General features: G+C 71.0%; 49 protein-coding genes and 2 tRNA genes (1 of these 51 only partly in view). 12 read left to right on the forward strand and 39 right to left on the reverse strand.

Features of this window, described 5'->3' with window-relative positions; all coding sequences use genetic code 11:
• Positions 1-494, reverse strand: the 5' portion of a protein-coding gene (locus MOJ79_RS08470; protein WP_241923760.1) for a peroxidase-related enzyme. 115 nt of this gene lie to the left of the window's left edge; 494 of the gene's 609 nt are visible here — the first part of the coding sequence; the start codon lies at positions 492-494; its stop codon lies beyond the left edge, outside the window.
• 185 nt (positions 495-679) lie between these two features.
• Here MOJ79_RS08470 and tolB point away from each other — a divergent pair, with 185 nt between their 5' ends.
• From tolB to MOJ79_RS08505, 7 genes are all read left to right on the forward strand, one after another.
• The gene (tolB, locus tag MOJ79_RS08475; protein ID WP_241923761.1) at positions 680-1,954 is read left to right on the forward strand and encodes a Tol-Pal system beta propeller repeat protein TolB; all 1,275 of its coding nucleotides are present in this window, start codon (positions 680-682) and stop codon (positions 1,952-1,954) included.
• A 58-nt stretch (positions 1,955-2,012) separates the two neighbouring features.
• The gene (gene pal, locus MOJ79_RS08480; protein WP_241923762.1) at positions 2,013-2,573 is read left to right on the forward strand and encodes a peptidoglycan-associated lipoprotein Pal; all 561 of its coding nucleotides are present in this window, start codon (positions 2,013-2,015) and stop codon (positions 2,571-2,573) included.
• 1 nt (position 2,574) lies between these two features.
• The gene (gene ybgF / locus MOJ79_RS08485) at positions 2,575-3,372 is read left to right on the forward strand and encodes a tol-pal system protein YbgF (RefSeq protein WP_241923763.1); all 798 of its coding nucleotides are present in this window, start codon (positions 2,575-2,577) and stop codon (positions 3,370-3,372) included.
• Positions 3,373-3,492: 120 nt separating this feature from the next.
• On the forward strand, positions 3,493-4,608 hold the full coding sequence (locus MOJ79_RS08490; RefSeq protein ID WP_241923764.1) for a YeeE/YedE family protein: 1,116 nt from the start codon (positions 3,493-3,495) through the stop codon (positions 4,606-4,608).
• Positions 4,605-5,423, forward strand: a complete 819-nt coding sequence (locus tag MOJ79_RS08495) for a tRNA threonylcarbamoyladenosine dehydratase (protein WP_241923765.1) — start codon at positions 4,605-4,607, stop codon at positions 5,421-5,423. Before MOJ79_RS08490 ends, MOJ79_RS08495 begins: the two co-directional genes overlap by 4 nt.
• 19 nt (positions 5,424-5,442) lie before the next feature.
• Positions 5,443-5,518, forward strand: a tRNA-Lys gene (locus MOJ79_RS08500).
• 26 nt (positions 5,519-5,544) lie between these two features.
• A tRNA-Lys gene (locus MOJ79_RS08505) sits at positions 5,545-5,620 on the forward strand.
• A 140-nt stretch (positions 5,621-5,760) separates the two neighbouring features.
• Here the strand turns inward: MOJ79_RS08505 and MOJ79_RS19025 are convergent.
• From MOJ79_RS19025 to MOJ79_RS08620, 22 genes are all read right to left on the reverse strand, one after another.
• Positions 5,761-7,104, reverse strand: coding sequence for a sensor histidine kinase (locus MOJ79_RS19025; RefSeq protein WP_272885365.1), 1,344 nt, complete (start codon positions 7,102-7,104; stop codon positions 5,761-5,763).
• A 4-nt stretch (positions 7,105-7,108) separates the two neighbouring features.
• Positions 7,109-8,563 carry a nickel-dependent hydrogenase large subunit gene (locus tag MOJ79_RS08520; protein ID WP_241923766.1) on the reverse strand — a complete coding sequence of 485 codons (1,455 nt, stop codon included), beginning with the start codon at positions 8,561-8,563 and terminating at the stop codon, positions 7,109-7,111.
• Positions 8,560-9,555: a HupU protein gene (locus MOJ79_RS08525; protein WP_241923767.1), complete on the reverse strand. Its 996-nt coding sequence runs from the start codon at positions 9,553-9,555 to the stop codon at positions 8,560-8,562. The genes MOJ79_RS08520 and MOJ79_RS08525 overlap by 4 nt, the downstream gene beginning before the upstream one ends.
• Positions 9,555-10,994: a sigma-54-dependent transcriptional regulator gene (locus MOJ79_RS08530; protein WP_241923768.1), complete on the reverse strand. Its 1,440-nt coding sequence runs from the start codon at positions 10,992-10,994 to the stop codon at positions 9,555-9,557. The genes MOJ79_RS08525 and MOJ79_RS08530 overlap by 1 nt, the downstream gene beginning before the upstream one ends.
• A gap of 58 nt (positions 10,995-11,052) precedes the next feature.
• Positions 11,053-12,813, reverse strand: coding sequence for an enoyl-CoA hydratase-related protein (locus MOJ79_RS08535; RefSeq protein WP_241923769.1), 1,761 nt, complete (start codon positions 12,811-12,813; stop codon positions 11,053-11,055).
• 37 nt (positions 12,814-12,850) lie between these two features.
• Positions 12,851-13,903, reverse strand: a complete 1,053-nt coding sequence (gene hypE, locus MOJ79_RS08540) for a hydrogenase expression/formation protein HypE (RefSeq protein ID WP_241923770.1) — start codon at positions 13,901-13,903, stop codon at positions 12,851-12,853.
• Complete coding sequence (gene hypD / locus MOJ79_RS08545) at positions 13,900-15,039, reverse strand: hydrogenase formation protein HypD (RefSeq protein WP_241923771.1); 1,140 nt, start codon at positions 15,037-15,039, stop codon at positions 13,900-13,902. Before hypD ends, hypE begins: the two co-directional genes overlap by 4 nt.
• A complete protein-coding gene (locus MOJ79_RS08550) occupies positions 15,036-15,278 on the reverse strand; it encodes a HypC/HybG/HupF family hydrogenase formation chaperone (protein WP_241923772.1) in 243 nt (80 codons plus the stop codon). The genes hypD and MOJ79_RS08550 overlap by 4 nt, the downstream gene beginning before the upstream one ends.
• A 2-nt stretch (positions 15,279-15,280) precedes the next feature.
• Entirely contained in the window at positions 15,281-16,435 is a 1,155-nt protein-coding gene (locus MOJ79_RS08555) for a Kae1-like domain-containing protein (protein ID WP_241923773.1), read from the reverse strand.
• Positions 16,432-17,271, reverse strand: coding sequence for a hydrogenase nickel incorporation protein HypB (hypB, locus tag MOJ79_RS08560; RefSeq protein ID WP_241923774.1), 840 nt, complete (start codon positions 17,269-17,271; stop codon positions 16,432-16,434). The genes MOJ79_RS08555 and hypB overlap by 4 nt, the downstream gene beginning before the upstream one ends.
• 13 nt (positions 17,272-17,284) lie before the next feature.
• On the reverse strand, positions 17,285-17,632 hold the full coding sequence (gene hypA / locus MOJ79_RS08565) for a hydrogenase maturation nickel metallochaperone HypA (RefSeq protein WP_241923775.1): 348 nt from the start codon (positions 17,630-17,632) through the stop codon (positions 17,285-17,287).
• Positions 17,625-18,716, reverse strand: coding sequence for a hypothetical protein (locus MOJ79_RS08570; RefSeq protein WP_241923776.1), 1,092 nt, complete (start codon positions 18,714-18,716; stop codon positions 17,625-17,627). The genes hypA and MOJ79_RS08570 overlap by 8 nt, the downstream gene beginning before the upstream one ends.
• Positions 18,713-19,183, reverse strand: a complete 471-nt coding sequence (hybE, locus tag MOJ79_RS08575) for a [NiFe]-hydrogenase assembly chaperone HybE (protein WP_241923777.1) — start codon at positions 19,181-19,183, stop codon at positions 18,713-18,715. Before hybE ends, MOJ79_RS08570 begins: the two co-directional genes overlap by 4 nt.
• Positions 19,180-19,395: a rubredoxin gene (locus MOJ79_RS08580; RefSeq protein ID WP_241923778.1), complete on the reverse strand. Its 216-nt coding sequence runs from the start codon at positions 19,393-19,395 to the stop codon at positions 19,180-19,182. Before MOJ79_RS08580 ends, hybE begins: the two co-directional genes overlap by 4 nt.
• A gap of 82 nt (positions 19,396-19,477) precedes the next feature.
• On the reverse strand, positions 19,478-20,374 hold the full coding sequence (locus MOJ79_RS08585; RefSeq protein ID WP_241923779.1) for a hydrogenase expression/formation protein: 897 nt from the start codon (positions 20,372-20,374) through the stop codon (positions 19,478-19,480).
• A 14-nt stretch (positions 20,375-20,388) separates the two neighbouring features.
• Positions 20,389-20,832 carry a hydrogenase gene (locus MOJ79_RS08590; protein ID WP_241923780.1) on the reverse strand — a complete coding sequence of 148 codons (444 nt, stop codon included), beginning with the start codon at positions 20,830-20,832 and terminating at the stop codon, positions 20,389-20,391.
• 7 nt (positions 20,833-20,839) lie between these two features.
• Positions 20,840-21,151 carry a HypC/HybG/HupF family hydrogenase formation chaperone gene (locus MOJ79_RS08595; RefSeq protein ID WP_241923781.1) on the reverse strand — a complete coding sequence of 104 codons (312 nt, stop codon included), beginning with the start codon at positions 21,149-21,151 and terminating at the stop codon, positions 20,840-20,842.
• Positions 21,152-21,167: 16 nt separating this feature from the next.
• On the reverse strand, positions 21,168-21,782 hold the full coding sequence (locus tag MOJ79_RS08600) for a HyaD/HybD family hydrogenase maturation endopeptidase (protein ID WP_241923782.1): 615 nt from the start codon (positions 21,780-21,782) through the stop codon (positions 21,168-21,170).
• Between the two features lie 10 nt (positions 21,783-21,792).
• Complete coding sequence (cybH, locus tag MOJ79_RS08605) at positions 21,793-22,527, reverse strand: Ni/Fe-hydrogenase, b-type cytochrome subunit (protein ID WP_241923783.1); 735 nt, start codon at positions 22,525-22,527, stop codon at positions 21,793-21,795.
• A gap of 24 nt (positions 22,528-22,551) precedes the next feature.
• Positions 22,552-23,139 carry a HupE/UreJ family protein gene (locus MOJ79_RS08610; protein ID WP_241923784.1) on the reverse strand — a complete coding sequence of 196 codons (588 nt, stop codon included), beginning with the start codon at positions 23,137-23,139 and terminating at the stop codon, positions 22,552-22,554.
• Between the two features lie 20 nt (positions 23,140-23,159).
• Entirely contained in the window at positions 23,160-25,016 is a 1,857-nt protein-coding gene (locus MOJ79_RS08615; RefSeq protein WP_241923785.1) for a nickel-dependent hydrogenase large subunit, read from the reverse strand.
• Between the two features lie 20 nt (positions 25,017-25,036).
• Positions 25,037-26,107 carry a hydrogenase small subunit gene (locus tag MOJ79_RS08620; RefSeq protein ID WP_241923786.1) on the reverse strand — a complete coding sequence of 357 codons (1,071 nt, stop codon included), beginning with the start codon at positions 26,105-26,107 and terminating at the stop codon, positions 25,037-25,039.
• Positions 26,108-26,496: 389 nt separating this feature from the next.
• On the opposite strand from MOJ79_RS08620, the gene MOJ79_RS08625 reads away from it, so the two are divergent.
• Together MOJ79_RS08625 and MOJ79_RS08630 are read left to right on the forward strand one after the other, a co-directional pair.
• The gene (locus MOJ79_RS08625) at positions 26,497-27,000 is read left to right on the forward strand and encodes a hypothetical protein (RefSeq protein ID WP_241923787.1); all 504 of its coding nucleotides are present in this window, start codon (positions 26,497-26,499) and stop codon (positions 26,998-27,000) included.
• Between the two features lie 12 nt (positions 27,001-27,012).
• Positions 27,013-27,363, forward strand: a complete 351-nt coding sequence (locus tag MOJ79_RS08630) for an ArsC family reductase (protein ID WP_241923788.1) — start codon at positions 27,013-27,015, stop codon at positions 27,361-27,363.
• Positions 27,364-27,372: 9 nt separating this feature from the next.
• On the opposite strand, the gene MOJ79_RS08635 is transcribed toward MOJ79_RS08630, so the two are convergent.
• The 10 genes from MOJ79_RS08635 to MOJ79_RS08680 all read right to left on the reverse strand — a co-directional run bounded on the left by MOJ79_RS08635 (position 27,373) and on the right by MOJ79_RS08680 (position 38,921).
• Positions 27,373-28,590, reverse strand: a complete 1,218-nt coding sequence (locus tag MOJ79_RS08635) for a cytochrome P450 (RefSeq protein ID WP_241923789.1) — start codon at positions 28,588-28,590, stop codon at positions 27,373-27,375.
• Between the two features lie 120 nt (positions 28,591-28,710).
• A complete protein-coding gene (acnA, locus tag MOJ79_RS08640) occupies positions 28,711-31,425 on the reverse strand; it encodes an aconitate hydratase AcnA (RefSeq protein ID WP_241923790.1) in 2,715 nt (904 codons plus the stop codon).
• A 75-nt stretch (positions 31,426-31,500) separates the two neighbouring features.
• Complete coding sequence (locus MOJ79_RS08645) at positions 31,501-31,923, reverse strand: type II toxin-antitoxin system VapC family toxin (RefSeq protein WP_119286313.1); 423 nt, start codon at positions 31,921-31,923, stop codon at positions 31,501-31,503.
• Positions 31,923-32,168, reverse strand: a complete 246-nt coding sequence (locus tag MOJ79_RS08650) for an AbrB/MazE/SpoVT family DNA-binding domain-containing protein (protein ID WP_119286311.1) — start codon at positions 32,166-32,168, stop codon at positions 31,923-31,925. Before MOJ79_RS08650 ends, MOJ79_RS08645 begins: the two co-directional genes overlap by 1 nt.
• 160 nt (positions 32,169-32,328) lie before the next feature.
• The gene (locus MOJ79_RS08655; protein WP_241923791.1) at positions 32,329-33,495 is read right to left on the reverse strand and encodes an ABC transporter substrate-binding protein; all 1,167 of its coding nucleotides are present in this window, start codon (positions 33,493-33,495) and stop codon (positions 32,329-32,331) included.
• 21 nt (positions 33,496-33,516) lie between these two features.
• On the reverse strand, positions 33,517-35,385 hold the full coding sequence (locus MOJ79_RS08660) for an AMP-dependent synthetase/ligase (RefSeq protein ID WP_241923792.1): 1,869 nt from the start codon (positions 35,383-35,385) through the stop codon (positions 33,517-33,519).
• 4 nt (positions 35,386-35,389) lie between these two features.
• A complete protein-coding gene (locus MOJ79_RS08665) occupies positions 35,390-36,166 on the reverse strand; it encodes an ABC transporter ATP-binding protein (protein WP_241923793.1) in 777 nt (258 codons plus the stop codon).
• Positions 36,163-36,960 (reverse strand): ABC transporter ATP-binding protein, encoded by a 798-nt coding sequence (locus MOJ79_RS08670; protein WP_241923794.1) that lies wholly within the window; start codon positions 36,958-36,960, stop codon positions 36,163-36,165. The genes MOJ79_RS08665 and MOJ79_RS08670 overlap by 4 nt, the downstream gene beginning before the upstream one ends.
• 2 nt (positions 36,961-36,962) lie before the next feature.
• A complete protein-coding gene (locus tag MOJ79_RS08675; protein WP_241923795.1) occupies positions 36,963-38,039 on the reverse strand; it encodes a branched-chain amino acid ABC transporter permease in 1,077 nt (358 codons plus the stop codon).
• A gap of 6 nt (positions 38,040-38,045) precedes the next feature.
• A complete protein-coding gene (locus MOJ79_RS08680; protein WP_241923796.1) occupies positions 38,046-38,921 on the reverse strand; it encodes a branched-chain amino acid ABC transporter permease in 876 nt (291 codons plus the stop codon).
• Between the two features lie 116 nt (positions 38,922-39,037).
• Between MOJ79_RS08680 and MOJ79_RS08685 the strand changes: the two genes are divergently transcribed.
• Positions 39,038-39,820, forward strand: coding sequence for a crotonase/enoyl-CoA hydratase family protein (locus MOJ79_RS08685; protein WP_119286295.1), 783 nt, complete (start codon positions 39,038-39,040; stop codon positions 39,818-39,820).
• 9 nt (positions 39,821-39,829) lie between these two features.
• Here MOJ79_RS08685 and MOJ79_RS08690 read toward each other — a convergent pair whose 3' ends face one another.
• From MOJ79_RS08690 to serC, 5 genes are all read right to left on the reverse strand, one after another.
• Positions 39,830-40,996 carry an MBL fold metallo-hydrolase gene (locus MOJ79_RS08690; RefSeq protein ID WP_241923797.1) on the reverse strand — a complete coding sequence of 389 codons (1,167 nt, stop codon included), beginning with the start codon at positions 40,994-40,996 and terminating at the stop codon, positions 39,830-39,832.
• 82 nt (positions 40,997-41,078) lie between these two features.
• Entirely contained in the window at positions 41,079-42,050 is a 972-nt protein-coding gene (locus MOJ79_RS08695; protein WP_241923798.1) for a crotonase/enoyl-CoA hydratase family protein, read from the reverse strand.
• The gene (locus MOJ79_RS08700; RefSeq protein ID WP_241923799.1) at positions 42,051-43,190 is read right to left on the reverse strand and encodes an acyl-CoA dehydrogenase family protein; all 1,140 of its coding nucleotides are present in this window, start codon (positions 43,188-43,190) and stop codon (positions 42,051-42,053) included.
• A gap of 5 nt (positions 43,191-43,195) precedes the next feature.
• A complete protein-coding gene (locus tag MOJ79_RS08705) occupies positions 43,196-44,395 on the reverse strand; it encodes a phosphoglycerate dehydrogenase (protein WP_241923800.1) in 1,200 nt (399 codons plus the stop codon).
• Positions 44,388-45,470 carry a 3-phosphoserine/phosphohydroxythreonine transaminase gene (gene serC, locus MOJ79_RS08710; RefSeq protein ID WP_241923801.1) on the reverse strand — a complete coding sequence of 361 codons (1,083 nt, stop codon included), beginning with the start codon at positions 45,468-45,470 and terminating at the stop codon, positions 44,388-44,390. Before serC ends, MOJ79_RS08705 begins: the two co-directional genes overlap by 8 nt.
• A gap of 80 nt (positions 45,471-45,550) precedes the next feature.
• Here serC and sbcB point away from each other — a divergent pair, with 80 nt between their 5' ends.
• On the forward strand, positions 45,551-46,999 hold the full coding sequence (gene sbcB / locus MOJ79_RS08715; protein ID WP_241923802.1) for an exodeoxyribonuclease I: 1,449 nt from the start codon (positions 45,551-45,553) through the stop codon (positions 46,997-46,999).
• A gap of 72 nt (positions 47,000-47,071) precedes the next feature.
• Positions 47,072-47,776: a DUF6781 family protein gene (locus MOJ79_RS08720; protein WP_241923803.1), complete on the forward strand. Its 705-nt coding sequence runs from the start codon at positions 47,072-47,074 to the stop codon at positions 47,774-47,776.
• A gap of 160 nt (positions 47,777-47,936) precedes the next feature.
• Here MOJ79_RS08720 and MOJ79_RS08725 read toward each other — a convergent pair.
• The coding region (locus MOJ79_RS08725) for a hypothetical protein (RefSeq protein WP_241923804.1) at positions 47,937-48,245 on the reverse strand (309 nt) is incomplete at its 5' end.

Raw genomic sequence — 48,245 nt, forward strand, 5'->3', positions numbered from 1 at the left:
AAGGCCGTGATCGCCGCGATGTCCCAGATGTCCTCGTCGCTGAAGCCGTGCGCGTGCAGCGCGGCGAAGTCGGCGTCGTCGACCTCGTGCGAGCGCAGGCACACCTTCAGCGCGAAGTCGAGCATCGCGCGCTGGCGCGGCGTGATGTCGGCCTTGCGGTGGTTGACCGCGACCTGGTCGGCCACCAGCGGCTTCTTCTCGTAGATGCGCAGGATCGCGCCGTGCGCGACGACGCAGTACAGGCAGTGGTTGGCCGCGCTGGTGGCGGTGACGATCATCTCGCGGTCGCCCTTGGTCAGCGAGCCGCTGTCCTTGAGCATCAGCGCGTCGTGGTAGGCGAAGAACGCGCGCCATTCGGGCGGGCGGTGCGCGAGCGCGAGGAACACGTTGGGCACGAAGCCGGCCTTGTCCTGCACCTCGAGGATGCGCGCGCGGATGTCCTCGGGCAGGTCCTTGAGCTCGGGGACCGGGTAGCGGCTGATCGGTGGCGTCATGCGGGTCTCCTCGGGGCAGTGCCTGCGTGGGCCGAGATTATCGCGACGGCGCCTTCCTACAATGCGTTGCTTCGCGTGGGCCCGGCGACGGCACGCGATGCCGGGTGCGGCTTGCATTGCGTTTCGAATCCGGCAGCGCGGGCGATCGAATGAACCTATAACCTGCGGGCGGATCAGTGAACACCATGTGGCAGAGACGACGACTGCTGGGAGCCTTGGGAGCCGGTGCGGCGATGCCGGCGCTGGCGCAGTTCCGCGTCGAGATCAGTGGTGTCGGCGCGACGCAGATCCCGATCGCGGTTGCGCGCTTCCGCGACGAGGCCGCGGGTGGCCAGCCGATCGCCGCGATCGTGCGCGCGAACCTCGAGCGCAGCGGGCTGTTCCGCGGCGTCGACGCGCCGGGCGTGCTCGACGAGACCTCGCGCCCGGTGATGGCCGAATGGCGCGGCCGCGCCGTCGACGCGCTGGTGCTCGGTTCGGTGACGCGGCTGGCCGACGGGCGTTTCGACGTGCGCTACAAGCTGTGGGACGTCGTCAAGGGCGAGGATCTCGGCGGCCAGAGCCAGGCCGTCGTCGCTGGCGACTTGCGGCTGGCCGCGCACCGCATCTCCGATGCCGTGTACCGCCAGCTCACCGGCGAGCCCGGCGTGTTCGCCACGCGCATCGCCTACGTGACCAAAGGCAACGGGCGTTTCACGCTGAACGTCGCCGACGCCGACGGCGAGGCGGCGCAGACCGCGCTGGCCAGCCCCGAGCCGATCATCTCACCGGCGTGGTCGCCCGACGGCAAGCAGCTGGCCTACGTGTCGTTCGAGACGCAGAAGGCCGTCGTGTGGGTGCAGGAGGTGGCCAGCGGCCGCCGGCGCGTGCTCGCGAACTTCCGCGGCAGCAACAGCGCACCGGCGTGGTCGCCCGACGGCAGCCAGCTCGCGCTGACGCTGTCGCGCGACGGCGGCTCGCAGCTGTACCTGCAGCCGGTCGCAGGCGGTGAGCCGCGGCGGCTGGCCACCGGCGGCAGCGCCGGTGCGATCGACACCGAGCCGGCATTCACCGCCGACGGGCGCACGCTGTACTTCGTCAGCGACCGTGGCGGCGGCCCGCAGATCTACCGCATGCCGGTGGCCGGCGGCAGCGTCGAGCGCGTGACCTTCGACGGCAGCTACAACATCAGCCCGGCGGTCAGTCCCGACGGGCGCTCGCTGGCCTACATCGCGCGCAACGGCAACGCGTTCAAGCTGATGCTGATGGACCTGGCCAGCCGCCGCGTGCAGGCACTGACCGACACCAGCGACGACGAGAGCCCGAGCTTCGCGCCCAACAGCCGTCTCGTCATCTACGCCACGCGCGCCGGCGGGCGCGACGTGCTGATGACGACGACGCTCGACGGGCGCATCAAGACGCGGCTGCTGTCGTCGGGGCTCGACGTGCGCGAACCGGTGTGGGGCCCGTACGGGCGTTGAACCACCGGGCCGCATCAATGATCACTGCATGGTCTCAACTCGTTCGGGAGAACAATCGATGAAGCGTGTGCATGGTGTCCTGGCGTTGTCGCTCGCGGCGCTCGTGTTGGCGGGCTGCTCGTCGCCGGTCAAGCTCGACGACAGTGCGGGCGCGCCGGTCGAGTCGCGCACCCCGCAGCCGGTCGCTGCCGCCGGCGCGGGCGCGGGCGCGGGCGGTGCCGGTACCGGCGCCGCCGGCCAGTCGCAGGTGGCCAGCGTCGACCTCGGCAAGAACGACGCGGCGGCCACCGCGATCGACCGCATCGTCTACTTCGACTTCGACAGCTACATCGTCAAGCCCGAGTTCCGTCCGCTGATCGAGGCGCACGCGAAGCGCCTGGTGGCCAACCGCAACCTGCGCGTCGTCGTCGAGGGCCACACCGACGAGCGCGGTGGGCGCGAGTACAACCTCGCGCTCGGCCAGCGTCGTGCCGAGGCGGTGGTGCGCTCGCTGACGCTGCTCGGCGTCAACGAGGGCCAGCTCGAGGCCGTCAGCTTCGGCGAGGAACGCCCGGCGGTGATGGGCAGCAACGAAGAGGCCTGGGCCAAGAACCGGCGCGCCGAGCTGAAGGACCGCTGACGTGCGCACGACGCTGCGTCGCGTGGCGGGGGCGGCGGCCGCCCTCGTGGCGCTGGGCCTGGCGCTGCCCGCGCAGGCCCAGCTGTTTCCGGACAACGAGGCGCGCAAGGCCATCCTCGATCTGCGCGCCAAGGTCACCGAAGACCACGAGCGCCTGCAGGCGCAGGTGACGCAGCTGAGCAAGGCCAACGCCGAATTGCTCGAGCAGTTGCGGCAGCTGCGCCTGGGGCTCGTCGATCTGAACGCGCAGATCGAGCAGATGCGCAGCGAGACGGCGCGGCTGCGCGGCCAGGACGAGCAGCTGGCGCGGGAAGTGGCCGAGCTGCAGCGCCGCCAGCAGGATCTCGTGCAGGCCACCGACGAGCGGCTGCGCCGCTTCGAGCCGCAGAAGGTCTCGCTCGACGGCCGCGAGTTCCTCGCCGCGCCAGCCGAACAGCGCGAGTACGAGCAGGCGATGGCCACGCTGCGCGGCGGCGACTTCGCCGCCGCCGCGGCGGCGTTCGGCGGCTTCCTGCAGCGCCATCCGTCCAGCGGCTATGCCGACAGCGCGCGCTTCTGGCTCGGCAATGCGCTGTACGGCAAGCGCGACCACGCCGGCGCGATCGCCGTGCTGCGCGATTTCGTCACGAAGGCGCCCGACCACCCGCGCGCACCCGAGGCGATGCTCGCGATCGCCAATGCACAGATCGAGACCAAGGACACGCGCGCAGCACGCACGACGCTGACCGACCTGCAGAAGGCGTATCCGAAGTCGGAGGCGGCGGCTGCCGCGAAGGACCGCCTGGCCACGCTGCGCTGACGCCCGGCGGAGTGCGCGCCCGACACGGTCGACCGCGCGCCGCTCGGTGCGGCGCCGGCGGGCTTGACCGCCGGCCCCGAGGCCGGCTCGCGCGACGGTGCGAACCTAGAATCCGCCGCCATGGCAACCGCGGACATCGGCGCGCTGACGCAGTACGTGCTGTGGGCCACGTTCGCGCTGTCGGCGGCGTTCGGCGCCATCGCGCAGCGCACCCACTTCTGCACGATGGGTGCCGTGGCCGACATCGTCCACATGGGCGACTGGTCGCGCATGCGCATGTGGGCGCTGGCGATCGGCACGGCGATGATCGGCTTCAACGCGATGGTCGCGCTCGGCTGGGTCGAGGCGAGTCGCAGCGTGTACGCCAGCGAGCGGCTGATCTGGCTGTCGAACCTGGGCGGCGGCGTCGTGTTCGGCGTCGGGATGGTGCTGGCGTCGGGCTGCGGCAGCAAGACGCTGGTGCGCGTGGGCGGCGGCAACCTGAAGGCGCTCGTCGTGCTGCTCGTGCTCGCGGTGACGTCGTACATGACGCTGCGCGGCGTCACGGCGGTGTGGCGCGTCGAGACCGTCGACCGGGTCGCGGTGACGCTGCCGGTGGGGCAGGATCTGCCGTCGCTCGTCGCGTACGCGAGCGGCGCGCCGGTGCCGCTGCTGGCCGGCGTGCTGGGGCTGCTGATCGGCGGCGCGCTCGTCGCGTGGGCGCTGTCGCGCGTCGAGGGGCGCTCGGCCGAGACGCTGCTCGGCGGCGTGGGCATCGGCGCCGTGATCGTCGCGGTGTGGTGGGTGTCGGGGCGGCTGGGCTTCGTCCCCGAGCACCCCGACACGCTCGAGCCGACGTACCTGGCGACGAACACGCGCAGCATGGAGTCGCTGACCTTCGTCGCCCCGGTAGGCTACGCGCTCGACTGGCTGATCCTCTACAGCGACGCGAACAAGCGCCTGACGCTGGGCATCGTATCGGTGTTCGGTGTCATCGCAGGTTCGGCGGCGTGGGCGCTGGCCAGCGGCAACTTCCGCTGGGAGGGCTTCGGCGACGTCGAGGACCTCGCCAACCACCTCGTCGGTGCGGCGCTGATGGGGGTCGGCGGCGTGACGGCCTTCGGCTGCACCGTCGGGCAGGGCCTGGCCGGTGTGTCGACGCTGGCGGTGGGCAGCTTCCTCGCGCTGGGCGGCATCCTCGCCGGCGCCGTGCTGGGGCTGCGCTACCAGGCGTGGCGCCTCGAGCGGCGGGTGTGACGGCGCACCCGCTGACCACCACCGCCGTCGGCGATGCCGCTGCCGACGAGGCCGACCTGGAGCGCCGCTTCGGCGGACTGCGGCGCCTGTACGGCGACGAGGGTTACCGCGTGCTGCGTGCGGCGCGCGTGGCGGTGGTCGGTGTCGGCGGCGTCGGCTCGTGGGCCGCGGAGGCACTGGCGCGCAGCGGCGTCGCCGAGCTGACGCTGATCGACCTCGACCACGTCTCGGAGTCCAACATCCACCGCCAGGTGCAGGCCGTCGGTGCCACCGTCGGGCAGGCCAAGGTGCTCGCGTTGCAGGCCCGGCTGGCCGACATCCACCCCGGCTGCGCGGTGTACACCGTCGAGGAGTTCGTCGACGCGACGAACTGGCCGCAGCTGCTGCCGCGGCCGGTCGACGCCGTCGTCGATGCGTGCGATCAGATCGGGGCCAAGCTCGCGCTCGCGACGTGGGCGCGGCACAGCGGCGTGCCCTTCGTCACCGTCGGGGCGGCCGGCGGCAAGACGCTGGCGCAGGCCGTCGCGGTCGACGACCTCGCGCATGCGACACACGACCCGCTGCTCGCGTCGCTGCGCCAGAAGCTGCGGCGTGCCGGCGCGCCGCGCGGTGGCGTGCCGCTCGGCGTGCGCTGCGTGTATTCGAAGGAGACGGTGCACCGTCCCGAAGGCGCGTGCGACGTCGACGGCAGCCTCAACTGCGCCGGCTACGGCTCGACGGTGACGGTGACGGCGACGTTCGGGCTCGTCGCTGCCGGTGAGGCGATGCGCCAACTGCTCGCCGCAGTGCCGGCGCTGCGCCAAAGGTGGCTATAATGCGCGGCTCTGCCGTCGAGGGTCGTTAGCTCAGCCGGTAGAGCAGCGGACTTTTAATCCGTTGGTCGCAGGTTCGAATCCTGCACGACCCACCACCGGATCGAAGGTCCGGCAAGAACACGGGCTCTTAGCTCAGCTGGTAGAGCAGCGGACTCTTAATCCGTTGGTCGTAGGTTCGAATCCTACAGGGCCCACCACTTCGAAGTGCTTGTCACCGAAGCACCTTCTGGCGCGCGGCATGAAGCGCGCACGCCACGCAGCCGGGCTGCACTGTGCAATCCCGGTGCAGATCCAGGGCACCAGACCGCGCAGGCGCGCGCCAAGACCAACACCCAGTTTATGGTCGAGCGTTGAGCGGCAGCTCCAACACGAATTCCGCGCCACCAGCCGGGTGGTTGCGGGCGGTCAGTCGGCCGCCGTGCTGCTCGACGATGCCGTAGCTGATCGACAAGCCCAGCCCGGTGCCCTTGCCCACCGGCTTCGTGGTGAAGAAGGGGTCGAAGATGCGCGTCAGGTGCTCGGGTGCGATGCCCGGTCCGTTGTCGCGCAAGCTCAGCCGCGCCAGGTCGCCGTCGCGCTGCAGCGACACCCACAGCGCCGGCGCGGGGTTGTCGCGCGTGGCGGCGGCGTCGTAGGCGTTTTGCACCAGGTTCATCACCACCTGCAGCAGCTGACCGGCGTTGCCGTTGACCACGCAGGGCGCGCCGGGTGTCCAGTGCACCGTGAAGGCCGGCGCCGTGCCCTTGCGCACCCAGTGGATGGCACGCTCGATCACGCCGTTGAGGTCGACCTCGCTGCGCTCGCCGCGGTCCATCGCCGAGAAGCGCTTGAGGCCCTGCACGATGTCGGCGGTGCGCTGCGCGCCTTCGAGCGTGCCCTCCATCAGCGAGGGCAGGTCGGCCAGCAGGTGGTCGATGCGCAGCTTCGCGCGCAGCCTCGCCTGCTCGCCGGCATCGGCATGCGCGTGGATCGCGGCGAGGTATTCGCGCAGCCGCTCGGTGTAGCGCTGCAGCGCGTGCACGTTGCCGAGCACGAAGCTGATCGGGTTGTTCAGCTCGTGCGCCACACCGGCGACCAGCCGGCCGAGCGAGGCCATCTTCTCCGAGTGCAGCAGCTGCTGCTGGGTGCGCTTGAGCGCCTCGTGCGCCTCGCGCAGCTGGTGGTACGCACGCTTGAGTTCGCCCAGCGGCCGGCCGACGAACACGTGGCCGACCCGCTGGCCGGCGGCACTGAAGCGCGGCGTGATGTTGAAGTCCACCGGCACCGGCTGGCCCTGCGCGTCGAGCAGGTCGACCTCGATCGTGCTGCCGCGCCGCGGCGCGCTGGCGAGCGTGGCACGCAGTGCCTCGCGCGCCGCCTCGCCGGCCACCAGCTCGGCCAGCGGACGGCCGCGCAGCGCGTCCTCGCTGCGCCCGACCAGCTCGCGCAGCGCCGCGTTGGTCTCCTCGATGCAGCAGCGCTCGTCGCAGGCCACCAGCACGTCGCTCATCGCGGTGAGCAGGCTGAAGATGAACTGCTGCGACTGCTCGAGCTGGGCGTTCTTCTCCTCGAGAGCGATCTCGTCCTGAACCAGCTGCGAGTAGACCTCCTCCATCTTCTCGATCACGTCGAGCCAGGCGGACTCGTCCATGCCGTCGATCTGCGACAGGCCGTGCAGCGGCGGGCGGCGCACCGTGCTCATTGCGTCAGTGCACCGTGCAGACCATGCACGGGTCGAACGAGCGCACGATGTGCTGCACGGCCACCGGCGTGTCCTCGCCCTCGCGCACCGGCGCGCCTTCGAGCGCCGCTTCCAGCGCACCCGGCACACCCGCCGCATCGCGAGGCGAGAAGTTCCAGCTCGTCGGCGCCACGATCTGGTAGCGCTCGATGCGGCCGCCGCGCACGCTTAGCCAGTGGCCGAGCGCGCCACGTGCCGCTTCGGTGAGGCCGACGCCCAGGGCCTCGTCCGGCAGCCGGTCACCGTGGAAGAACGGCTCGCGCGGCGACAGCGCCGTGAGCCAGCGCTCCATCATCGGCAGCACGCGCGCGATCTCGACCAGCCTGGCCAGCACGCGGGTGCGTACGCTGGCGCCGGCACGCGCCACGGCATCGCGGAGCAGCGGCTGCGCGCTGGCCAGTTGCCGCGCGATCGCACCGGTCTCGACCACGCGCCCGCCCAGCCGAGGTGCCTTGTTCCAGGTGTAGGCGCCGGGCTTGTCCGCCCAAGGCTCGGTGAGGCCCTCGCGGGGGTGCAGCGGCGCGTTGCCGGCGAGCCAGGCGTGCGTGGCGTCTTCGCGGATCGACTCCGCGTCCACCGGCTGAAGTTCGTTCAGCGCAACGTCCCACACGCCGCCGGGCAGCTCGAAACCGCCATCCGGCCGGCGGTAGGCGCCATAGCTCAGCGTGAGGCCAGGGCCACGCCCGAGCGCGTCCAGCCGAAGATCGTCGGCCACGGCGAGGAAGAAGCGCAGGTCGCCGCGCAGCGGGTCGCGCGCCTGCCACCGCGCCAGCGCGGCCTCGCTGTCGAGCGCGGCCACCTCTTCGAGCGGCGCGGCGAACGTCGTGGCCTCGAGGAAGGCGCGGAACTCGCGCACCTTGGCCAGCAGCCGGATACGTTCGGCCGCCTCGACGGCGCGCGCGCTGCCGCCGGGCTGGATGCTCTGCGTGTGCGGCCACTTGCCGCCCAGCGTGCCCATGATCTCGAACCAGCGCTGGCGCGCGGATAGCGCGGCGCGGGCATGCGCCCCCGCCAGCGCGGCGAAGCGGCGCTGCGCCTCGGCGTGCCAGGGGCGGTCGGCGTAGACGGGCCGCGCGAAGTCGGGCATGAAGAACAGGTAGAAGTGCGAGAGGTGGTCGGCCAGGTTCTCGCAGGCGAGCATCAGGTTGGTGACGTGCACGCCGTTGGGCGGCACTTCGACGCCGGCTGCGTCGGCCAGCGCGCGCGCCGCCGCCACCGACTGCGACACCGAGCAGATGCCGCAGATGCGCGGCACGATCACCAGCGCGTCGTGCGGGTCGCGCCCCGCGAGCATGGACTCGAAGCCGCGGTACATCGGCGCGTTGACGCGCGCCGACACGACACGGCCGTCGGCGACGTCGAGCTGTACTTCGAGGTCGCCCTCGACGCGGTTGAAGGGGCCGACGACCAGGCGGGTCATTTCAGCCGCGTCTTCCTCACCGCGGGCGCCACCACCACGTGGTCGGCCGTGGCGTTGCTCTTCACGCGCTTGGGCGTCGCGCTCTTGGACAGCGACGCCAGCGCGACGAACCAGGCCTTGGGCATGTCGGTGGGCAGGCCGATCGGGATGCCGGCCAGCTTCGGCGTCTGGTGGTACGGATGGCCCGGGTCCTGGAAGCCCGGCTCGGTGCAGCTGATGCACGCATAGCCGCCGCGGGTGCACGAGCCTTCGCCGTTCCACAGCCGCGTGTTGCAGTCGCCGTGGGCCTGTGTGCCCTTGCAGCCCATGTTTTCCATCATGCAGCCGAGGTCGGACGGCTTTTCCGCGCTGGCCTTGAACTCGTAGTACTCGTTGCGCGTGCAGCCGTGGTGCACCAGCTGATCGGCGTAGAAGCGCGGGCGGTGCAGGGGGTCGAGGTCGTCGGCGCCGAACAGGTTCGCGGCCAGCGCCATCAGCGTGTCGACCACCCAGCCCGGGTGCGTGGGGCAGCCGGCCACGTTGATCACCGGCAGGCCGCCGCGGGCCGTGAAGTTCGCACCGAGCAGGCCGCCCGGGCGGTCGCCGTCGTACTGCAGGCCGCAGGCCTCGGTGACGTTGGGACCGGTCGCCGTGATGCCGCCCCAGGCTGCGCACGAGCCCACTGCCACCACGTGCGTCGCCACCGCCGCGAGATCGCGCACCCACTGGATCATCGGCACGCCGGTGCCGGCCAGCAGATGGAAGCGGCCCGTGCCGTGGGGGCCGCGCAGCAGCGAGCCCTCCACGCACAGCACGTCGAGCTGCTGCCGGCCGCCGCGGCAGTCTTCCAGCAGCGTGATCAGCTCGCGGCCACTGGCCAGCGACAGCGACGGGTGCCACAGCAGATCGATCCCGCCGGCCTTGAGCATGGCCGGAAAGTCGGCCGTGTCGGCGCACAGCAGCGACATGCTGCAGCCGCCGCAGCCGCCGCTCTGCAGCCACAGCACGTTCATCACTTGTCCTCCAGCCCGAAGCGCTGCAGCTTGGCGCGCAGGCCCACGCGCGACAGGCCCAGCTCCTTGGCCGCGTGCGTCTTGTTCCAGCGGTGGCGCAGCAGCGTCTCGCGCAGCACCATCGCCTCGATCGCGTCGAGCCGCTCGGCCAGAGTGCCGGTGGCGGGCAGGGCGTGGCCATTGAGCTTCCCGGCGTGCGCACCGGCCTGGCCTTGCAGCAGCTTGCGCGAGAAGGCGCCAGCCCGCACCGTCGAGCCCTCGCCCAGCGCCAGCGCGCGGGCGATCTCGTTGCGCAGCTCGCGGATGTTGCCGGGCCACGGGTAGCCCACCAGCACCGCGAGGGCGTCGTCGTCGAACTGCGCGGGCGGCAGGCCCAGCTCGGCCGCCACGTCGGCGAGCAGCCGCTGCGCGATCGGCACGATGTCGCCCGGCCGCTCGCGCAGCGGCGGCATCGCGAGCGTGACGCCGGCGATGCGGTAGTACAGATCCTCACGGAAACGACCCGAGCGGACGTCGGCCTCGAGGTCGCGGTGGGTGGCGGCGATCACGCGCACGTCGACGGGAATCGCCCGCGTCGAGCCCACCGGGCGCAGCTCGCCTTCCTGCAGCACGCGCAGCAGCTTGACCTGGAACGCCGCCGAGGTCTCGCCGATCTCGTCGAGGAAGACCGTGCCGCCGTGGGCGCGCTGGAACAGGCCGACGTGGTCGTCCACCGCGCCGGTGAAGGCACCCCGCTTGTGGCCGAAGAGCTCGCTTTCCAGCAGCGTGTCGGGGATGGCGGCGCAGTTCTCCACCACGAAGGGCCCGGCGCTGCGCGGGCTGGCGTAGTGGATCGCGCGCGCCATCAGCTCCTTGCCGGTGCCGGACTCGCCGAGCAGCAGCACCGACAGGTCGTGCCGCGCAATGCGTGCGGCCATCGCGCACAGTGCATCGAGCGGGCTGCCGTCGGCACGCACGATGCGATCGAAGCCGAAGGCGCTGCGCGCCTGTGCGAGCTTCGCCTGGCTTCTGGCGCGCAGCAGGCCGGGGCCGTTGCGCAGCTCGATGTCCAGCCGCGCCAGACCGTGCTGCAGCGTGCGCGCCTCGGCCGCGCTGCGCACCGTCTGCAGCAGGTGGTCGGGCATCCAGGGCTTGAGGATGTACTGCCAGATGCCGGCGTCGTTGATGCCGGCGATGATGTCCTCGCTGTCGGTGTAGCCCGAGATCACGATGCGCACGGCATCGGGCCAGCGTTCGCGCGCCTCGCGCAGGAACTCGACGCCGGTGGTGCCGGGCATGCGCTGGTCGCACAGGATCACGTGCACCTCGCGCCGCGCCATCAGATCGCGCGCCTCGTCGGCGCTGGCGGCGGTGAGCACGTCGAACTCTTCCTCCAGCGTGCGCCGCATCGCGTCGAGCGAGCGCACCTCGTCGTCGACGAGCAGCACGGTGGCCGTCATCGGGCGACCCCCCGCGCCGGGCGCCGCGGGACTCGCGCGTGGCAGCGGCCCGGCGCGATCATGGCCGGTGCACGGCCAGGTGCCGGGGCGTCCAGGCGTGCGGCTTGCGCGTCACGAAGTGGTGGCGCGCCACGTGGTAGCTCGGATCGAAGCCGTAGAAGTTGCGGTGCATCTGCTGCAGTTCCTGCTCGCGGTACGCCGCCAGTGGCCGGCGCGCCTCGTCGTCGGCGCGCTGGCGCTGCTTCGCCGCGATGCGCGCCTCATGATCGCATGCCGCGGCCAGTGCGGCGGCCTCGGCGCCCGCGCGCCGACGCAGCGCTTCACCGTGTTCGGCGAACACCGCGTCGACCAGGCCGAGGGCAGCGCATTCGGACGCCGACATCGGCAGCCGGCCCTGCATCACACGCTTGGCGATGTCTGCCGAGCGCGCCTCGCCCACACGCCGCGGCAGCGTGTAGGTCCAGTACTCCGAGCCGTAGAGGTTGCCCATGTTCTTGTAGTGCGGGTTGAGCACCACGCCGTCGTGCGCCCAGACGAGATCGGCGGCAAAGGCCAGCCAGCAGCCGCCGGCGCCGGCGTTGCCACGCAGCAGCGCGACCGTGAGCCGGTCGGTCATCGTCAGCAACTCCAGCACCACGTCGTCGATGGCGTGGATGTTGCGCCAGGAGGCGTCGGCGGCGCTGTCGCCCGGCGTCTGCGCGGCGGCCTCGATGTCGTGCAGGTGGATGCCGTTACTGAAGAAGTCGGCGCCGCCTTCGAGCACGAGGACGCGCGTGCGGCGCGTGCGGGCGAAGCGCAGCGCGTCGCGAAGCCGCTCGCACTGGCGGGTGGACATCGCACCGTTGTGGAAGTCGAAGGCGAGCCAGCCGATGCGCGCGTCGGGCGCACCGGTCTCCTCGTAGCGCAGCTCGTCCCACTCGTCGGCGTCGCGCATCAGCGGCACGCCGAGCTCGGGCAGGCCGGCGCACTCGGCGGCAAAGACGCGCGTGGCGGCGAGCTTGAGCGCCGGCGCGCCCGGCGACGGCTCGGTGCGTACGTGACCGATCCACACACCGCCGTCCGCCGTGCGGCGCAGCAGCGCCGGACCGCGGCGGGCGAGCACGTCGCCAGGCGCGCCGCGCCCGGCCGCAGCGAGCGCCACGTCCGTGGCCGCGTGCGCGTCGTGCAGCCGGCAGGACCGGCCGAAGATCACGTCGGCCACGCCCGGGTGGCCCTCGGCGCTGCGGATCTTGCGCAGCACGGTGGCGGTGTCGTCGCGCGTCCAGTCGATCGACCGCTGCTCGTTCGGCACCGGCCCCTGCCAGCCACGGCCGCGCAGCGGCGGTGGCGGCAGCGTCGGCGCAGCCGTCGGGCCCGGCGCGCCAGGCTGCCAGCGCGACAGCGCCTCCAGCACCGCCTCGACCGCGGCTTGCGTCACCTCGTGGCGGTACAGGCTGGCCTTGCTGGCGCCGGCGCGTATCGTAAAGCTGCGGAAGGCCCACACCGGCCCGGCGTCGAACTCGCCATTGGCCTGCAGCACGGTGACACCGCCTTGCGTGTCGCCGCGCAGCACCGCCCAGTCCAGTGCCGCCGGTCCGCGGTCGCCCGGCGGCCCCGGGTGCACGACGAGGCAGGGGCGCACCGACCACACCGATTCGGGAATGCGCCGCTTCAGGAAAGGTGCGATCACGAGGTCGGGGGCGGCCAGCGCGACGGCTTCCTCGGTGACCGCGGCGGCAATGTCGAGCTCCACCGTCACCGCGTGCCCGGCCTCGCGCAGCGCGCAGTGCAGGCGCTGCGTCAGGCCATTGAACGCATGGCACAGCAGCAGCAGCTTCACGCGTTCATCCCCGCGCGGCGTGCACCGGGCGCCCCGCTCAGCAGATGCGCGGCAGCGGCTCGCCGCTGAGCCAGTCGACCACGCGCCGGCCGCCGAAAGCCGTGGCCATCTGCACGAAGCGCTGCGGGTCGTCGGTGACGGTGCCGATGCGCGCCGCCTCGCGACCCAGCGGATGCGAGCGCAGCGCCTCCAGCGCACCCTCGGCCACCGCCGCATCGCAGACCACGATGCACTTGCCCTCGTTGGCGACGTACAGCGGATCCAGCCCGAGCAGCTCGCAGGCCGCCTGGACCTGCGGCTTGACCGGAATCGCCGCTTCGTCGAGCAGCATGCCCACGCCCGACTGCTTCGCGATCTCGTTGAGCGTGGTGGCCAGGCCGCCGCGGGTGGGGTCGCGCAGCGTGCGCACGCTGCCTTCGGGCACCGCGGCGAGCAGCCGTGCCACCAGCGTGTGCAGCGCCGCGGTGTCGGACTCGATCGTGGTCTCGAACTCCAGTGAATCGCGCTGCGACAGCACCGCCACGCCGTGGTCGCCGATCGTGCCGCTGACCAGCACCGCATCGCCCGGGCGGGCGTGGCGCCCGCTGATGCTGCGGCCCGCGGGCACCACGCCGACGCCGGTGGTGGCGATGAACACGCCGTCGCCCTTGCCCTGCTCGACCACCTTGGTGTCGCCGGTGACGACGGGCACGCCGGCCTCGCGGGCGGCTGCGGCCATCGACTCGACGATGCGCTTCAGGTCGGCCAGCGGGAAGCCCTCTTCGAGGATGAAGCTCGCGCTCAGGTACAGCGGCGTGGCGCCGAGCATGGCTACGTCGTTGACCGTGCCGTGCACCGCCAGGCAGCCGATGTCGCCGCCGGGGAAGAACAGCGGCGAGATCACGTGGCCGTCGGTGGCCATCACCAGGCGGTGGCCGGCCGGCACCGGCAGCAGCGCGGCATCGTCGCCTTGGCGTAGGTATTCGTTGTCGAAGGCTAGGGCGAACAGCTCCTCGATCAGCTGCGCCGAGGCGCGGCCGCCGGCGCCGTGGTTCATGTCGACGCGGCCGTGCCTGAAGTCGATCGGGCGGACGTAGCCGGGCTTGCTCATGCCGCCACCACCGGAATGTCGCGGAAGCGCCCGTAGGTGTAGTGCGCCGCGCAGGCCCCTTCGGACGAGACCATGCACGAGCCCATCGGTGTCTCGGGCGTGCACACGGTACCGAACAGCTTGCAGTCGGTCGGCCGCTTCACACCGCGCAGGATGGCGCCGCATTCGCACTGCTTGTGGTCGGGCACGCTCTTGTAGACGAGGCCGAATCGCTTCTCGGCGTCGAAGCGCTCGAAGGCCGGGCGGATCTTCAGCGCTGAGTAGGGCACCTCGCCGAGGCCGCGCCACTCGAAGCTGGAACGCAGCTCGAAGACCTGCTGCACGATGGCCTGCGCGGCAAGGTTGCCCTCGCGCGTGACGGCGCGGCTGAATTCGTTCTCGACTTCGGCGCGGCCCTGGTTGACCTGGCGCACCAGCATCCAGATGGCCTGCATCACGTCCAGCGGCTCGAAGCCGGCGATCACCACCGGCTTGCGATACTCCTGCGCGAAGTGCTCGTAGGGCATCGCGCCGATCACGATGCTGACGTGTGCCGGACCGACGAAGCCGTCGATCGGCACCGTGCCGTACTGGCGCACCTCGGGCGATTCGAGGATGTGCGTGATCGCACTGGGCGTCAGCACGTGGTTGCACAGCACGCTGAAGTTCGCGATGCCTTCTGCCTGAGCCTGGCGGATCACCAGCGCGGTGGGCGGCGTGGTGGTCTCGAAGCCGATGGCGAGGAAGACGACCTCACGGTCCGCGTTCTCGCGGGCGAGCTTCAGCGCATCGGCCGCCGAATACACCATGCGGATGTCGGCGCCGCGGGCCTTGGTGCGCATCAGCGAAAGCGACTCGGAGGCGGGGACCCGCATCACGTCGCCGTAGGTGCACAGGATCACGCCGCGCTCGAGCGCCAGCGCGATCGCCTGGTCGATGCGGCCGATCGGCAGCACGCACACCGGGCAGCCGGGGCCATGGATCATGCGCAGGTTGGCCGGCAGCAGCTCGGTGATGCCGTAGCGCGAGATCGCGTGCGTGTGGCCGCCGCAGAACTCCATGAAGTGGTAGCGGCGCTGCGGGTCGACCTCGGCGGCGATGCGGCGCGCCAGCGCCTGCGCCACCTCGCCGCGGCGGAACTCGTCGATGTACCTCATGCGGTGCGCTCCGACGCGGACATTTCTGCGGCCATCTCGGCGAAGAGGGCCAGCGTCTTCTCGGCCTCCTCGGCGTCGAGAAGGCCGATGGCGTGGCCGACGTGCACGATGACGTAGTCGCCGACGCGCGCCTGCGGCGTCAGCGCGACCGAGATGGACTTGCGCACGCCGCCGAGTTCGACCACGGCCTGGTCGGCGGTCTGGAGCTCGACGATGCGGGCGGGGAGGGCGAGGCACATGGTCAGCTTTCCAGCGCGAGCGCGTTCGAAGAAAGGGTGGCGCGCGCGACGCGGCACGCCGCCACCCAGGCCTGGCCGAGCGCAAGGCCGGCGTCGCCGCAGGGGGTCTGGCGCGGGGCGTGCACCGCGAGGCCGGCGGCCTGCAGTTGCCTAGCGAGGCGTTCGCTCAGCACACGGTTCAGGAAGCAGCCGCCGCCGAACACCACCGTGTCGCAGCCGCGCTCGTGCGAGGCACGTACCGCCGCATCGGCGAGACCGTCGGCCAGCGCGTGGTGGAAGCGCAGCGCGGCCCGGGCTCGTGCGGGCTCGGCGTCGCGCGGCACGTCAAACAGCCCGGCGACCACGCCACGCAGGTCCAGCGTCGGCGCGAAGGTCGCGGCCTGCGTGTCGTCGGGCAGGGCCTGCGTGGCCAGCCGCTCCAGCGCGATCGCGGCCTCGGCCTCGAAGGCCTGGCGAATCGACAGGCCCAGCGCACCGGCAGCCGCATCGAACCAGCGGCCGGCGCCGGTGCTGGCCGGACAGTTCAGGCCGCGGTCGAGCATGGTCTTGAGGCCCCGGGCGGTGAGCGCGGGCACCGCGCCGGCGAAGCGCGCCTCGATCTCGTCGCCGCGGCCGAGCGCATGCAGCACCGCGGCGGCCAGCCGCCACGGCTCGCGCGCGGCGACGTCGCCGCCGGGCAGGGCGATGGGGTGCAGATGCCCGATGCGCTCCCAGCGGTGCGCGTGATCGCCGCCATCGACCCACAGCAGCTCGCCGCCCCACGCCGTGCCGTCGGTGCCCAGGCCGACGCCGTCGAGCGCGATGCCGATCACCGGCCGCGCGAGGCCGGCCTCGGCGATCACCGCGGCGATGTGCGCATGGTGGTGCTGCACGCCGATCGCCGGCACGCCGAGGCGCTCCGAGAGTGACTGCGCCAGCCGCGTGCTGTGGAAGTCGGGGTGCAGGTCGTGCGCGATCGCATCGACGCCGCCTTGCGCGAGCAGCGCCTCGGCGGCGTCGTCGAGCGCCCGGCAGGCCTCGGCCGTGCCCAGGTCGCCGTGCAGCGCCGACCAGGCGAGCCGGTCACCCTCCAGCCGCGCGGCGCGGTTCTTCAGGAAGGCGCCGCAGGCCAGCACCCGCGCAGGGGCGGAGCTCGGCAGCGTCGCGGTCTCGTTCATGCCGCCTCGGGATGCAGCAGCCACTCGACCCAGGCATCCAGCCCGGCGCCGGTCTTCGCCGACACCAGCAGCACCTCGATGCCCGGGTTGACGCGCCGCGCGTACTCGATGCACTTCGGCATGTCGAAGTCCAGGTGCGGCAGCAGGTCGGTCTTGTTCAGCACCATCAGCCGCGCCGCGGCGAACATGTCGGGGTACTTCAGCGGCTTGTCCTCGCCCTCGGTCACCGACAGGATCGCGATCTTCGCGGCCTCGCCCAGGTCCCACATCGCCGGACAGACGAGATTGCCGACGTTCTCGATAAAGAGCAGCGACTTCGCGTGGTGATGGTCGTGCGCATGGCCGTCGTGCGCATGATGATGCGCATGCAGATGCAGCCTTGAGAACGCGTCCGCCACCATCGCCGCGTCGAGGTGGCAGCCCTTGCCGGTGTTGACCTGGATCGCCGCAGCGCCGGTGGCGCGGATGCGGTCGGCGTCGTGGCTGGTCTGCTGGTCGCCCTCGATCACCGCCAGCGGCAGCGCGGGCGCATGGCGCTTGAGGTACTCGATCGTCGCGCACAGCAGCGTGGTCTTGCCCGAGCCGGGGCTGGAGACCAGGTTGTAAGCCGTCACGCCATGCGCCGCGAAGTGCGCCCGGTTGGCCGCGGCGATGCGGTTGTTCTCGCCGAGCACGTCGGCCTCGAGCCTGATCGCGCGGGCCTGGCTCATGCCGGGTACCGACACGCGCGCGGCGCCGGCGCCGTAGTGCAGGTCGCCGGTGCGTGCATCCACGGCCACGTGGGCATGCTCGGGATGCGTGGCGGTCGGGTGGGCGCAGCCGCAGACGACGCACATGGCTCGTTCTCCTTCAGTCGTCGTGGACCAGCAGCTCGAGCACGCGCAACTCGGTGCCGCCGGTGGGTTGGATCTGGTGGCCGCCGCAGACCGGGCAGGGGTCGGTGCGCGAGGCGATCTCGACGGTGGCGGCGCAGCGCAGGCACCAGGCCTGGCCCGGCGGCTCCTCGATCTCGATCACGGCGCCCTCGAGGCAGGTGCCGGGCGCAACGGCATCGAGCGCGAAGCGCAGCGCGCGCACCTCCACGCCCGACAGCGCGCCCGCCTCCAGGCGCAGCTGCGAGACACGCTTGAAGTGCTCGCGCACGGCGGCGTCCTCGACGAGCTTGACGATGCCGCCGGCCAGACTCAGCTCATGCATGGGCGGGCTCCGGCATCACCGCCACGTCGAACTCGACGCAGGGGTCGAAGGCCACCGCGGCGCGTGTGGCCTGATCGACGCGCGCATCGCCGTGCAGGCCCGCCAGCGTCTGCGCCAGCACGCCGTGCGGATGGAAGTTCCACTCGGTCGGCGCGAGCACGCGGCAGTCGGCCACGCGCGGGCCCTGCGGGCCATTTTCCAATTGCACCCAGTGCACCAGCAGCCCGCGGGCCATCTCGGTCCAGGCGACCGCCTCGCCCGGCCCGAGCGGCAGCGCGCCTTCGGCCAGCCGGTCGCGCCCGCCCGGTAGCGCGAGCTGCATCAGGTCGACGAGGCGGGCGACGAGGCGCATCCACGCATTGTGAAGCGGTGCGCAGGCCGTGTCGGCGACGCGGGTCCAGGGGCCGGTCTCGGCGGGGGCGCCCTGCCAGTCGGGGCGGGCGCAGAAGTCGGCCTCGTCGGCCATGCGCCGGGCCAGGCGAGGCATCGAGGCGCGCGGGGTGTCGAGCAGGCGCAGCGGCCGCTGCGGTGTCGCGATCGCCTGCATCGCCTCCCGCTGGCTGTGCAGCAGTCGTGCCAGCGGCGTGTCGGCCGCTTTGCACCAGTGCGCGGCCCAGGCCAGCGGATCGACGCGCTGTCCGGCCAGCCACGAGCTCACCGGTTCGGCCAGCCAGTGATGCGCCAGCCACAGGGGCAGGTCGGCCAGCTGGTCGTGCGCGTCGAGGTCGTCGCGCCACAGCGGGCAGCTGCGCAGGCGCAGCGCGGGTTCGGCCGCCGGCGCATCGGGCAGCAGGCGGTGCCAGTCGTGCGCGATGCGCAGCACGTGTTCGCGGGCGGTGCCGGCCTGCAGCGCGAGCCGCTCGGAGGGGGTGGACACCGCCACCTCGCCCCGCGCCGCCGCGACGGCGCGGCGTGCCGTCAGGCGGTGGGCATGCGCGCAGAGAGTGAACAGGGCGCCCAGCGTGCCGGGCAGGTCGTCGGCGCGGCGGCCGCGGGCCACGCGGGCAGCCAGCATCGGCCGGCTGCTGTGGATCGTGGGCAGCGCGGCGCCGGGGCGCAGGCTCATGCGGCCGGCGAGGTTCACGCCGACGCTCCCTCGCGCCGACCGAACAGGAAGCCGCGCCGTGCCGGCTGCGCCACGCGCGGTGGCAGCGGGCCGCGCAGTTGCTTCAGCACTTCCTCGGCCGTGGCCAGCGCGGCTGGCTGGTCGGCAAACTCGGCCATCGGCGAGAACAGCGAAGCCGCCTCGAAGGCGCCGACGCCGCTCTCGCGGGCGCCGATGAAGTCGAAGCGGCGCGCGCCGATGTCGCGGGCGCCGGCCTGCCCGACGGCGAGCGTGGCCACGCCGTCCTGCAGCGGCAGCCGCACCAGGTTCATGCACCAGGGCGTGACCAGCACGCCGAGGGCGACGTCGTCGTCGAGGGGCTGGAAGCCGACCGTCGCGACGGCGAGCCGCGGGTGCACCATCGGCAGGCCGGCCATGCGCGCGGCGGCGATGTGGGCATAGGCTCGTGCCAGTGCCTCGACACGGTCGGCGAGCGACAGGATCATGAGGCGTCCTGCAGCACCATGAACTGGTCGGCCGCGCCGTCGCACTGCGGGCAGCGCCAGTGCGCCGGCAGTTCGGCGAAGGGCGTGCCCGGCGCGATCTGCCAGACCGGGTCGCCCTCGGCGGGGTCGTAGACCCACCAGCAGATCTTGCATTCCAGCCGCGTGTGGGCGGCCAGCTTGGAGGCGTCGCCGAGATAGCTGCCTTCGAACATGTCAGTGGCGCCCGGCCGTTCCGAAGCCACGGACAGCCCCCTTGGGGGGCAGCGAACGGAGTGAGCTGGGGGGCTTCATCTCTCAGGCCCCATGTGTGACCCAGCTCAGCACTTCGGCCAGGCGCTCGGCCGTGTCGGCGAGATCCTCCGGCGCGGCGCAGGCCACCTCGGGGATCGCGCTGACCTCGACGGTGTTGAGGATCACCGCGTCCTGCGAGTTGTAGTACACGACGCGCCAGGTGTTGGGCACGCGCGTGTCGGTGATGCGGCAGTTGCCGTAGCCGCGCGAGAGGACCACCACGCGGCCGGTGCCGAGCTGGTGGTCCAGGTGGGCGATGTCCGCTGGCGAGAGCGGCAGCAGCGTCAGGTTGACCACGTGCGCGGCGTCGCCGGGCTGCCAGCGCGCGCGCCGGTCGGCGAGCTCGGTGAGGATGGGCGGCAGGTTCGGCAGCTCGGCGGGCACCGGCGGCAGCGGCTCGCGCGGGCCATGGCCGTCCTCATGCGCGGCGCGCAGCAGCGCGGCCGGGATCGCGCCGACCTCGACGTGGTCGTGCACCGCACCGTCGTCGCCGAGGGTGATCACCCGCCAGACGCCGGCGAATACCGACTCCTGGATGCGCACGCGCACCGCTTCGTCGCCGACCAGCCGGGTCTCCGGCTGCGCGAGCACCTGCGCGCTGACCTCGCCTTCGCCGAGCACCTGGTTGACCAGCGCCAGCTCGCCGGCCGGCAGACCGTCCAGGCGCACCGGCGACGGCACGCGGCCTTCGCAGGCGGCGGTGACGGCGTCCCGCACCGCGGCCAGCACCTCGCGGGCGAGTTCGTGGGCGGCAAGCTCTTCCGGGTCGGGCAGCACCGGCGGCCGGTAGGTGTCCATGCCCTTGGGCATGCTCATGCAGTCGAGCGCCTCGTCGTCGTGGCGGTCCGGCCCGAGATCGGCGACCACGGGAATCGGGAAGGGGCGGGAAGAGGCGGTCATGGCGGTCATCCGGTTCAGTGGCAGCCGGGTGTCGCGTGGGCGCTGACCACCGGGATGCCGATGGTTGGCGCGCGCGACACCGGCATGGCCAGCGCGGCCTCGACGAGCTTCAGGTACTCGGTCCAGTCGTGCATACCCGAGACCGTGGTGACGTACTGGCCGTCGCGCAGGAACACCAGCGAGGGCCAGCGCTGCACGCCGTAGCGGCGCGCCACCGCGTCCTGGCTGCCGGGCGCGACAACGCCGATCGCGAAGTCGGCGGCCAGCGCGCTGCGCAGCTCGGGCAGCACGACGGCCACGTCCAGGCCCTCGGGAAACTGCACCGGGTCGCCGGCCAGCAGAAGCACGCTCGTGCCCGGGCGCTCGAGGAAGGCGGCCAGCGTGTCGGCCTCGATGCGGGTGGCATCGAAGCGGTCGAGCAGGCGCTGCATCACGGCGGGCAGGGTGGTGGCGGTCATGGCGATCTCAGTCGGTGCGGCCGGTGAGGGCGGCCAGCGTGGCGGGGTCCGTGCGCGAGGGCAGCGCGAAGCCGGCCTCGGCGGTGGTGTCGGGCGCGCCGGTCAGCGCGTCTTGCAACAGGTCGAGCACGGCGTTGACTTCCGCGGCGCGCTGCGCATCGATGCGCTCGCGCGCCGTGTCGAGGAAGACGAGCAGCCAGTCGCGTTCGGCGCACTCGCCGACCAGCGCGGTGCCGATTCGCTTGACCTCGCCGCGGCCGGCGACCCAGGCGTGGCCGGGCTCGACGCTGATGACCTGCATGGGGATGCCGATGCACATGGCGTGCGTCCCGTCGTCAGCGCGGCAGGAAACGGTCGTCGCCGACACGGCAGGCCTGCTCGGGCGTTGGCCGGCCCGCCTCGTAAGCGCCGAGCGCCAGCGTGGGCACGGTCACCGCTTCGTCATGGGCAAGGGCGGCATCGCGCGGCACCGGCCTCGCGCCCCAGGCACGCAGGCGGTCGAGGCCGAGCGCGAGGGCGTCTTCCAGCGCCGTCTTCACGACGGGGCGCAGGCTGCCGCCGTAGTCTTCCAGTTCCTGCGGCTGGCAGCCGATCAGCAGCACCTGCTCGGGGTACTGCCCGGTCAGCTGCGCCAGCATCAGCACCTCCTGGAAGCCGGTCTGGTGCAGGCTCATCTTCTTGGCGCCCATGAAGCGCGGCACCTCGTCGTTCTCGATCAGCTTGAGCGTGCCGGGTTCGAGACCGTAGTCGATGGCGTCGAAGATCAGCAGCTTGCCCGCCGCCTGCACGTGCTGGATCAGGTACAGGCCCTGCGTGCCGCCGTCGACCAGGCTCACCGCCTCGCCGCCATCGTCGAAGGCCCAGCGCTGCTGCAGCGCCTCGACGCAGCGCACGCCGAAACCCTCGTCGGCCCACAGCACGTTGCCGATGCCCAGAACGGTGATGCCCACGGCGCCGGCCTCAGTCCTTGAACGTGCGGTAGCCCGAGATCATCGTGCTGACGATGCTCTGCCGGCCCATGATGTCCTCGCGGATCGCGGCGTACACGTGCAACGTCACGAAGATGACCATCGCCCACAGGCCCAGGTGGTGCCAGGTGTGCACGTCCTGCGAGTTCCCGAACAGCGGGATCACCCAGCTGCTGAACGCCGTGTGCGCCCACGAGCCGGGCTGCGTGCCTTCGCCGTACAGTGCGAAGCCGGTGACGAGCATGAACAGCGAGATGAACAGGAAGCCGAAGAACATCGCCGCGCGCGCCAGCGGGTTATGGCCCACGTAGCGGTTCGGCCGTCGGAGCAGGAAGGCGTACCACTTCAGCATCGTGGCCACCTCGCGCCAGTACAGGCGGCTGAACACCGGCAGCGTGAACAGCTCGCGCGCGTGGTGGTTGCCGACGAAGGCCCAGTACAGCCGTCCGATCAGACCGACCGCGAAGACGTAGCCCGCAGCGAAGTGCGCGAAGCGGATGTAGCCCATCAGGTAATTCGCGCTGGCCTCGCCGGGCAGGGTGGGCAGCGGCGAGCCGATGAAGTAGCCGGTGATCGCCAGCACGATCAGCGCCAGCGCGTTGACCCAGTGCCACAGGCGCACCGGTGCTTCGTAGACATAGACCGCCTTGATCGCCGCCGCGCGGGCGACGGCGGTCTCGTCGGTGCCGGTGACGCCGTTGAACGAAGGCGACGGTGTGAGCGACATGCTGACCTCCCCTGTGCTGCGGTGTCAGGCTTGCGCCAGCAGAACGACGCCGGCCAGGCCCAGCAGCGCGCCGGCGCTGCGCCAGATCCACGCGCCGCGATCGCGCAGCATCGCGCCCAGGCCGACGCCGCCGGCGTGCAGCGCGGCGGTGGTGGCGAGGAACCCGAGCGCGTAGCCGGCCACGCTGGCGCCAGCCGGCAACTCGGCCCCGTGCGCCACGCCGTGCAGCGCGGCCGCGGACGCGACCAGGGCGAGGCCGGGAGCAGCCGGCACGCGCTTCGCAAAGGCGAGCATCGCGCCGAACATCGCCACCGACAGCGCGATGCCGTACTCGACGAAGGGCAGTGCGAGGCCAGCCATTGCCAGCAGCGCCGCGGCCGTCATCGCCGCGAGGAAGGTCAGCGGCGCGATCCAGCGGCGTGCGCCGTCGAAGGCGGCAGCCGACCACACGCCCACCGCCACCATCGCCAGCAGGTGGTCCAAGCCCAGCGGATGGGCCAGGCCCTGGAACAGCGACTCGGTGCCGTGGCCGGTGTGGGCCGAGGTGGTGCCGGCCGCCAGCGCGAGGCCGACGGCGGCCGCGCCGCGCAGGAGGTTTGATGCGTGGTTCATGGTGTCTCCGTCGTTCGTCTTCAGCGCACCTTGACGCGGGTGAGCTCGGCGCCGTCCTCGCTCATCACGTGGGTGGAGCAGGCCAGGCAGGGGTCGAAGGAGTGCAGCGTGCGCAGGATCTCGACAGGCTGCTGCGGGTCGACCATCGGCGTGTTCATCAGGCTGGCCTCGAAGGCGCCGATCTGGCCCTTGGCGTCGCGCGGGCTGCCGTTCCAAGTGGTGGGCACCACGCACTGGTAGTTCTCGATGCGGCCGTCCTTGATCTTCACCCAGTGGCCCAGCATGCCGCGCGGCGCGGCCACCGTGCCGACGCCCTTGGCCTCCTTCGGCCAGGTGGCCGGGTCCCACTTGTCGACGTTGGCGGTGGCGGTGTCGCCGGCCTTGACGTTGGCGATCAGCTCGTTCCAGTCGTCGACCATCATCTCGCCGCAGTACTGCCCCTCCAGGCAGCGCGCCAGCGTGCGGCCGATGGTGGTGGGCAGCAGCTGCTTGGGCGTGTACTGCGTCTCCGGCAGGCCCAGCGCCTTGGGGATGGCGCTGTTGATCATCATCGCGGCGTACTCGATCTGCTCCTTCGGCCGCTGGGCGAACCTGTTGCCCTTTCTCGCGTGGGCGTAGGCGAGGATGTAGCGCGACAGCGGCCCGACCTCCATCGCGTGGCCGCGCCAGCGCGGCGCCTTGATCCACGAGTACTTGGCTGCCTCGTCGATCTGCTCGATGGCCGTCTTCGTGCCCTTGGTGTTGGCGCCCAGCGCGTAGTTCGGCTCGGTCACGCCGTCCCAGGGATGCAGGCCCTTGGTCTCGTCGGCGTACTTGTACCAGCTGTGCGTGACGAACTCCTGCACCTGCTCGGGGTCGCGCGGGTCGATCGGCAGGATCTCGTCCCAGTTCCCGTTCAGGATCACGCCGCCGGGCAGCTGGTCGGTGCTCTTGTCGTAGTTGACCTTCGGGTACTCGCCGTAGTCGGCCACGTTGGTGGCCGCGAGGCCGCCGCCGTGCAGCCAGCCGGCGTGCTTGTAGATCGTGCCGATCGCCAGCACGTCGGGCAGGTAGACGTTCTTGTTGAACTCCACCATCTCGTCGATGCGCGCCTTGACGAAGTTCAGCCGCTCCATGTTGATCGGCGCACCGGCCGCGCCGTCGCGGTCGAGGTTGATCGCGCAGGGCACGCCGCCGACCAGGTAGTTCGGGTGCGGGTTCTTGCCGCCGAAGATGGTGTGCACCTTGACCCATTCCTTCTGCAGGTCGAGCGCCTCGAGGTAGTGCGTCACGGCCATCAGGTTGGCCTCGGGCGGCAGCACGTAGGCCTTGTGGCCCCAGTAGCCGTTCATGAAGGGGCCGAGCTGGCCGCTGTCGACGAACTTCTTCAGACGGTTCTGGATGTCGCGGAAGTAGCCGGGCGACGAGAGCGGGTGCGACGGCGAGACGAGCTGCTGCAGCTCGCTGGTCTTTTTCGGGTCGGCCTTCAGCGCCGACACCACGTCGACCCAGTCCAGCGCATGCAGGTGGTAGAAGTGCACCGCGTGGTCGTGCACCTGCAGCGTCTTGGCCATCATCTCGCGGATCAGGTGCGCGTTCTTCGGGATGCGGATCCCGAGCGCATCCTCCACCGCGCGCACCGAGGTCAACGCGTGGCAGCCGGTGCACACGCCGCAGATGCGCTCGACGAAAGCCCAGGCGTCGCGCGGGTCGCGGCCCTTGAGGATCACCTCCAGTCCGCGCCACATCGTGCCGGTGGAGACGGCGTTGCGGATGACGTTGTCCTTGTCGACGTTGACCTCGCAGCGCATGTGGCCCTCGATGCGGGTCACCGGATCGACGACCACGCGCCTGCCGCTGTCGTCGAGCTTGAAGCCTTGCGTTTCGTACGCGCCCATGGGGTTGTGCTCCTCGTTGCTTACGGGTTGCTGCCCGCCGGGGTGCTGACGCGCTTGATCGCGGAGACCGCCGCATGCGCCGCCACCGCCGCGCCGACCACGCCGGCCGCCGTGCCGCCGACCTTGTCGGCGTTGGCCTCGATGCCGAACTGGTGGATGTCGGTCAGGCGGCTGTAGAACGAACCCTTGTCCCAGAAGCCGTCTTCCGAGCAGCCGATGCAGCCGTGGCCGGCCTTGATCGGGAAGCTGGTGCCCTCGTTCCACTGAACAGTGGAGCAGGCGTTGTAAGTCGTCGGGCCCTTGCAGCCGACCTTGTAGAGGCAGTAGCCGCGGCGCGCGCTCTCGTCGTCGAAGGCCTCGACGAACTGGCCGGCGTCGAAGTGCGGTCGGCGGTAGCACTTGTCGTGGATGCGCTGGCTGTAGAACATCTTCGGCCGGCCCTGGCGGTCGAGCTCGGGAATGCGGTCGAAGGTCAGCATGTAGGTGATCACGCCGGTCATCACCTCGGCGATCGGCGGGCAGCCGGGCACCTTGATGATCGGCTTGTCGGTGATCACCTTGTGGATCGGCGTGGCCTGCGTCGGATTCGGCCTGGCGGCCTGCACGCAGCCCCAGCTGGCGCAGGAGCCCCAGGCGATCACCGCCTTGCTGTCCTTGGCCACGCGCTTGAGCTTGTCGACGAAGGGCTTGCCCGATTGGATGCAGAACATGCCGCCTTCGTGCAGCGGCGGGTTGCCCTCCACGGCCAGTATGTAGTTGCCCTTGTATTTGGCCATGATCTCCTCGAGGATGGCCTCGGCCTGGTGGCCGGCGGCGGCCATCAGCGTGTCGTCGTAGTCCAGGCTGATCATCGACAGCACCACGTCCTTGGCCAGCGGGTGCGCCGAGCGGATGAAGCTCTCCGAGCAGCAGGTGCACTCCAGCCCGTGCAGCCACAGCACCGGCGTGCGCGGCTTGGTCTCCATCGCATGGGCGATCTGCGGCACGAACGAGGGTGCAAGGCCGAGCGAGGTGGCCGTGAGCGAGCAGTACTTGAGGAAGCTGCGCCGCGAGATGCCCTGGCGCCGCATCACCTCGTAGAAGGTCTCCATCGTCCCCGTCTCCTGTGTGGATCTGGCCGACACCGTCACAAGAGGCGTGCCGTGTTCCCGTCGACCTCGGGAAAGTCCGGGAGGGGGCTCGTAAGTCCTTGATGTCAGGAGAATTTTCGTCGCCGTCGGGTCGAGCCGGCGGGCGCCACTGCACGACACTGGTAACCGGCTTGTCGGTGGCGCTGGCGAAGTGGAAGCCGCACGTGCAGCGCGCCGCGTCGCCCGCGTCAGGGACTTCATCGGGGCTTGGCGGCGGGTTTGGAGATGGGCCTCGGTGTCCAGGCCTGTCCCGAACCGCCGTGAAGCCCGATCGGGGCCGATGCTTGCCCGAACGCCCGGGTCACGTCATTCTTCGTGGTGTGAGGGCGTCGCCGGCTTCGCCGCAGATCGTGAGTCACCGGCCGGGGCGCTGCGTCGTCGCCGGCGCCTTGGCGACGCTGTGCCTGGCGGCCTGTGCGGCCCTCGCGCCGGTGACGATCACGCCGGGCCAGACCGAGGCCGACGTCGTGCGCGCGCTGGGTCCGGTGACGGCCCGCTATGCGATGCCCGACGGCACGACGCGCGTCGAGATCGCGCGCGGCCCTCTCGGGCGCCAGACCTACATGATCGACGTCGATGCCGCCGGGCGCGTGGTGCGCGGCGAGCAGGTGCTCGACGAGCGGCACTTCGCCGAGATCGTCGACGGCATGGCCGAGGCGCAGGTGCTGCGCCGCATCGGCCGCCCGGCCGAGCGTCAGCCGGTGGGCTTCGTCGGGCGGGTTGTCTGGTCGTGGCGCTACGAAAACAATCTGTGTCTGTGGTTTCGCGTCACGTTCGGCCCCGACGGCCGCACGATCGGCGGTGGAGGCTACCTGCCCGACCCGCTGTGCGAGCCACCGTTCGAACTGTTCTGACCGATCTTCACGATGACCCTGACCGTCTACGGCATTGCCCACTGCGACACCGTCAAGCGCGCGCGCGCGTGGCTCGCCGAGCGCGGCGTCGAGGTGACGTTCCACGACTTCAAGAAGTCCGGTGTGCCCGCCGAGGCCTTGGACGCCTGGATCGCGACGCTCGGCTGGGAGCGGCTGCTCAATCGCCAGGGCACGACGTGGCGCAAGCTCGACGACGCGGCGAAGGCCGCGGTGACCGATGCCGCGTCGGCCCGCGCGCTGATGCTCGCGCAGCCGAGCGTGATCCGCCGGCCCGTGGTGCGCTGGCGCGATGGGTCGCTGACGGTCGGCTTCGACGCCGACGACTGGTTGCGCCGCCTGTAGCGGCGAGGCTCAGCGCACCGTCACCGGCAGCCGCCTGAAACCGCGGAAGCGCACGCGCGCGTCGCGCTCGGGGGCGGCCGCCAGATCGAGGCGCGGGAAGCGCGCCGCCAGGCGCCCGATCGCGATGCGCGCCTCGAGCCGCGCGACGTTCATCCCGGCGCAGGCGTGCGCGCCGTGGCCGAACGCGAGGTGCGGGTTCGGCTTGCGCGCGACGTCGAGCCGCTCGGGCTCGGCGAAGACGGCCGGGTCGCGGTTGGCCGCGCCGATCGCCAGCGTCAGGAACGCGCCCGCGGGCACGGTGCCGCCGGCGAGTTCGATCGGCGCGGTCGCCAGCCGGTTGTTGAGCTGCAGCGGACTCTCGTAGCGCAGCAGCTCCTCGACCGCGCTGCCGATCAGCGCGGGGTCGTCCACGAGCCGCTGCCACTGGTCGCGCCGGGTCAGCAGCGCGTGCACGCCGTTGCCGATCAGGTTCGTCGTCGTCTCGTGTCCGGCGTTGAGCAGGAAGATGCACTGGTGCAGCAGCTCGGTGTCCGACAGCGGCTCGCCGTCGCCGACGATCAGCCGCGTCAGCACGTCGACGTCGGGGTCGCCGGGGTGGCGGCGGCGCTCGGCCACCAGCGTGCGCAGGTAGTCCTTGAACGCCTCGACCGCGGCGTTCCCGCGCGCGAGCACCTCGGCCGACGGCGCCGGCTCGAGCGCCGAGAGGATCGCGAGCGACCAGTCGCGCAGCGGGCCGCGCTCGTCGGCGGGCACGTCGAGCAGGTTGCCGATCACGTCGATGGGGATGCGCGCGGCGAAGTCGTCGATCAGGTCGGGCGCCGGCGCGTCGGCCAGGCGGTCGAGGAGGGCGTCGACGAGCGCGACGAGACCGGGCTCCATGCGCGCGAGCGCGCGCGGGTTCAGCGCAGTAACGATGGGGCGCCGCACGCGGGTGTGCAGCGGCGGGTCGTTGAAGACGAGGCTCGTCGTGTGGTGCTCGAACAGCGGCGTGCCCGCGCCGAACTTCGGCGCGAACTCGCGCCGCTTGTCGGAGCTCGCCGCCGGATGGCGGTAGACGGCGGCGACGTCGTCGTAGCGCGTCAGCAGGAACGAGCCCGGCGCCAGCTCGTGCACCGGGTCGTGCGCGCGCAGCGCGGCGTAGACCGGGTAGGGGTCGTCGACGAAGCCGGGTGGCGGGTCCGTCAGCGTGAAGCGCGTGGCCAGCGTGCGGGCGGTGTCGGGGTCCATCGGCGACAGTGTCCGCTTCCAGCCACGCCGGCGCCAGCGGGCTTGCCCGGGCCGCATGGCTCGAACGCAAAGGGGCGCGGCGCTCGCGCGCCGCGCCCCCTGGCTGAACGGTGCGCCCGGTCAGGCCGCGAGGAGTTGCCGCAGCACGAACGGCAGGATGCCGCCGTGCTTGTAGTAGTCGACCTCGATCGCCGTGTCGATGCGCAGCGTCACCGTCACTTCGCGCTGCGAGCCGTCGGGCTTCGTGATCACGAGCTTGGCGTCGCTCTGCGGCTTGATCTCGTCGCCGAGCACGACATCGACGACTTCGTCGCCGCGGATACCCAGACTCTCCCACGAGTCGCCGGCCTTGAACTGCAGCGGCAGCACGCCCATGCCGATCAGGTTGCTGCGGTGGATGCGCTCGAAGCTCTTCGCGACGACCGCCTTGATCCCCAGCAGCTGCGTGCCCTTGGCGGCCCAGTCGCGGCTCGAGCCGGTGCCGTATTCCTCGCCGGCGAAGATCACGGTGGGCACGCCCGCGGCCATGTACTTCATCGCGGCGTCGTAGATGAACATCTTCTCGCCGCCGGGCTGATAGAGCGTGACGCCGCCTTCCTCGCGCGAGCCGTCCTCGCGCGGCGGGATCATCAGGTTCTTGATGCGCACGTTGGCGAAGGTGCCGCGCATCATCACCTCGTGGTTGCCGCGGCGCGAGCCGTAGCTGTTGAAGTCGGCCTTGGCGACGCCGTTGGCGATCAGGTACTGGCCGGCCGGCGAGTTCTCCTTGATCGAGCCCGCGGGCGAGATGTGGTCGGTCGTGATCGAGTCGCCGAACAGGGCCATGATGCGCGCGCCCTTGACGCCCGACTCGAGCGCCTTCGGCGTCATCTCGAAGCCCTCGAAGAACGGCGGCTGCGCGATGTAGGTGCTCTTCGGCCACGTGTAGACCTGGCCCTTGACGCCCTTGATCTGCTCCCACAGCTTGCCGGGCTTGGCGTGCACCTTGCCGTAGTTCTCCTTGAACGCCTTCGCGTCCATCGCGTACTTCATCAGCTTGTAGACCTCGTCGCTGCTGGGCCAGATGTCGCCGAGGTACACCGGCTTGCCCTTCTTGCCGAAGCCCACCGGCTCGGTCATCAGGTCCTTCGTGACGTTGCCGGCGATCGCGTACGCCACCACGAGCGGCGGGCTGGCGAGGAAGTTGGCCTTGAGGTTCGGGTGGATGCGCGCCTCGAAGTTGCGGTTGCCCGACAGCACCGCGGCGCAGACGAGGTCGTTCTTCGTGATGACGTCGTTGATCTCGGGCGTCAGGTCGCCGGCGTTGCCGATGCAGGTCGTGCAGCCGTAGGCCGCCACCGCGAAGCCGAGCTTCTCGAGGTAGGGCAGCAGGCCCGCCTTGGTCAGGTACTCGGTGACGATGCGCGAGCCCGGCGCGAGCGAGGTCTTGACGTGCGGCTTGACCTTCAGCCCCGCCTCGACGGCCTTCTTCGCGAGCAGGCCGGCGGCGAGCAGCACGCCCGGGTTGCTCGTGTTGGTGCAGCTCGTGATCGCGGCGATCAGCACGTCGCCGTTGCGGATGTCGATGCCGTCGGCGGTCTTGAACACCTGGCCGAGCTTGTCGGCCGGCTGGTTGAAGCCGTTGTCGGCCACCGGCTTGCTGAACAGCTCGGTGAACTTCGATGCGAGGTGCGTGATCTCGATGCGGTCCTGCGGGCGCTTCGGGCCCGCAAGGCTCGGCGCCACCGTCGACAGGTCGAGCGTGACGACGCTCGTGTAGTCGATCTCGCCGGCCTTCGGAATGCCGAACAGCTTCTGCGCCTTGAAGTAGGCCTCGAAGGCTTCGATCTCGGCCTTCGTGCGGCCGGTGCCCCTGAAGTACTCGATCGTCTTGCCGTCGACCGGGAAGAAGCCCATCGTCGCCCCGTACTCGGGCGCCATGTTGGCGATCGTCGCGCGGTCGGGCACCGACAGGCTCTCGGTGCCGGGGCCGAAGAACTCGACGAACTTGCCGACCACCTTGTGCTTGCGCAGGATCTCGGTGACGGTGAGCACGAGGTCGGTGGCGGTGACGCCCTCGCGCAGCTGGCCGGTGAGCTCGAAGCCGACGACGTCAGGCGTCAGGAAGTACACCGGCTGGCCGAGCATGCCGGCCTCGGCCTCGATGCCGCCGACACCCCAGCCGACGACACCGATGCCGTTGATCATCGTCGTGTGGCTGTCGGTACCGACCAGCGTGTCGGGGTAGTGCACCTTGTCCTTGCGCTTGTGCACGCCGCGCGCGAGGTACTCGAGGTTGACCTGGTGCACGATGCCGAAGCCCGGCGGCACGACGCCGAAGGTGTCGAACGCCTGCATGCCCCACTTCATGAACTCGTAGCGCTCGCGGTTGCGCTCGAACTCGAGCTTCATGTTGAGGTCCAGCGCCTTCTTCGTGCCGTAGTGGTCGATCATCACCGAGTGGTCGACAACGAGGTCGACCGGCACCAGCGGCTCGATCGTCTTCGGGTTCTTGCCCATGCGGTCGGCGACGTTGCGCATCGCGGCCAGGTCGGCCAGCAGCGGCACGCCGGTGAAGTCCTGCAGCACGACGCGCGAGACGACGAACGGGATCTCGTCGGTGCGCGGCGCGTTGGGCTGCCAGTTGGCGAGCTGCTCGACGTGCTCCTTCGTGACCTTCTTGCCGTCGCAGTTGCGCAGCACGCTCTCGAGCACGATGCGGATCGACACCGGCAGCCGGTTGACGTTCGGGTAGATCTTCGCGAGCGCGGGCAGCGAGTACAGCAGGCCTTCCTTGCCGGAGGCGGTCTTGAACGACTTCAGGGTCTTGGAGAAGGCGTGGGCGGGGGCGAGCATGGTGCGGTCCTCTTGGCTTCGGAGGGGGTTGCGGTGCGGAATGGGGGCGTTGGGCCGGCGCGTGGCGATCGTCGGTCACGCACCTTGCGGCACGATGACTTTGAGGCCCTTGAAGTAGTCGCGGAAGAAACTGGCGTCGCGCGTGATCAGGCCATTGCACTGCAGCAGCGCGTGCGCGCCGATCAGGAAATCGGGCACGGTGCGCGGGCCGGCGGCGGGCAGTCCGGCGGCCTTGCGGCGCTCCTTGTAGCGGCGCTGCATCTCGCCGGCGCGCACGGCCGCGCGCGCCTCGATCGGCGAGAACGTGATGCCGGCCTGCTCGAGCGTGTCGAGCAGTTCGGCGCCGTAACCGAGGCCGCTGACGACTTCGCTGACGACGACGTCGCACACGACGACGGGGCCGCGCGCGAGCGCGTCGCGCAGGCTCTCCTCGGCCGCCTCGGCGCGGGCGTCGCCGCCGAGCAGGTCGATCAGCACCGGGGAGTCGACGGCGATCATCAGGTGTCGGCCGGGTCGCCGGGGGCGCGGCCGCGCAGCTCGCGCATCACGTCGTCGGTGGTCACGCCCGGCGGCAGCCGGAAGCGACCGCGCAGGCGCGACAGCGCATCGTCGACCTCCTTGCGCAGGATGATGCGGCTGCCGTCGAGCTCGACCTTGAGCTTGGTGCCCTTGGTCAGGCCGAGCGCGTCGCGCACGGCCTTGGGCAGCGTGATCTGGCCGCGTTCGGCGACGGTGGCTTCCATGACGGCATGTGCGGTGAAGTATGTATCCAGTATACATACCCGATCCTGCGGATGCGGATCCACCGTCGAGCCACCGCGGCGGGGCGCGGGCACGAAAAAGCCGCCCGCAGGCGGCTTGCGAACGTCGACGCAGCGCGGCACCCGCGCGCGTCACGGCATCTCACTTCTTCGGCGTCATGTAGTCGCTGACGACCTTCCAGCGCGCGTCCTGCAGCTGCGACAGCCGCGTCGCGTTGCTGCCCAGGCGCTTCGTCGGGCTGAACGTCATCTCGGCACTGCCGAAGATGTCGGGCGGGATCGTCATCGAGTCCATCGCCTTGATGAAGCTGTCGGTCGTCAGGTTCGGGCCGGCCTTGGTCGCGGCGCGGATGAAGGCGTCGACCGCGTTGTAGCCGTAGACCGAGAACACCGTCGGGTCCTCGTTGAACTTGGTCTTGTACTTGTTGGCCCAGAAGCTGATCTCGCGCGACGTGTCGTCGAGGTACGGGTGCTGCACCGTCATCGTCGCGTACAGCCCGTCCATCGCCTTGCCGCCGAGCTTGTGGATCAGGTCGGTGTAGGCGGCGCTCGAGCCGAGGAAGGTCGGGTTGAAGCCGGTCTTGCGCGCCTCGGCGATCGCACCGATCGTCTCGCGGATGATGGTGCCGAGCACGACGAAGTCGCAGCCGGCGGCCTTCATGCGCGCGACCTGGCTCGAGAAGTCGGTCGCGCCGCGCTTGTAGGTCGTCTTCTCGGCGAGCGTGACGCCGATCGTCTTCAGGCCGTCCTCGGCACCGCGCATGACTTCCAGGCCGAACTCGTCGTCCTGGTACATCGTGCAGGCCTTGGTCGCGTTCTTCTGCTTGTACAGCATCGGCGCGGCGATCAGCATCTGGTCGTAGTACGGCGCCGCGAACGAATACTTCAGCCGGTGGAACGGCTCGTACATCTGCCGCGCCGCGGTCACGGGGAAGAAGTTGAGGACGTTCTTCTCGAACTGCACCGGCATCGCCGCCATGTTCTGCGCCGTGCCGATGTGGCCGACGACGGCGAACACCTTGTCCTGGTTGACGAGCTTCTGCGCCGCGAGCACGGCCTTGCGCGGGTCGTAGGCCGAGTCCTCGACGATCAGGCGCAGCTTGCGGCCGTTGACGCCGCCCTGCTCGTTGGCCTCGTCGACGCGCAGCATCATGCCCAGGCGCACCTGCTTGCCGAATCCGGCGATCGGCCCCGACAGGTCCTGGATCGAGCCGATCACGATCTCGTTCTTGCTGACGCCCTGCGTCGCCTGCGCCAGGGCCAGCGGCGCCGCGACGACCAGCGCCAGGGCGGTGAGGGTGTGTTTCATGCGTCGTCTCCTTGAGTGCCGCTAGCTGCGGCCGTTGCCGTACATCGACTCGATCAGCGGGGCGTACTTCTGCTGCACGAACCGCCGTTTGAGCTTCATCGTCGGGGTCAGTTCCTCGTCCTCGGCGGTGAGCTGCGTCTCGATCAGGCGGAACGCCTTGATCTGCTCGACGCGCGCGAACTTGGCGTTGACCTTGTCGATCTCGCGCTGGATCAGCTCCTGCACCTCGCGCGCGCGCGTCAGGCTCGCATAGTTCGAGAACGGCACGTCGTGGTCCTGCGCGTACTTCTCGACGTTCTCCTGGTCGATCATGATCAGTACCGTCAGGTACGGGCGCCGGTCGCCGATCACCACCGCGTCGGTGATGTACGGCGAGAATTTCAGCTCGTTTTCGATCTCGCTGGGCGTGATGTTCTTGCCCCCGGCCGTGATGATGATGTCCTTCATCCGGTCCGTGATGCGGAAGAACCCTTCGTCGTCGACGGTGCCGACGTCACCGGTGTGCAGCCAGCCGTCGGCGTCGATCGTCTCGGCCGTCTTCTCGGGCTGGTTCAGGTAGCCCATGAAGACGTTGGGGCCGCGGATCAGCAGCTCGCCGGTGGCCGGGTCGACCCGCACCTCGTTGTAGCTGCACGCCGGCCCGATCGAGCCGGGCTTGATCTTCCACGCGGGCATCCCGGTCGACGCGCCGCCCGACTCGGTCTGTCCCCACACTTCGAGCATCGGCACGCCGAGCGAGAGGTACCAGCGCACCAGCTCGGGCGAGATCGGCGCCGCGCCGGTGACGAGAAAGCGCGAGCGGTGGATGCCGATCAGCTTGCGCACGTTGTCGAGCACGAGCAGTCGCGCGAGCCGGAACTGCAGCTTCAGCGTCGCCGGCACCGGCCGGCCGGCGAGCACCAGGTCGGCGATGCGCCGCCCGACGCCGATGGCCCAGGCGTAGGCGGCCTGCTGCAGCTTCGTCGACTCCGACAGCGCGATCGTCACCGCCGAGTAGAACTTCTCCCACACGCGCGGCACGGCGACGAACACGGTGGGCGCGATCTCGCGCACGTTCTCGGGCACCGTGTCGGGGTTTTCGACGAAGTTCAGCTTCGAGCCGGTGTACATCGAAAAGTACTCGCCGCCCAGCCGCTCGGCGACGTGGCACAGCGGCAGGAAGCACATGCGCTCGTCGCGCTCGTCCTGCGCGATCAGCGTGTTGTAGCCGCGCATCGTGTAGACCAGGCTCTTGTGCGCATGCATCGCGCCCTTGGGCTTGCCGGTGGTGCCCGAGGTGTAGATCAGGATCGCGAGGTCCTCGGGACGGCGGCTCCTGAGGTGCGCGTCGAACAGCCCCGGGTGCGCGCGGTCGTGCTCGCGGCCCATGCTGCGCAGCACGTCGAAGCTGACGACCATCGGGTCCTCGAAGCGGTGCAGCCCCTCCATGTCGAAGACGACGATCTTCTTCAGCCGCGGCAGCCGCTCGCGCACCTCGAGTGCCTTGTCGAGCTGCTCCTCGTCTTCGACGAAGAGGATCGACGTCGCCGAGTCCTCGCACAGGTACTGCACCTGGCTCGGCGAGTCGGTCGGGTAGATGCCGTTCGAGACGCCGCCGGCGCTGAGGATGCCGAGGTCCGCCAGCACCCACTCGACGACGGTGTTCGACAGGATCGACGCCGTGTCGCCGGGCTCGAAGCCGAGCGCGGCCAGGCCCATCGCGACCTCGCGCACCGCGCGGCCGGTGTCGTTCCACGTCCACGCGCGCCACAGCCCGAGGTGCTTCTCGCGCAGCCACACCGCGTCGCCGCGCTGCCGCACGGCGTTCCAGAACACCTCGGGGATCGTCTCGCCGGGCACGACGATGTCGGTGCGCGGCTGGATGTGGCTCAGGTCCCACAGGTTGCTCATGCGCTCACCGCCACGTCTTCTTCTTCTTCCAGCGCCGCTCGCCGCGCGCGCCGGCCTCCTTCATGCCCAGGTAGAACTCCTTGATGTCCTCCTTCTCGCGCAGGCGCTCGCAGGTGTCTTCCATCACGATGCGGCCGTTCTCGAGCACGTAGCCGTAGTCGGCGGCGTTGAGCGCCATGTTGGCGTTCTGCTCGACGAGCAGCATCGTCGTGCCGCGCTCGCGGTTGATGCGCACGATGATCTCGAAAATCTCCTTCGTCAGCTTCGGACTCAGGCCCAGGCTCGGCTCGTCGAGCAGCATCAGCTCGGGCGCGGCCATCAGCGCGCGGCTGATCGCCAGCATCTGCTGCTGCCCGCCCGACAGCAGCCCGGCGTCCTGCTTCTCGCGCTCCTTGAGGATCGGGAAGTAGCGGTACACCGCCTCCATGTCGCGCGCGACCGCGTCGCGGTCGGTGCGCGTGTAGGCGCCCATCAGCAGGTTGTCGTGTACCGACAGCAGCGGGAACACCTCGCGCCCCTCGGGCACGTGCACGAGGCCCTGCTGCACGATGAACGCCGGGTCCTGCGCGGTGATGTTCATGCCCTTGAACTCGACCGTGCCCTTGCGCGGGTCGATGATGCCGCTGATCGTCTTCAGGATCGTCGTCTTGCCCGCGCCGTTGCTGCCGAGCACGGTCGCGATCTGGCCGCGCTCGACCTGCAGGCTCACGCCGCGGATCGCCTTGATCGGGCCGTAGGCGCTCTCGACGTTGCTGAGCTTGAGGATGACCTCGGCCGTCATCTGACTCTCCGCAGCGACGACGCGTCGTCGGCGGTGCCGAGGTAGGCCTCGACGACGCCCGGGTGCGACTGCACCTCGGCCGGCGTGCCGAGCGCGAGCACCTCGCCCTGGTTCATCGCGAGCACGCGGTCCGACACGCGCGAGACCAGCCCCATGTCGTGCTCGACCATCAGCACCGTGATGCCGAGGTCGTCGACGATGTCCTGGATCCAGAACGCCATGTCGCCGGTCTCCTCGACGTTCAGCCCCGACGACGGCTCGTCGAGCAGCAGCAGCTTCGGCCCAGTGGCCAGTGCGCGCGCGAGCTCGACGACCTTGCGCACGCCGTACGGCAGCCCGGCGACCATCGTGTCGCGGTAGTGCTGCAGGTCGAGGAAGTCGATCACCTCCTCGACCTTCTCGCGCGTCGCGCGCTCGGCGGCGCGCACCTTCGGCAGGAACAGCATCTCGCTCCACAGACCGCTCGTGCGGTGCACGTGGCGCCCGATCAGCAGGTTCTGCAGCACCGTCGCGTGCTCGAACAGCTCGATGTTCTGGAACGTGCGCGCGATGCCCAGCGGCGCGATCTTGTGCGGCGGCACCGCGAGCAGGTCCTGCCCCTCGAACGCGATCGCGCCGGCGGTGGGCGTGTAGATGCGGCTGATCAGGTTGAACACCGTCGTCTTGCCGGCGCCGTTGGGGCCGATCAGCGTGAACACCTCGCCGCGGCGCACGTCGAAGCTGACGTCGTTGACCGCCAGCACGCCGCCGAAGCGCACTTGCAGGTTCTTCGCCGAGAGCAGCACGTCCTGCATCGCTAGCGCAGCCGGTCGGACTTCTGGAACGCCTTCTGCCGCTTGAACAGGCCCTTGCGGTAGAAGGGGAAGAGCTGGAACCACGTGCGGATCTTCAGCCAGCGGCCGTACAGGCCCATCGGCTCGAACAGCACGAACGCGATCAGCACCGCGCCGTAGATCACCGCCTTCAGCCCCGGCGCTTGTGCGATCGTGGCGGGCAGCACGTCCTTGAAGGCGCTGATCGCCTGCGGCATGCCGATCAGGAAGATCGCGCCGAGGAAGGCGCCGTGCACGCTGCCGAGCCCGCCGATGACGACCATCAGCAGCAGGTCGATCGACGCGATGATGTTGAACTGGTCCGGGCTCAGGAAGCGGATCGCGTGCGCGTACAGCGCCCCGCCGATGCCGGCCAGCGCGGCGCTGATCGCGAAGCTCAGCGTCTTGTAGTACGCGAGGTGGATGCCCATGCTTTGCGCCGAGATCTCGCTGTCGCGGATCGCGACGAACGCGCGGCCGGTGGGGCTGCGCAGCAGGTTGAGCACCGCCAGCGTACAGGCCACCGTGATCACGAGGCAGAGGAAATAGAACGTCTCGCCGCTGTCGGCCACCCAGCCGAACATCTGCGGCTGGCCGACCATCAGCCCGGCGTTGCCGCCGGTGACGCTCTCCCAGCGCGCGAGCACCTCCTCGACGATGAAACCGAAGGCCAGCGTCGCGATGCCGAGGTAGATCCCTTTGACGCGCAGCGCCGGCAGCCCGACGACGGCACCGACCGCGGCCGACAGGCCGGCGGCAGCCGCCAGCGACAGCGGGAACGGCCAGCCCTGCGCGGCGAGCACCGCCTGCGTGTACGCGCCGACGCCGAGGAACGCCGCGTGCCCGATCGAGAACAGCCCGGTGAAGCCGGCGAGCAGCATCAGCCCGAGGCCGACGATGCCGTAGATCAGGATGAAGGTCAGCTGCGCGAGGCCGTACGACTCGAGCCACCACGGCGCCGTCACCAGCGCGGCGAGCAGCAGGCCGTACCAGAATCGGTGCCCGCCGTGCTTGGCCAGGCGGATGTCCTGGTCGTAGCTGGTCTTGAAGATGAAGCGCATCGCCCGCTACACCTTCTTTCTGAGGTTCTCGCCGAACAGGCCGTTGGGCTTGATCATCAGCATCAAGAGTACGACGACGTAGGCCGCGACGTCCTTGAAGCCCTCGGGCAGGTAGAAGCCGGCCAGCGACTCGACGACGCCGATGATCAGCCCGCCGACGATTGCACCGGGCAGGCTGCCGAAGCCGCCGACGACTGCCGCCGGGAACGCCTTCAGGCCGATGAAGCCCATGTTGGCGTGCACGAACGTGATCGGCGCCAGCAGCAGCCCGGCCACCGCCGCGACCATCGCCGCGAGCGCCCAGACGACGCCGTTGAGCTTCTTGACCGGGATGCCCATGTAGTACGCGGCGAGCTGGTTCTGCGACGCCGCCTGCATCGCGATGCCGACCTTGCTGCGGCTGAACATCAGGTACAGCACGAGGCACAGCAGCCCGGTGACGGCGATCACGACGAGCTGCTCGACCGCCAGCACGACGCCGCCGACCGGCACGACGGCGTCCTTGTACGGCACCGGCAGCGTGTGCGTGTCGGTGCCGATGCCCGGGATCATCGTGATCGCGCCGCGCGCGACGTAGCCGACGCCGATCGTCAGCATCACGATCGAGAACGTGGGCTGGCCGAGGATGGGCCGGATCACGACGCGCTCGATCGCGAGGCCGAACAGCCCCATCGCAGCGATCACGGCCGGCACCGTGATCCAGAACGGGAAGCCCAGCACCGTCAGCGCCGCCAGGCCGAGGAAGGCACCGAGCATCATCAGGTCGCCCTGCGCGAAGCTCACCGCTTCGGTGGCCTTGTAGATGAGCACGAAGCCCAGCGCGATCAGACCGTAGATGCAGCCTTGCGCGATGCCGCTGACCAGAACCTGCAGGACCTGCAAGACGAACCCCGGGAGACCGATCGACAATGACCTGAACGAAACCGCGCATTTGTAGCGAAAGGCTTGCGCTTGTCGTGCGCGAGGAAACCCGCAAGAACGCCCGAGGAGGTGTCACGATGGAGACAGTGGGCATCACCCGCGACGGCCCCGTGTGGACCGTCACGCTGCAGCGGCCCGCGGCGCGCAATGCCGTCGATGGCCCGACGGCGCGCGCGCTCGCGGCGGCGTTGCGCGCGTTCGACGCCGACGCCGACGCGCGTGTCGCGGTGCTCGCCGGTGCCGGAGGCCACTTCTGTGCCGGGGCCGACCTGAAGGCGGTCGCCGAAGGCGGCGAGCGGATGAACCCGCTCGAGGACGACCTCGACGCCGACGGCCCGATGGGGCCGACGCGGCTCGTGCTGACCAAACCCGTGATCGCCGCCGTCAGCGGCCACGCGGTGGCCGGGGGCTTCGAGCTCGCGCTGTGGTGCGACCTGCGCGTCGTCGACGACAGCGCCGTCTTCGGTGTGTTCTGCCGCCGCTGGGGCGTGCCGCTGATCGACGGCGGCACGGTGCGCCTGCCGCGGCTGATCGGCGAGAGCCGGGCGCTCGACCTGATCCTCACCGGCCGCGCCGTCGACGCCGACGAGGCGATGGCGATCGGGCTGGCCACGCGCCGCGCCGCGCCGGGCCAGACGGCGCTCGACGCCGCGCTCGCGCTCGCGCGCGAACTCGCCGCCCTGCCGCAGACCTGCCTGCGCTCGGATCTGGCGAGCGTCAAGGCGCAGGCCGGCCTGCCGCTGCGCGACGCGCTCGCGCACGAGTTCGCGCTCGGGATGGCGACGCTCGCGTCGGGCGAGAGCCGCGAGGGGGCAGCGCGCTTCGCCGGCGGGGCCGGGCGCCACGGGCGGCCGGCCTGAGTGCGGCGGCTACGCGCTGAAGATGAAGCGCGTGCCGGTCGACGAGCGCACGAAGCGCTCGGGCATCTCGGCCTGCACCATCGCGATGAAGGCTTCGCCCGAGCAGTGCATCGGGATCAGGAAGTCGGGGTTGATCGCCTTGAGCTCGGCCAGCGTCTGGCGCTGGTACTCGGGCGCGTGCGGCGCGAGGTGGAAGCCGCCGAGGATCGCGTGCACCTTGTCGGTGCCCGCGACCTGCATCGCCTTGCGCACCGAGTTGACGATGCCGCGGTGGCCGCACGACGTCATCACGACGAGGCCGCGGCCGCGCAGGTGGTACGCGATCGCCTGCTCGTGCTCGAAGTCGTCGGGCACGGCCGTGGTCAGCGCGCGCTTGGCCTCGGGCAGGCGCTCCGGCGCGCAGCCGAGCGCGCCTTGCATGCCCACCGTCATGCGCGTCGGCGCGAGCACGCGCTCGAACGACGCGCGCGGGATCGTGCCCGTCGTGAAGCCGTGCGAGGCCAGCACCGACGGACGCTCGGCGAAGGTCACCGTCAGCCCGGCGTGGCGGATTGCGTCGCGGTCGAGGGCGCCGAAGCTGCCGGCCTCCCCGGGCACGTTGAGCTCGCGCGTGCAGAAGCACTCCTCGCTGCCGAGATAGAACGGCAGCCCCGCCTTCAGCTTGCCGCGGTTTGCTTCCAAGAAGCCGACCATGCCCCCGAAGTGGTCGAAGTGGCCGTGGCTGAGCGCGATCGCATCGAGCTTCGACGCATCGATGCCGCACAGCAGCAGGTTGTTCAGCAGCGCCTCGGGGGTGTAGCCGAAGTCGAGCAGCACCTGCCGCGTCTCGTCGCCGCGCGCCGACTCGACGTGCAGCGACAGTCCCCACTCGTTTTGCAGCGTGCGCCGCGGCGGCGTGCGCGGCGCGACGGCGAAGCCCAGGCGCTGCACCTGCAGCGAGCCGAGGGTGCGCGGCGGCTCGAACGCGTGGTGGTACGAGTCGGTGACGACGCGGATCGCGACGCGGTCGACGACCGGGATGTCGGCGGGCTTGTCGACCGCCTGCGCGACCGCGACGCGGCCGCCGAACAGGCCGCCGGCGGCCAGCGCCGTCAGCGAGCCGGCGCCGGCGCGCAGCAGTCGCCGCCGACCGGCGCTGGCGAGGTAGTCGTCGTGAGGCAGGGCACGGTCGGTCATCGCAGTCTCCTCGTCTCGTTGGGGTGTGCGACGGATGCTACGGGACACCGGCGCCGGATGTCACGCGCGCCTCGCGCAGGCCTCAGCGGCGCGGTCGCTTCGGTCCCTGCGCCGGTGCCGGTGCCGCGCGACGCTTGCCGGTGACGTCGCGCGACCACGCCGAGCGCGCATTGCGCGCTGCCGGCGGCGCCATGTGCGCGTCGCCGACGTCGCCCGGGGGCAGTTCGGGCAGCGGCCGTCCCGAGTCGCGCCACTCGACCGCGGCCGGGAAGCCGTGGGCCTCGGCATAGCGGCGAAACCACACGCCCTCGGGCGAGTGGCGCGTGATGCCGTCGAACAGCGTCGCCAACACCTGCGTCTGCTCGAGCCCCATCGCCTCGACGGCCTGGTTGATCACGAGTTTCTGCATCATCAGCTGCGCGGTGGGCACACCGGCGATGCGTTCGGCGAGCTGCGTCGTCGCCGCGTCGAGTTCGGCCGCCGGCACCGCGAGCGTTGCCAGCCCCCACTCGGCGGCAGTGCGCCCGTCGATCAGGTCGCCGGTGAACAGCAGCCGCTTGGCGCGCATCGCGCCAAGGCGGTAGACCCACATCGCCGTCGTCGGGCAGCCCCACACGCGCGCCGGCATGTAGCCGATCTTCGCGTCGTCGGCCATCACGAGCAGGTCGCAGGCGAGCGCGATGTCGCTGCCGCCGGCCACCGCGTAGCCGTGCACCTTGCAGATCGTCGGCTTGTGGCTCTTCCACAGGCTCATGAACTGCTCGGTGTTCTTCTTCATCAGCTTGTAGTCGTGCATCGGCTGCCACGGCATCGGCTGGTTCGCCGCGTGCGCGTGCTCGGCGTAGAACTTCAGGTCGTAGCCGGCGCAGAACGCGCTGCCCGCGCCTTGCAGCACGATGGCGTGCACGCGCGCGTCGTCGTTGGCGGCGGCCACGGCCGCCTCGATCTCGCCGGGCATGCGGTCGTCGATTGCGTTGAGCCGCTCGGGGCGGTTCAGCGTGATCGTCGCGATGCGCCCGCGCACCGCGAGCTTCAGCGTCGAGAAGCGTGGCATTCAGACCCCCAGCTGGCGCGCCGCCAGCTCCTTCATGATCTCGTCGGTGCCGCCGCCGATCGTCATCACCTTGACTTCGCGGTAGATGCGCTCGCTCTTCGTGCCGCGCATGTAGCCCATGCCGCCGAGGATCTGCACCGCGGCATCGGCGCAGTGCTGCATCGTGCGCGTGGCGTCGTTCTTCAGCAGGCACAGGTCGGCGACCGTCTCGGCGTCGGGGCGGCTGCCGGCGGCATCGAGCCGGCGCGTGACGTCGGCGAGCAGCGCGCGGCTGGCGACGATGCGCGTGCGCATGTCCATCAGCTTGTGGCGCACCGCCTGGTGCTCGACGAGCGTGCGGCCGAAGGTGCGGCGCTGGCGCGCCCAGTCGAGCGCCTCGTCGTACGCGACCTGCGCGAACGCGACGGCACCGGCGGCGAGCACGAGGCGCTCGCCGTTGAAGTTCTCCATGATCAGGCGAAAGCCGCCGTGCTCGGCGCCGATCAGGTGGTCGGCAGGCACGCGCACGCCGTCGAAGCGCAGGTGCGCCGTGTCGCTGCACCACCAGCCCATCTTCTTCAGCGGCGTGCGGGTCAGTCCCGGCGCGTCGCCCGGCACCGCGAGCAGCGAGATGCCGCCGGCGCCCGGCCCACCGGTGCGCACCGCCACCGTCAGCCAGTCGGCGCGCATCCCCGACGTGATGAACACCTTCTCGCCGTCGATCACGTACGCGTCGCCGTCGCGCCGCGCGGTGGTGCGCAGCTGCGCGACGTCGGAGCCGCCACCCGGCTCGGTGACGGCCAGCGCGGCGATCTCCTCGCCGGCGAGCACCGGCGCGATCACGCGCCGCTGCAGCCCGGCGCTGCCGGCCGCCAGGATCGGCGGCAGCGCGATGTTGTGCGAAAACAGGCTCGCGAGCAGCCCGCCACTGCCGGCGCGCGCGATTTCCTCGACGGCGACCAGCCGCGTCGCGAAGTCGCACGGCGTGCCGCCGAGCGCCTCGGGGTAGCCCAGTCCGAGCAGACCGAGCGCGGCAGCGCGCCGGTACAGCTCGCGCGGGAATTCGCCGGCCTCGTCCCACGCGTCGACGTGCGGCGCCACCTCGCGCTCGACGAAGCGGCGCACGCCGGCGCGAAAGTCGTCGAGGGTCGCGGCGTCCACGCCGGTCAGGCCGAGGCGTCGGGCAGATAGCGCACCGACAGCACGCCGTCGATGCGCCGCAGCTCGGCGAGCACCGCGTCGGTGACGGGGCTGTCGACGTCGACGAGCGTGTAGGCCATCTCGCCGCGCGACTTGTTGACCATGTTGTGGATGTTCAGCCCCGCGCGCGCCATCGCCGTCGAGATCTGGCCGAGCATGTTCGGCACGTTGGCGTTGGCGATCGCCACGCGCCACGGCGACTCGCGCGCCATCGTGACGCTCGGGAAGTTGACCGCGTGCTCGACCTGGCCGTGCTCGAGGTACGCGCGCAGCTGGTCGATCACCATGCGCGCGCAGTTTTCCTCGGCCTCGTGCGTCGAAGCCCCCAGGTGCGGCAGCGCGACGACGCGCTCGCGGCCGTGCAGCGTCGCGTTCGGGAAGTCGCAGACGTAGGCGTGCAGCGCCTTGCGCTCGAGCGCGGCGACGACAGCCGCGTCGTCGACGACGCCCTCGCGCGAAAAGTTCAGCAGCACGGCCCCGCGCTTCATCAGCGCGACGTTGTCGGCATTGACCAGGTGCCGCGTCGACTCCGCGAGCGGCACGTGCAGCGTGACGAAGTGCGCGTGCTTGAGCACGTCGGCGACGCTGGCGGCCTTCCTGACCTGCGACGGCAGGCTCCACGCCGCGTCGACCGTGATGTGCGGGTCGTAGCCCAGCACGTCCATGCCGAGGCGGATCGCGGCGTCGGCGACGAGGCAGCCGATCCGGCCCAGCCCGACGATGCCCAGCGTGCGCCCGGCGAGTTCGAAGCCGGCGAAGGCCTTCTTGCCGTCCTCGACGGTCTTCTCGAGGTCGGGCGCCACAGGGTCGAGTGCGGCGACGAAACGCAGCGCCGGCGCGAGGTTGCGCGCCGCGATCAGCATGCCGGCAAGCACGAGCTCCTTGACCGCGTTGGCGTTGGCGCCCGGCGCGTTGAACACCGGCACGCCGCGCGCGCTCATCGCCGCGACCGGGATGTTGTTGGTGCCAGCGCCGGCGCGCGCGATCGCCTGGACGCTGGCGGGGATCGGCGCGTGGTGCAGGTCGGCCGAGCGCAGCAGGATCGCGTCGGGGTCGGCGAGGTCCCGGCCGACCTCGTAGCGCTCGGGTGGCAGGCGCTCGAGGCCGTGCGCCGAGATCTGGTTGAGCACGCGCACGCGCAGGCGTGCCGCCCGGCCTTCAGCCATGGCGCGCCTCGAACTCCTTCATGTAGTCGACCAGCGCCTGCACGCCCTCGATCGGCATCGCGTTGTAGATCGACGCGCGCATGCCGCCGACCGAGCGGTGGCCCTTGAGCTGCACCATGCCGCGCTCCTGCGCGCCCTTCAGGAACGCCTCGTCGAGCGACTCGTCCTTCAGCCTGAACGGCACGTTCATCCGCGAGCGGTCGGCCTTCGCGACCGGGCTGACGTAGAAGCTGCTCGCGTCGAGGAAGTCGTACAGCAGCGCGGCCTTGCGCTCGTTGTGCGCGGCGATCGCGTCGAGGCCGCCCTGGTCCTTGAGCCACTGGAACACGAGGCCGGCGATGTAGATCGCGTAGGTCGGCGGCGTGTTGAGCATCGAGTCGTTGTCGGCGAGCTGCTTGTAGTCGAACACCGACGGCGTGATCGGCAGCGCCTGGCCGATCAGGTCGTCGCGCACGATCACGATCGTCAGCCCCGCCGGGCCGATGTTCTTCTGTGCGCCGGCATAGATCAGGCCGTAGCGGCTCACGTCGACCGGGCGCGAGAGGATGTTGCTCGACATGTCGGCCACCAGCGGCACGTCGCCGGTGTCGGGCGTCCAGTGGTACTCGACGCCGCCGATCGTCTCGTTCGCGCAGATGTGCACGTAGGCGGCGTTGGGGTCGAGCTGCCACTCGGCGCGCGGCGGCACGTGCGTGAAGCGGCTCGCCTCGGCGGTGGCGGCGATGCGCACCTCGCAGTACTTGCGGGCCTCCTGGATCGACTTCTTCGACCACTCGCCGGTGTGCACGTAGTCGGCGCTCGTGCGCCCGCGCAGCAGGTTCATCGGCACGATCGCGTTCTGCGCGATCGCGCCGCCCTGCATGAACAGCACCTTGTAGTTCGCGGGAATCGCCATCAGCTCGCGCAGGTCGGCCTCGGCCTGCGCGTGGATCGCCATGTACTCCTTGCCGCGGTGGCTCATCTCCATCACCGACATGCCCGAGCCGTGCCAGTCGAGCATCTCGGCAGCGGCACGCTGCAGCACCGGTTCGGGCAGCGCGGCGGGGCCGGCGCTGAAGTTGATCGCGCGGGTCATCGGGGTCTCCGGGGCACGGGAAGGGAGCAGGGCGGCAAGCTTAGCCGAAGCCCCGCAGGCGCTGCGTTATCGTGCACCCGATGGACGCGTTCACCTTCTTCTGGCACGACTACGAGACCTTCGGCCGCGACCCGCGCCGCGACCGCCCCGCGCAGTTCGCCGGCGTGCGCACCGACGCCGAACTCAACGAGATCGCGCCGCCGGTGATGCAGTACTGCCGCCCGGCACCGGACTGCCTGCCCGACCCCGAGAGCTGCCTGCTGACCGGCATCACGCCGCAACACGCGCTCGAGCACGGGGTGAGCGAGCACGACTTCGCCGCCGTCGTCGAGGCCGAGCTCGCGGCGCCGGACACGGTCGGCGTCGGCTACAACTCGATCCGCTTCGACGACGAGGTCACGCGCTTCCTGTTCTGGCGCACGCTGCGCGACCCGTATGCGCGCGAGTGGAAGAACGGCTGCGGGCGCTGGGACCTGCTCGACGTCGTGCGCTGCGCCTACGCGCTGCGCCCCGAGGGCATCGTGTGGCCGACGGGCGACGACGGCCGGCCGAGCTTCCGCCTCGAGAAGCTGACCGCCGCCAACGGCCTCGCGCACGCGTCGGCGCACGATGCACTGAGCGACGTGCGCGCGACGATCGCGCTCGCGCGCCTGCTGCGCACGCGCAAGCGCAGGCTGTGGGACTTCCTGCTCGCGCGCCGCGGCAAGCAGGCGGTGACCGACGAGATCGCCGCCGCGCAGCGCGCCGGCGTGCCGCTGCTGCACGTCTCGGGGCGCTACCCGGTCGAGCGCGGCTGCCTGGCGCTCGTGTGGCCGCTGGCGCCACACCCGACGAACCGCAACGAGGTCATCGTCTGGGACCTCGCCGAAGACCCGCAGCGCCTGGCCGGTCTCGACGCCGGCGAGGTCCGCGCGCGCCTGTTCACGCGCAGCGACGAACTGCCCGACGGCATCGAGCGGCTGCCGCTGAAGACGATCCACCTGAACCGCGCGCCTGTCGTGATCGGCAACCCGAAGGTGCTGACGCCGGCGATGGCCGAGCGCTGGGGCGTCGACGGCACGCGCGTCGAGCGCCACCTGCGCGAGGCGCAGCGGCTCGCACCGTCGCTCGCCGGCCTGTGGCCCGACGTGTTCGCGCGCCCCGAGCGCGGCGAGCCGCTCGACGTCGACGAGGACCTGTACGGTGGCTTCGTCGGCGACGCCGACCGCCGTGCACTCGAGCGGCTGCGCGCGCTGCCGGCCGACGAGCTGGCACACCGTCGCCCGGCGTTCGACGACCCGCGCCTCGACGAACTGGTGTGGCGCTGGCGCGCGCGCAACTTCCCCGCGACGCTCGACGCCGACGAGCGCCGGCGCTGGGAACGGCATTGCGCGCAGCGGCTGTACGACGGGGCGGGCGGCGCGCTGACGCTGGCGGCGTACCAGGAGCGCATCGACGCGCTGGCCGACGATCACGCCGACGACGCGCGCGCGATGGCGATTCTCGAGGCGCTGTCCGACTGGGGCGAGCAGGTGGCACCGCCCGCGTGAGCGGCGCGCTTGTGCATTCGCGCAGCCGGTGCGAGCATTGCGGACCGCACGCCCCCGCCCCGAGGAGATTCGATGAGCAAGCCCGCGTTCGACGCCGACGCCCTGATCACGATGTTCGAGTCGGCGACGGCCAAGCAGTCCGACCAGCTGCGCCAGGCGGTCGGCCAGGCCACGCTGGCGGCGCTGCAGGGGCGCGAGCTGACGCTGAAGAACATCCGCCAGGTGCTCAAGACCGTGACCGATGCGGCCGGCGCCGGGCTGGCGAAGAACCCGCTCGGTGCCGACGTCGCGCCGCTGCTCGACCAGGCCGTGGCCGGCATGGACGACGCGCTGCTGAAGGCCGTCGACGCGAACCGCGTCGCGCTGCAGCAGCTGCTCGCACAAGGCGCCGACCTGCGCGACAAGCACCTGAAGAAGGCGCTCGACGACCTCGACAAGATTGAGGTCACGCTGATCGCCGCGGTGAAGAAGGGTGCCGAGGGCGCCGGCGCGCCGCTGGCCGGACCGTGGCAGCAGGTGCTCGAGAAGATGCAAGCCGGCGGCACGCTGGCCGGCGGCCAGGCCGCCAAGACGGTGGAGGCCATCGAGCAGATGGTCGCGCAGATGCAGGGTGCGGCGCGCGAGTCTCGCCGCGCCGGCCTGCGCGCGGCGCAGGCCCTGGCCGAGAGCTACGCGGCGATGGTCAGCGGCGTGTTGATCGGCATGTCGGACGCGCTGCGCCAGGGGAAGGCATCGGCGCCTACCGAACCGAAGGCCGCTTCGCGTCGCAAGTCCTGAGCACCCGCGTTCGACGGCCGGCGTACAGCGCCTGGCCACGCGTTGCCGCACGCGTCGACCGTCTGGCCAGCAGGACCTCGGCCCGCTCGGGTCGTCATGGCACCGTGGCGGCGCCCCGCCGAAGACGGCAACGGCCGGTCGACGCCGGCTCGAGGGGCGCTCAGGCGCGATGGCGGCGAGCGCGGCGGGTCGTGAAGGTGCTGGCCGCCAGCCCCAGCGCCAGCAACCACGAAGTCGCCGGCAGCGGCACGGTGCCGCCGGGCGGCGACGAGCCTGCGCCATCGTCGTCGACGACGAAGATCTGGTCGAACTGGCCGTAGAAGTAGTCGTTGGCCGCCGGATTCGCGAGCGAGGCGTAGAAGTTGGCCTGCGAGCCGGCGGGGCCGGCGCCGAGGTCGAGCGTCCACAGCTGCACGCCCTGGCCGCCGCCGTAGCTCGCCTGCGTCGTGCCGTAGACCTGGTTGCCGAC

The organism is Calidifontimicrobium sp. SYSU G02091, from assembly GCF_022631395.1.
In the GTDB taxonomy this organism is placed as follows: Bacteria; Pseudomonadota; Gammaproteobacteria; order Burkholderiales; family Burkholderiaceae_C; genus Calidifontimicrobium; species Calidifontimicrobium sediminis.

Excerpts from the sequence above, each read along its gene's own strand:
- tolB (WP_241923761.1), top strand. The coding sequence starts at position 680 with ATGTGGCAGAGACGACGACTGCTGGGAGCCTTGGGAGCCGGTGCGGCG.
- pal (WP_241923762.1), top strand. The coding sequence starts at position 2,013 with ATGAAGCGTGTGCATGGTGTCCTGGCGTTGTCGCTCGCGGCGCTCGTG.
- MOJ79_RS08490 (WP_241923764.1), top strand. The coding sequence starts at position 3,493 with ATGGCAACCGCGGACATCGGCGCGCTGACGCAGTACGTGCTGTGGGCC.
- MOJ79_RS19025 (WP_272885365.1), bottom strand. The coding sequence starts at position 7,104 with ATGAGCACGGTGCGCCGCCCGCCGCTGCACGGCCTGTCGCAGATCGAC.
- MOJ79_RS08520 (WP_241923766.1), bottom strand. The coding sequence starts at position 8,563 with ATGACCCGCCTGGTCGTCGGCCCCTTCAACCGCGTCGAGGGCGACCTC.
- MOJ79_RS08525 (WP_241923767.1), bottom strand. The coding sequence starts at position 9,555 with ATGAACGTGCTGTGGCTGCAGAGCGGCGGCTGCGGCGGCTGCAGCATG.
- MOJ79_RS08530 (WP_241923768.1), bottom strand. The coding sequence starts at position 10,994 with ATGACGGCCACCGTGCTGCTCGTCGACGACGAGGTGCGCTCGCTCGAC.
- hypE (WP_241923770.1), bottom strand. The coding sequence starts at position 13,903 with ATGAGCAAGCCCGGCTACGTCCGCCCGATCGACTTCAGGCACGGCCGC.
- hypD (WP_241923771.1), bottom strand. The coding sequence starts at position 15,039 with ATGAGGTACATCGACGAGTTCCGCCGCGGCGAGGTGGCGCAGGCGCTG.
- MOJ79_RS08550 (WP_241923772.1), bottom strand. The coding sequence starts at position 15,278 with ATGTGCCTCGCCCTCCCCGCCCGCATCGTCGAGCTCCAGACCGCCGAC.
- MOJ79_RS08555 (WP_241923773.1), bottom strand. The coding sequence starts at position 16,435 with ATGAACGAGACCGCGACGCTGCCGAGCTCCGCCCCTGCGCGGGTGCTG.
- hypB (WP_241923774.1), bottom strand. The coding sequence starts at position 17,271 with ATGTGCGTCGTCTGCGGCTGCGCCCACCCGACCGCCACGCATCCCGAG.
- hypA (WP_241923775.1), bottom strand. The coding sequence starts at position 17,632 with ATGCATGAGCTGAGTCTGGCCGGCGGCATCGTCAAGCTCGTCGAGGAC.
- hybE (WP_241923777.1), bottom strand. The coding sequence starts at position 19,183 with ATGATCCTGTCGCTCGCCGACCGTGTCGAGGCACTGGCACGAGCCTAT.
- MOJ79_RS08580 (WP_241923778.1), bottom strand. The coding sequence starts at position 19,395 with ATGTTCGAAGGCAGCTATCTCGGCGACGCCTCCAAGCTGGCCGCCCAC.
- MOJ79_RS08585 (WP_241923779.1), bottom strand. The coding sequence starts at position 20,374 with ATGACCGCCTCTTCCCGCCCCTTCCCGATTCCCGTGGTCGCCGATCTC.
- MOJ79_RS08590 (WP_241923780.1), bottom strand. The coding sequence starts at position 20,832 with ATGACCGCCACCACCCTGCCCGCCGTGATGCAGCGCCTGCTCGACCGC.
- MOJ79_RS08595 (WP_241923781.1), bottom strand. The coding sequence starts at position 21,151 with ATGTGCATCGGCATCCCCATGCAGGTCATCAGCGTCGAGCCCGGCCAC.
- cybH (WP_241923783.1), bottom strand. The coding sequence starts at position 22,527 with ATGTCGCTCACACCGTCGCCTTCGTTCAACGGCGTCACCGGCACCGAC.
- MOJ79_RS08610 (WP_241923784.1), bottom strand. The coding sequence starts at position 23,139 with ATGAACCACGCATCAAACCTCCTGCGCGGCGCGGCCGCCGTCGGCCTC.
- MOJ79_RS08615 (WP_241923785.1), bottom strand. The coding sequence starts at position 25,016 with ATGGGCGCGTACGAAACGCAAGGCTTCAAGCTCGACGACAGCGGCAGG.
- MOJ79_RS08620 (WP_241923786.1), bottom strand. The coding sequence starts at position 26,107 with ATGGAGACCTTCTACGAGGTGATGCGGCGCCAGGGCATCTCGCGGCGC.
- MOJ79_RS08630 (WP_241923788.1), top strand. The coding sequence starts at position 27,013 with ATGACCCTGACCGTCTACGGCATTGCCCACTGCGACACCGTCAAGCGC.
- MOJ79_RS08635 (WP_241923789.1), bottom strand. The coding sequence starts at position 28,590 with ATGGACCCCGACACCGCCCGCACGCTGGCCACGCGCTTCACGCTGACG.
- acnA (WP_241923790.1), bottom strand. The coding sequence starts at position 31,425 with ATGCTCGCCCCCGCCCACGCCTTCTCCAAGACCCTGAAGTCGTTCAAG.
- MOJ79_RS08645 (WP_119286313.1), bottom strand. The coding sequence starts at position 31,923 with ATGATCGCCGTCGACTCCCCGGTGCTGATCGACCTGCTCGGCGGCGAC.
- MOJ79_RS08650 (WP_119286311.1), bottom strand. The coding sequence starts at position 32,168 with ATGGAAGCCACCGTCGCCGAACGCGGCCAGATCACGCTGCCCAAGGCC.
- MOJ79_RS08655 (WP_241923791.1), bottom strand. The coding sequence starts at position 33,495 with ATGAAACACACCCTCACCGCCCTGGCGCTGGTCGTCGCGGCGCCGCTG.
- MOJ79_RS08660 (WP_241923792.1), bottom strand. The coding sequence starts at position 35,385 with ATGAGCAACCTGTGGGACCTGAGCCACATCCAGCCGCGCACCGACATC.
- MOJ79_RS08665 (WP_241923793.1), bottom strand. The coding sequence starts at position 36,166 with ATGACGGCCGAGGTCATCCTCAAGCTCAGCAACGTCGAGAGCGCCTAC.
- MOJ79_RS08670 (WP_241923794.1), bottom strand. The coding sequence starts at position 36,960 with ATGCAGGACGTGCTGCTCTCGGCGAAGAACCTGCAAGTGCGCTTCGGC.
- MOJ79_RS08675 (WP_241923795.1), bottom strand. The coding sequence starts at position 38,039 with ATGCGCTTCATCTTCAAGACCAGCTACGACCAGGACATCCGCCTGGCC.
- MOJ79_RS08685 (WP_119286295.1), top strand. The coding sequence starts at position 39,038 with ATGGAGACAGTGGGCATCACCCGCGACGGCCCCGTGTGGACCGTCACG.
- MOJ79_RS08690 (WP_241923797.1), bottom strand. The coding sequence starts at position 40,996 with ATGACCGACCGTGCCCTGCCTCACGACGACTACCTCGCCAGCGCCGGT.
- MOJ79_RS08695 (WP_241923798.1), bottom strand. The coding sequence starts at position 42,050 with ATGCCACGCTTCTCGACGCTGAAGCTCGCGGTGCGCGGGCGCATCGCG.
- MOJ79_RS08705 (WP_241923800.1), bottom strand. The coding sequence starts at position 44,395 with ATGGCTGAAGGCCGGGCGGCACGCCTGCGCGTGCGCGTGCTCAACCAG.
- serC (WP_241923801.1), bottom strand. The coding sequence starts at position 45,470 with ATGACCCGCGCGATCAACTTCAGCGCCGGCCCCGCCGCGCTGCCCGAA.
- sbcB (WP_241923802.1), top strand. The coding sequence starts at position 45,551 with ATGGACGCGTTCACCTTCTTCTGGCACGACTACGAGACCTTCGGCCGC.
- MOJ79_RS08720 (WP_241923803.1), top strand. The coding sequence starts at position 47,072 with ATGAGCAAGCCCGCGTTCGACGCCGACGCCCTGATCACGATGTTCGAG.